The sequence below is a fragment of the Streptomyces flavalbus genome, assembly GCF_042674625.1.
Classification (GTDB): Bacteria; Actinomycetota; Actinomycetes; order Streptomycetales; family Streptomycetaceae; genus Streptomyces; species Streptomyces flavalbus.
In genome coordinates this window covers 7,827,298-7,882,848 of sequence record NZ_JBHTEB010000001.1, presented here as the reverse complement: position 1 = coordinate 7,882,848, position 55,551 = coordinate 7,827,298, and the positions used below count along the sequence as shown (strand labels likewise).

Here is a 55,551-nt window from a genome sequence, read left to right as displayed (position 1 = left end):
CGTCGCGCTCGTCACCGATCGGGCCGATCTCGAACACCCTGGCGCGCTGCCCAGCCCTTTCGCCGTAGTAGCCGTCCCAGAGCACGTCGTACGCCTCCCGCGCCGCCCGTTCGCTGTCGTAGGCGATCACCAGGAAGGTGACGGTAGCGGCGCTGTCGTCCTCCCGGAAGGTCGAGGCGCCGTAGAAGCGGGACTCCTCGCAGCCCGCGTTGTTCCTGGCGGGGCACGCCTGGGAGCGGTAGAGCCTGTTATCCAGCTTGAGGACCGTGGGGCGATGGGTCTGCCTCCAGCCCGGCATGGCCTCGCCGTCCGGCAGCACCTGCCGTGTCTGTTCCTCCGTGAGCGCCGCGGCCCTGTCGTTCCCACTGTCGCTCTGTGGGCCACCCCCACAACCGGCCAGCAGCAGCGCCGCCGAGATCACCACGCACCATCGGTCGTTCTTCATGGCCGTGCCACCACTCCCCCTACCGCCCGCCACCCAGCCCCGCAGTACCTAGGTCCCCGGCCTTCAGCCCGGGCCGACCCAAGGTCATCCGCCAGCCCGATGCCGCCTTCCGGAGGCGGGAGCCACCATGCTGGTGGAGACCTGCCAAGAGGAGCACATCATGTCGTACCCGGAATACCTCGAGTACCCGGAAGCCCGCTACCGCGGCGACAAGGGCGAAGTGAACGCGGCCTTCCGCCCGGCCGACACCCCGCCGGACATCTCCTCACCCGGCGCCTCCACCCACTACCTCGCCACCAACGAGTCGACCGGCGGCGAGTTCGGCCTGTACAAGCTGGAGCTGGGTGCGCGGTCCGCTGGTGCCAAGACCCACTTCCACAAGGCGATGTCGGAGTCCTTCTACATCCTCTCCGGCGAACTGGAGCTCTACAACGGCGAGAAGTGGGTCACGGGCCGGGTGGGCGACTTCCTGTACGTACCGGTCGGCGGCCTGCACGCCTTCAAGAACGTGACCGACGAGCCCATGTCCATGCTCATGCTCTTCTCCCCCGGCGCCCCGCGCGAGGAGTACTTCGAGCGGGTCGCGGAGATGACGCGGCGCGGTGGCGAGGAACTGAGGCGGTTTCGCGTCCGGCACGACAGCTACTTCGTGGAAGACTTCGAGCCCGGGAAGGAGTAGTTCGGGGCCGCGGCAGGGCTACCGCTCCCCCGCTACGACGGCCACCACCAAGGCGCGCCCGGCCCCTGTGAGTTCGCCAACGGTGTCGCCTCACGTCACCTCTAGAGCTGGGTGGCGCCGCCGTCGACGAGCAGTTCAGCGCCGGTGGTGAAGGAGCTGTGGTCGGCGGCCAGATAGAGGGCGGTGGCAGCGACCTCGTCGGGACGGCCGACGCGGCCGAGCGGGGTCGGTGCGGCGGGTTCGGCCACCGCGGACTGATCGCCCTGCGGGAACGCGGCGCGCAGCCCGTCACCGCCGGGGGTCTCGACGGGGCCGGGTGTGAGGGCGTTGACCCGGATCCCGCGGTCGGCCAGTTCGGCGGCCCAGGTGCGGGCGAGGCTGCGGATCGCGGCCTTGGTGGCGGCGTAGACGCCGAGGCCCGGGACGGCGCGCAGGGCCGCGCTGGAGGAGAGCAGAGTCACCGAGGCGCCGGCCGACAGCAGGGGCAGGGCCTTTTGGACGGTGAAGATCGTGCCCTTGAGGTTGATGGAGGTGGTCTGTTCGTACTCCTCCTCGGTTATCTTGCCGAGCGGACGGTAGTTCCCGACGCCGGCGTTGGCGACGACGATGTCGAGGCCGCCGCTGCGCCTGGTGATCTCGGCGAAGAGCCGGTCGAGGTCGTCGAGTTGTGACACATCGCTCTGGATGCCGATCCCGTGGCTGCCGACCTGCGCGACAGCGGCGTCCAGTTCGGCCTCGCGGCGGCCGGTCAGGTAGACCGTCGCTCCCTCGGTGGCGAACCTGCGCGCGATGGCCAGGCCGATGCCGGTGGAGGCGCCGGTTACCAGGGCGGTCTTGCCGTCCAGCTGTCCCATGGGGTTCTCCGAATCTTCGAGGTAACCATTTTTGTTACATTGACGGGCGCGGAAAAGTGCCACCACCGGGACCCGGGGTGGGCTAGGCGGTGTTGAGTACGTCCCGCAGGACGTCCTCCAGTGTGGTTCTCGCCAGCTCCCTGCGGAGGGCGGCCTCGATCTGGTCGTAGACGGAAGTCAGCGCCGGTCCGATGCCGTGGCCCACGACGCACTCGGGGTCAGGCGTCGAGCGGTGCAGAGCGAAGATCGGCCCGGCGGCGATCGCCTCGTGGACGTCGAGCAGGGTGATCGCCGCCAGGTCCCGGGAGAGCGTCCAGCCCGCTCCCGTACCTCGCCGCGAGTCAACGAGCCCGGCCTTGCGCAGCTCGGCCAGGAGGCGTCGGATCACCACCGGATTGGTGTTGACGCTGGTCGCGATCTGCTCGGAGGTGGCGACCTCATGACCGCGACGCTGATACAGCCCGATCCACGTGAGGGCGTGCGCCGCGATGGTCAGCCTGCTGTTGGCACTCACCTCGGACCCCACCTCCCTCGACCCTCCGACCTCGTCGTAACGATAGCAGTTACAACGACACGCGTCAGGCCGCGAAGCCTGGCGTGGAGAGGCCTGTTGCGGCCCTCTCCCCCACCGCCACCATCCCCGCCGCCGAGGCCGACGCCTGTGGCTGCGAGCCCGACTGCACCTGCCGCGCCTCACCGCCGTCCCGTGGCTCGGCGAGCGGTCAACGGTCAGCCTCACACCATGGCCACCGCCAGATGGGTGCGCGGCCGGTGGGAAACCGGCCGCGCACACGGGCGTCTGCGGGTCCGGTGGCGACGGTGCTCCACTCGGCGCCGGAGGTCCCGCTCGGCTAGGCGTTGTTGTTGATCCACGCGGCGTCGCTGATGCTGCTCGGGGTGCAGGCGGTGTTCAGGAGGTCGCGGCGGCAGGTCTGGAAGCGGATCCTGCTGCCCTTGTTGCCGTAGTAGTTGCTGCTGGAGGACTCGTAGTAGTCCTTGTTGCACGTGCCCCAGTTCGGGGCGCCCAGGTTGTTGCTGCACTCACCGTGCCGGTACGGCTTCCACGAGGAGCCGTTCCAGAGCCAGTTCTCCCAGTAGACGAAGGTCTGGTCGCCGTCCGCGAGGGAGTCCTGGATGCTCCACTTGTCGCCGTACTTGGTGAAGCAGCCCTTGGCGACCTTGTCGTACGAGATCGACCTGGGGTTCCAGACGAAGACCTCGGAGCACAGCTCGCCGCCCGAGTCGTAGGAGTACGTTGCCAGCTCGTCCTCGAAGGGCTTCTCGAAGTCCACGGCGTAGGACTGGCCTTGGCCCGTGACGAGAACGGTGAAGACGACCGCGCCTACTACGCCTGCTGAACGGATGCGCATCTGTTCTCCTCGGAAGCGCTCGGGGTCGATGGGTGGTGCCGCTCCGGCTCGCTGCCCGGCGCGGCTCACCGAGACTGCTGAGGGGCGGCGGCGCGGGGCAAGTAGTGCTGGCCGTCCCGGACAAGGGACGGCTGTCCGCCCTGGTCGGGGGGGTGTCCGGGACAGGTCCGGACGGCGGGACGTGGCGGGATTGCGCGTTGTCCCCGCGTCGAGGGCGCAGCAGGATGACGTGCGTGGGGAACCTGGGGGACCTGTCGCCGTACGAGGCCACGGACCCGGCCAGCTTCGTCGAGTCGATGCGGCGGCTCAAGGAACGGTCGGGGCTGACCTACCGGGAGCTGGAGGTGAAGGCCGCGCGCAACGGGGACGTGCTGGCGCGCAGCACACTGGCGGCCGTCCTGGGACGTTCGAGCCTGCCCCGGCCTGACGTGCTCGCCGCGTTCGTCCGGGCCTGCGGGGACGGCGAGCGGGTCACGGTGTGGCAGGACGCGCGGGAGCGGATCGCCTCCGGGGCGGTCGAGGCGACGCCAACGACGCCCGCCGACCTAGGGGACCGTGACGAGGGGCCGACCTCCGCGAAGCCGCCGCCGTCAGCGCGGCCGGACCGGATCCGCGGGGCCGTCCTCGTCGCCGGGTCCGTCGTACTGCTGTTCGCGGGGCTGGGGCTCGGGCTGTGGTTGCTGCTCCTTGAGGGGGGCGAGGAGAGTTCCGGCGACGAGGCCGCGGCGGCTCCCAGCGGCTGGGTCACCATCCGGCCCGCCCGTACGCCGCAGCTCTGTCTCACGGACGGCCGCGACCGCGCGGGGGCCTACGCGAGCGCCGTCGCCGTCCAACTCCCGTGCGCGGAGGTGACCGTGCCGCGCACGTACCTCGAACCGGCCGGTGAGAACCTGTACCGCATCCAGTGGCACCACCCGCAGGAGGGCAAGGGCTGCCTCACGGTCATGAACACCGGCCCCGTCAGGGGCCTGCTCGAACCCCGCAACGACTGCGCCCAGGGCACGCTCTTCCACCTCCAACCGTTCGGTGACGGGTTCCGGCTCCGCGTGGCCGGCAGTGGCCGGTGCGTCGGGGTCGCCGACGCGGGGGAAGGCGCGGAGGCGTCGGAGCAGCGGTGCGGGGAGTCGGCGTCCCAACGGTTCCTGGTACGGCGGGACTGAGCGGCACGAGGCGGTCGAGCCCTCGTCCGACTGACTCCCTCCGCACCGCACCCGACAGGCCCACGGTCCGCTCCCGCCTGGCAGTCACGGTGATCGCGGAGCCGGGGCGTCACGTGCCCGCCCCGGCGTGCCCGTATGTCCCGTCCCGTCCCGGGATCATGCCGACCCCGCAGGTCAGCGCCCTGGGTGTCCCGTCATCAGGGAGACGTGCGGGACACGGTTGCGGCGGGCGTCGCCACACCCCACAGTCGGATCACTCGGTTCCGCCGCCCCGGCGACCGTCACGGAGACACGGGTCGGTCAGGGCGGCGAGGTCGACGAGGTCGAGCCGGACCTGCGCCTGACAGCCGTACCCCAACCGGACGGCCGTACGGCTCGGTCGGCTGGTGCCCGTCGAGCAGGTCGGCCTCGCGGAGATGGACGCACCCGGGACGACGCGCCGACAGACCGGTCCACCCCCACCTGCCGTGCCGACGGCCACCGCCCTCGGTACCCACGTTCCAGCGAGGACACGCCATGACGCCACCACACGCCCCGCGACCGCCGGCCGGTCGAGCCGACGAGTCCAGCCGCAGCGGCCCGGCGAGCCACGGGCCCGGTGCCGCCTCGGTGCGCGCCCGTGTGCCGCTGACGTCGCAGCGCGCCTCACGGTCGGGTGACTGGCCGGTGCGGCGGTCCCCGCCCGGGGGCGGGCCGCGCACGGAGAGCCGTCGTGGCGAACTGGTCAGCTTCCGGGGCCTGTCGGACGCGCACGAGCACATCGCGTACGTGGTGGGCCCGCTGCCTGAGGTGCCGCTGGTGCGTGTGCACAGCGAGTGCTTCACCGGCGATGTGCTGGGCTCGACACGCTGTGACTGCGGACCCCAACTGGACGAGGCGCTCGGGCGCATCAGCGGTGAGGGCGGGGTGCTGCTGTACCTGCGTCAGGAGGGACGCGGGATCGGGCTCTACAACAAGCTGGACGCCTACCTCCTGCAGGACCAGCACGTCGACACCTACCAGGCCAACGTGATGATCGGCCGTCAGGCGGACGAGCGGGACTACCGGGTCGCGGCACAGATGCTCGCCGCGCTCGGCGTGCGGTGCGTCCGGCTGCTCACCAACAACCCCGCCAAGGTCCGCCGGCTTGTCGCCCACGGCGTCACGGTGGTCGAGAGGGTACCGACGCTGACCCACGTCACGGACGACAACGTCTCCTACCTCCAGGCCAAGCGGGACATCGGCGGGCACCGCCTGCGGTCCGCGCTCCTCAGCCCGGTGAACACCGGGCTCATCAGCCCGGCCGAGTGACAACCGGTCCTCGGTCGTAGCACCGCACTGGTGGAAGGAGGTGATCACCGTGTTCGTCAAGCCCGTTCGCCGCAATGTGCGTGCCGACATCTCGAACCCGCTGTAGGCACACGACGCCGGGAGGGCCCGGTCACCCGCTCCGGGCCCTCCCGGCCCCCCGTCGCCGACGTCGGCGCGCGGGGGGAGAGACCGACCCCCGCTACCGCAGGAGAGGTGGACAAGGACATGCGCAGCATCAGTCTCCCCGTGCGCACGGCCGGGCACGCGGCGCCCGTCACCCACGTGGCGTGGCATCGCACCAGGCCCTGGCTGGCGACGGCGTCGTACGACGGAACGGCCGCGGTCTGGGAGGTGACGGCCACGGCCGCGCGTCCGACCCGGCGGCTCAGACACCGGCGGCTGGTCAACTGCACGGCCTGGAACCCGGTCCAGCAGGATGTGCTGGCCACCGCGTCCGCCGACAAGACCGTCGCCGTCTGGGACCTCGCGGACGACGGCGCGGCACCCCGGCGCGTGCTCGCCCGGCACACCGACGACGTCAACTCGGTGGCCTGGCTGCCGGACGGCGAGCGGCTGGTGTGCGTGTCGCAGGACGGCTCGGCCACGCTGTGGGACACCGCGGACGGAACCCTGCTGGGCACGCTCGTCTCGCACACGGCGCACTGCATGGCGGTGGACGTGAACGTGGACGGGCTGGTGGTGACGGCCGGGGAGGACGGGCTGGTGTGCGTGGTGGCGCCGGACGGGACCGGCGCGGCCACGGGAGCCCGCAGGCGGTACGCCACGTCGGTGGAGGGGTGTGCCTGGTCCCGCTCGGGACGGCTGGTGGCGGTGGCCCGGGACGACGGGTTCGTGGACGTCCTGGACCAGGACCTCACGGTCGTGCTGTCCGCGCGGGTCTGCCACGCCGCGACCCGCAGCGTGGCCTGGAGCGATGACGACTCGATGCTGCTGGTGGGTGCCTACGACGGCCAGGTGCACTTCCTGCGGGCGCGGGACGGCGCACGGGTCACCCGCTACGAGGACGCCCGCGTCTGGCCCCGCTCGGTGGCCGCGGGGGCCCGCGCGGTGGCGGTCGGCTCGTTCGGCGGCTCGCCCGTACTCCTCGACGCCGTGCACGGTGGCAGGATCGGCGCCGCCGAGGTGACCACCCACGGGGTCAACGCGCTGACCGTCCTCGGCGACCGTCTCGCCCTGGGCTGCGACTCCGGTCTGCTCCTTGAGGTGGATCTCGCCTCGGCGACGCGCGGCGCGCCGCGCGCCCGTACGACGAGGGTCGGTCAGGGGCCGGTGCTGTCCCTGGCGGCTGACGGCGGTGATCTGTACGCCGGCACCTACGCCGGGGAGGTGATGGTGCGGCGGGCCGACCAGAGGGGGGTGCTCGCCGTGAACTCGCCCGTGACCTCGCTGGTCGCCCACGACGGTGGCGCGGTCGCCGGAACCTACGGCGGTGACCTCCTCGGGATCGACGCCCGCGGGCCGGCCGTGCAGCGGCGGCGGCACGCCCACCAGGGCTCGGTCAAGTCGCTGGCCGCGCTGGACGCCACCGCGTTCGTCTCGGCCGCCACCGACCACCGGGTGGCGATCGGCGGGTTCGGTCGGCGTGCCGAGCTGTGGCGGCACGGCAACCTGGTGAACGCGGTCGCGACCCTGGACGGGGAGCTGGTCGCGACCGCCTCGCGGGACCACACGGTCCGCGTCGGACGCGTCGACCACGACGCGGGGGCGTGGCGGGTGCGGCGGGAGTGGACGCTGCTCGGCGCCGACGAGTCGGTCAAGGCCGTCGGACTGCTGGGGCACGCGGACGCGCCGACGGTGCTGGCGGGCTCGTACGACTTCACGCTGCGCGCCTGGCGTTTGGGGCCGCGCGGCAACGGCCTGACCGACGGTGAGATCGTCGCGGAGTTCGACCAGGCCGTCTCGTGCGTGTGCCGGATCGACCGCACCACCGCGGCCGTCGCCGGATGGGACGGCCAACTGCTGCTGGTGCGGGCGGGGGGCGACCGCATCCGGGTGATCGCACGACTGGACGTCGAGTCCCTGGCGGATGCGGCGGTGGCGGCATGAGCGTCGAGCCGCAGGTTCACACGGGCGGGCAGCACTCCCACTTCGCGCGGGAAGCACCGCTGAGCACGCTGTGCGCGGCGCTGCCGCAGGCCACGGCGGTCCACGGCCAGGTGGGTGCCGAGGACCTGGTGCGCACGGTGGAGAGCGCGCGGGCCTCGCTGCCCGAGCGTCTCGCGGCGGGTGCGCTGCTCGGACTGGTGGGTGATCCTCGTACCCCCTTGGTCCCCGTCGTCCTGCCGGTGCCCGGCGGGCGCACCACCGTGGGACTCGACCCGAGGGACGTGCCGGCCGTGACGCGGGCGTGGGCCCACGTCGGGGTCGAGGAGGACTGGATCCGCAAGGAGACGCCGGAACACCCCGTCGTGCTGGCGGACTTCGCGCTGGGCGCCTACCCCGTGACGAACCGCCAGTACCTCGCCTTCCTCCTGGAGACCGGGTATCCGCACCGGCCCGGTACCTGGCCGCTGGGAGCGTACCCGTGGCAGTCGGCCAACCATCCGGTGTGCGGGGTGACGCCGCGGGACGCGGAGGCGTACCTGGTCTGGCTGCGGCAGCGGTCCGGACGGCGGTCCTTTCGCCTGCCGACCGAAGCGGAGTGGGAACACGCCGCCAAGGGTTTCGAGGGACGGGAGTTCCCGTGGGGTGACACCTTCCGCGTGGACGCGGTGAACACGCGTGAGTCCGGTATCCACACCACCACGCCGGTCGGTATCTATCCCGAGGGCCGGTCGCCCTTCGGGCACTGGGACATGGGCGGCAACGTCGAGGAGTTCACCGCCGACCCCTACGCCCCCTATCCGGGGGCCGCGCCTGTCGTGGACGACCTGAGCAGGACGCTGGGCTCCTACCAGGTGGCCCGGGGCGGCAGCTTCGCCCGTCACGGCGACCTCGCCCGTACCCGGCGACGCCACGGCGCGTATCCGGGGCCCCTGTACCCGATCGGATTCCGCGTCGCCCGTGACGTGGACGCCGACGCGACCGACGTGACCCACGCGGGCGGCGCGCACGGCGGCGCGGGCGGCGCGGGCGGCCAGGAGGGGAAGGCGGCGGGTGATGGGCGCTGACCTGCCCGCCGACCTGTGGAAGAGGCTCACCAGCACCGTCGGTCTGGTCGTCGTCCGGCGCGACGCGGAAGTGGTCAACGTGATGGCGGCGGAGTGGGCGTACTTCGTGAACAGGACACCGCTGTACGCGGCCGTCGCCCTCGGCCCCCAGGCGGTGACCCGCGACCTGGTCGAACAGGCGGGCGGCTACTCCCTGACCCTGTGCGCCCAGGACCAGGCGGAGCTGGCCGACTTCGCGGGCAGCTTCTCCCTGGCGGACGTCGACAAGACCACGAGCGACCTCATCGAGCTGGGCGCTCCGACGGTGACGGACACGCCCTGGGTGCGCGGCGGGGTGGTGGCCCTGGAGTGCGAGGTGCGGCACGTCCTCGCGCTGCCGGTGCACCGGCTGTTCGTCGCCGAGGTGGTCGCGGCCCACCTGCCCGTCACGCCCGCGCGGCCGTTGGTGAAGCACGGCCCGATGCACGGGCTCGGCCCGGCGGTGCGGGCTGGCCGGGTGGTCGTGGGGGTGCGCCTGGACCCGGCGGGCACCCTGACCGTCGCCGCCACCGGGCCACCCGGCCTCGGCGGTCCGTGGCACGTCACGCTGCTGCCCCACGGGGCTGACGAGATCCCGTTGGGCGCGTACCCCTCCACCGCGTACGGCGATCTGAAGGTGCGCGTCCCCCTGCCGCCCGCGGTACGGCTCGACCACGCCCGGGTGCGGGTCGAACGGGACGGCGCCCACCCGGGAACCGCCCGCCTCACCCCGCTCCGCGGGCCAGGTGTCTCCCGGCCCGCGCCCGCCTCCGGAAAGCAGGAGTCATGGAACTGACCAACCGCATCACCCGCATCCTGCCCGTCGACGGCGTCGGCCTCCTCGCCGCCGACGTGGTCGGCCGTCTTCACCTGCTCGACGACCGCCTCCGGCTGCTGCGCTCCGCACCGGTGGCGGCGACCGCGACCCCGCCGTGCGGCTGGCCCCTGTACACGGTCGCCGTCGCCGGACCCTGGGTGGTCACCAAGGACAAGTACGGCACGATCACCAAGTGGTCGCTGGACACCCTCGACCCGGTCGACGTTCTCGACGCGAAGGCGACGGCCAACCGGGACCACCTCGTCGAGGACGAGGAGCCCTCCCCGGAGATCAGCCGGGGCATCGCCGTCTGGAAAGGCCGCGTCCACGTCAACAACGGCTTCCGGCAGCTCGCCGTGATCGACCTCGACACCTTCGTCGTGGAACGGATCGTGCCCTCCTTCACCGGGGAGGTGGCCCTGGAGTCCGTGTGCACCGACCGGCCCGGGGTGCACGCGGTCGGCGACCGCGCCGGGCGCGTCCACCTCGGCTCCCTTGAGGACCTGGCCTTCCCCACGGTCGTCCAGGTCGACCACGGCAACATCCACCGGCTCCTCCACGACCCGCTGCACGACCGGTTCTGGGCCACCCAGGACGTCGGTACCGGCGACGACCGCTACGTCCGGCACGGCCTGGCCGTGCTGACACCGGACGGGCGGCTCGTGCGCCAGTTGCCCTTCGCCCGCAACGACGTGGAAGCCCTCGCCTTCTCCCGCGACCACACCCGCGCCTACGTCGGCGGGTTCGACGGCGTGATCCACGTACTGGACAACTCCCGCCCCCAGCCACGCGTCACCGCCACCCTCGACGGCTACAGCCACCAGGTGTCCGACTGCGTGGTCACCGAGGACGACGCACTCGTCGTCCTCACCCAGGACGGGCACCTGGTGCGCACCGATCCGGCCCGCAACACGGTGACCGCCCGAGCGCCCTTCCGTCGCCAGTGCGTATGGGACCTCCAGGCCGCCCCGAACACCCCCGGCACCCTGTACGCCGCCACGGACGACGGGGTCGCCGTGGTACGCGTCGGCGGTACCGCGGCGGCGCCTTCGCTCTGCGTGAGCGCACGCCACGTCACCGGGCTGGGCTTCACCCGCCGGATCCAACCGATGCCCGACGGCGGCTGGATCGGCGTCACCTGGGACCGCAAGGTCACCCGGTCCGGCAACGACGGCACCCCCCGGTGGACCAGCGCGATGCCGGCCATCGCCCATACCGTCGCCGTCTCCCCCGACCGGCGGCGCGCCCTGGTGGCCACCAACGTCGGCGCCATCGAACTGGACACGGCCACCGGCCACACCGTCGACCACCTCGACGTCGACGGCCTGCCGGTGTGGGCCGCCACCTACCTGCCCACCGGCGAGCGCGTCGTCGGCACCCGCACCGGAGAACTGCGCGCCTTCGACGCGCACGACACGTCGGTCACGTGGCAGCTGCGCCTGCGCCTGGGCGAGTACGTCAAACGCCTGTGGGCCGACGCCCACGACCTGTACGTGACCGGCTCCGGCGGCCTGAAGCGGATCCCGCTCCACGGTGACGCCGTGGAGCACCGGTACGTCGAACTCCTGGACAACACCGTGGAGAACGGGGTGGTGCACGCCGACACGGTCTGCGCGGTCTCCTACGGCTGCCAGATCGCCGCCTACGACCGGCACACCGGCGACCTGACCGGCCTGGTGGAGGACCTTCCCGGCGAACCCAAGGGCGTCGCGGTCACCCGTGTCGACGACGAGGCGTTCCTGGTCGTCGGGGGACGCGGCGGGTACCTGGACCTGTACCGCCTCGACGCCCGCTCCGCGAGGGGCACACTCGCCCGCGTGCGACGCGCGTTCCTCCCGCGCGGTGCCACCCGGACCACCCGGTGAGCACCGCCCCGTCCGGCGGGCGGGCCGCGACGGTGGCCGGCGAGGTCACCGAGCCCTCCGTCTGGGCGGACCGCCGCTTCGTGGCCTTCGCCGCGGGCAACACCCTCAACAACCTGGGCGAAGGCGTCCACACGGTGGCCCTGCCCCTGGTGGTCTACGACCGCACCCACAGTCTCGCGCTGATGTCCCTGCTCATGGCGTTCTCCCCGGCCACCTGGCTGCTGGCGCCGCTGCGCGGGGCCCTCGCCGACCGGATCGGCCCCGGGCGGCTCGTCATGCCCGGTCTCACCGCCCAACTGGCAGCGGCGGTCGCGCTCATCGTCGTCCTGCTCCTCGATCCCTCCCCCGTGTGGGCGCTGTTCTGCCTGGCGGCCGTCGGTCAGCTGGCGGGCAGCTTCTACCAGACCGGCTGGATGACGGGGCTGGTCACCATGTTCCCGCGCAGTCCGGCGCGGGCGCGCGGCACCCTGGGCGGCCTCTTCCTGGCCACCCAGACGGGCGGCGCGCTCGTCGTGGCCGCCGCCGTCCCCTGGGCCGGCACGATCGGACTGCTCTGGTTCAACGCCGCGACCACACTGGCCCCCATGGTGGTGTGGTGGTGCGGTGTCCGCCCCGCTCCCCACTCGAAGTCCGCGCCCCCCGAAGGGCCCGGCGGGGACGGGGGCTGGAACCTGGCCGAGGGGTGGCGCGTCCTGCGAGCCACCCCCGTGGTCTTCGACCTGACGCTGATCCGGATGCCGCTGCTGTTCTGCACGGCCCTGGGGTCCCTCGCGGTCTTCCTCCTCCAGGACCACTGGCGACTTCCGGCCCAGGACGTCGCCACCCTGATGACCGTGGCCCGTTCAGGCGCCGTCGTGGGCTCCCTCGCGGTGTCCCAACGACGGGTGCTGAGGCTGCGTCGGGTGGCCGCGGTGAGCGCGACCGGGGTCGTGGCGAGCGTCCTCGCCATGAGCGTGCCGCTCCTGCCGCTGTTCGTGACGGCATGGGCCGTGTTCACCCTCTCCTCCACCGTCTTGGGCGTGGTGGCACAGATGACCGCCTACGCCTGCCTGCCGGTCCACGCGCTGGGGCGCGCCAACGGCATGGTCGCCGCGCTGACCAGTGCGGCGGTGCTGGCCGGCCAACTGTGCGTCCCGTTACTGGCCGCCCTGGTCGGCCCCTACCCGGCGGTTCTCCTCCTGGGCACCACCGGGCTACTGTCCCTCGCACGTCTGCGGCGACTCTCGTCCCACCCCGCGTGGTGAACGACCCACGCGGCCGGTGAGGTGCCGCTGGATCGCCCGCCAGCGTCTTCGTGCCCGCTGGTGACCTGCGGCGCGGGCGGTCCGAGCCCTTACAACGAACCGCGGTACTCCACCTCCGACGCGGCCGACTCCAGCCCCGACGGCACCGGCCACCTCCTGATCTCGGCACGGCGGGCTCCCGCCCGGGACGGCGTAGGTGTGCAACGCCTGCGACGCGTCGGCCGGAAGGGTGCTGGAGCCGCCGATCCCCTCCTCGACAAGCAGCCGCGCCCGCCCGCACCACCTCTCCCGACGCGTTACGGCACTGCCCGCGCCTGCCCGCGCCTGCCTGGTTGCCCGGCCGTGCGGCTGACCGAAACCAGCCATCCCCTGCACGAAGGATGACGCGAAACCAGCCTGCGAAGACGTCCCCCCATGCAAGATCGTGTTCGTGCACCGGGACCGGCGCGGTGAAGTTAGCCCGCCTCCGGTCAGCACCTACCGCTTCCCGTCTACTACTACTTCCAGGGGGACGACCTTGCGTGCGCTCAAGCTTCTGAGGACGACAGCAGCGACGTTGATGATCACAGGCGGACTGGTCGTGGCCGGACCCGCGTCCGCCGCCCACGCGACGGCGGCGGACTGCTCGGGAGGCGCGCGCGGCTTCACGGACATCCCGGACAACCTGACCGGGACCGCCGTCAACGGCAGCGCGGTGGTCAACTCCTGGGGCGACGCGGCGCACTTCGCCCAGCACTGGGGGTACGTCAACGGCGTGAAGATGGGCTGGGGCTACCTGTCGGCCTCCACACTGTCCGGCGGCATCCGGACCCACCTGTGGATGGACGTCAGCAACGACGGCGGCGACAACTGGATCCAGTGCGGCCCCTTCGAGATGTGGGGCAACGGCACGCGTACGACCGCCGCCTACCCGACGAGCACCTCCAGCAGCCGGAAGTTCCGTGTCTGCGCGTCGATCCTGGGCAACCCGAACCAGATCTCCTGCCACGCCTGGTGGTGAACCGCTGGCACACCCCCACCCGTGGTCCAGGTCGGCGCACGGTGGACAGGTCGCCGTCGAGTAGTCCCGGCGCCACCCGGCTGCGCGGTCACCGTGAGGTTCCTGCCCACGAGGACAGCGGGCCGGTTCCCGGCTTCCCGCATCAGCCGGTGTCCGATTCGAATCTGGTCGCGCACGGGAGGGGACCTTCTCGCCCGTTTCACAGCTATTATGGGAGCGCTCCCAATCGCAGGTGTCCCACGTGAAGTGCCGGTGAGGCCAGCCGAGTTGATGACAGGGGCGGGCGGCGAGCAGGGAGTCTCGCCATGAGCCGAGAGTCAGGGTCGTCCCGGGACCGGAAAGCCAGGAGGCGGCCCGGACTGGTGTGCGGGGTGATGTCAGGGAACACGCCTGGCCGAAGCAGCACAACCCTTCCCACCACCCCGTCCCGGAGAACTCGGGATGACCATGACGCGGCGTCAGGTCGCCTCCGCGACCGGGCCCGCACGGTCCCCGGCAGCACCACGCGAGCAGGTCGGTCCCCCGTCACTCCACTGAGATGAGGTCTCGTGAACCGAACCCGAGCCGCCGTCAGCGCGGTCGCCGTGACCCTGTTCACCGCCGGCTTGGCCGTCGTCCCGGCCGCCGCCACCAGCGGCACCGAGGCGAAGGCCCGCGTCGGAGCCGACTGGGCGACTCAGTCGATCGTCTTCACGGCCGCCGCAGGGCAGGCCAACGACCTCAACATCTTCTCCATGTACACCAGCGACGGCATCCGGCGGATCGGCTTCAGCGACGTGGTCCCGCTCGAACCGGGCGACCACTGCGCGTACTCCAGAGCCGAGGACACCACGTCCGTCGTCTGCCAACTCCCCGCCGACAGCGCCCAGCCCGACCGGATCGACGTCTTCCTCGGCGACGGCCACGACACGGTCGCCGCCTTCACCCCCGGGGTCGGCACCGTCAGCGGCGGCCCCGGCGACGACGAACTGCACGCCCACACCGCACGCACGGTGCTGGGCGGCACGGGGAACGACATGGTCATGGGCCCCGCCGCCCTGCACGGCGGCGACGGCATGGACCACCTGATGGGCGACGGCGGCAACCAGCAGATGTGGGGCGGCCGGGGTGACGACATGATCGAGGGCTACGGCGGTGACGACACCGTGCACGCCGGACCCGGCGACGACCACGCCCTGGGCGGGGACGGCAACGACATCATCCTCGGCGGCCCCGGCGACGACACCCTGGACGGCGAAGGCGGCGACGACCTCGTCTGCGGGGGCACCGGCAAGGACGTCCTCGAAGGGGGCCCCGGGCGCGACATCGTGCTCCCGTAGGCACGCCTCCCTGCCCGACGGCGCGGGCCCGCGGCGCGAACAGCGTCACGGGCGCCGAGCCACCACCGTCGGCGACCCGCCACCCGAGCCGCGTCCACCGCGAACACCGCAGAGGGCCGATTCCCGCGCGACACGAGGTGACCCGACGAAGCTGCGCGAGGTGTTCATGCCGCCCTGTGCGCAAGCTGCCCCCTGCCGACGGACGGCCTCGGTCGATGTCGGTGACGACCACCGTGACCTCGTCGCCGGCCTGGACGAAGGCGCCGTGCGGAATCAGCTTGGCCGAGCGGCATGTACGCAGGTGGTACGTGATGCAGGCATGTACATGCAAGGGCGTAGGCTCAGGTTCACAGCGGTGTCGGCGGTGGTCGTACTGGCCCTGACCGGCTTCTCATCGGGCCGTGACCAAGGAGACAGCAGCCAGGACGGTAGTCACGCAGGCGGTTGCAGCAGTTCCAGCCAGGACCACGACAGTTGGACGCCGGGTGGCAGCGAGCCACCCAGCAGTTCGTCTGGCGCATCGCCCAGCATCGACTCGTACGGCTCCGAGGTGAGCACTGAGGGCAGCGGCAGTTCACAGCCCACGCCCACGGCGTCCCCCTCCAGCGGTACCGCCCGGCCCTGAAGGACGGCACCGCCGTGCTCGTGCGCTGCGCGAACATGCAGGACCCGTACGCGACCGTCGAGATCAGGAATCCGAACGGACGTGACGCCGTGCTGAACCTGAAGGTCAGCTTCGCGGACAATCACGGCTACACCTTGCTCGACACTCGCCATCAGGTACCGGTCCCCGCGAAGGACAGGACAACGTACCGCGTGCCCATCACCAGCTCACCGCACGCTGACAAGATCGTGCAGTGCAAGGTCGATCCCATAGCCACCGCCGCCTGGTGACACGGCCAGGTCCCGCCTGAGGCAATGGTGCCTGGCCCCAGTCATGCAGCAGTCCCGACCGCCGGTCACGTGAACAGCACAGCGGCCCGATGGCCAGCTGGGGGCGTCAGACAGCCGCGGTATGGCTGTCTGTGCCCGTGGGGTGGCGGGTCGTGCGAGGGGTGTGGATCAGCGGGCGAGATCCAAAGTGCCCGAGGCGAGCGGCCGGATGATGCGACGCCTCTCCGTCAGGATGGGTGGAGCACTCCGCCGATCTCGGATGCGACGCCCTTGTGGGCGAGGTACTCGTCGATGTTGTGGGCCCGACCGCGTCCGTTGGCGACGGCCAACTGGGTGACCTTGCCCCAGCGGGGGTCCTCGAGTGGGCAGCCGATGGCGACCGCATCGGTGGGACACCAGGCGTTGAACCATTGGCGCGCCTTCTCGGGACGGTGGGGGCCGCCGGCGAGGAGGCGCTCGTTGACGGCGTTCATGCCCAGTGGGCTGCCCGCGGTGACGAGCAGGGTGAGATCAAGGGTGTCCGGGAGCCGGCTGATGAGGTCCATGCCCACGACGGTGCCGAGGCTGTGTGTGACCAGCACCAGTTCCCCGCTGGTCGGCATGGTGTCGAGCACGGTGTCCAGCACCGTGTCGCGGACTGTGCGGTCGCTGAGGTAGCGGCTGACGTCGCGGAAGACGATGGCGATGGTCCACTCGTCGACATCGCTCTTCGCTGCCAGCCAGCTGAGTGCCCGCTGCAATCTGCCCTCCAGGGCGTTCCCGAATCCTTCGGTGGCCACGGGTCCGTCCTGCGGCATACCGGCCTTGTTCGCCGCCTCGATGAGCATCTGCTCGTAGAAGCCGGACGGTGACTCGGCGGCGAACGCCTGCGCAGCTGTGACGGCGGTGAACTCCTCGAGCTCGATGCCACCGCCGGCCGCCTCCGTCCACCCCATGAGCGCAGCCAGCCGGTCGCCGTAGTACGGGAACCAGACATCCGCCGGGTCAACCGTTGGCATTCCCGCACGGGTGAGTCCCTGATTCAGGCCCGCCGTCCACTCCCGGCGGAGCGCCTCAGGGTTCTTCTTGTGCTGGCTTCTGCCGTGCAGGTAGACCAGGTGCCGCTTGCCGCCGCCGAAGGCGGTGCCCCGAGCCCGTAGACCGGTGGCGGGCGCAGCAGCCGCGGACGTGACTGTCGCGGCGGTCGTTTCCGGCACAGGCGTCACGTGCTGGCTGATCGCGCTTGCCGTCTGCGCTGGAAGAGGCGGTGCCGGAGTCTCCCCCGGGCTTGGCGGGATGACCTGGCCAAGTCCGGAGTCCGGCCCCATCTCGGCCAGGAGCGCACGCGGCGCGGGACCGAGGTCCCCCGTGGCCAGGTTGGCCAGGTGCTTGAGAAGGGAGCTGACGCGGACGCCTTCGTTCGCGATCCAGTCGATTGCGTCGTCGCCATCGCCGCGCCGCCAGAGCTGGCCGTCCTTGCGTAGTGCCCGTCCTTGGGCGTCCGTCTTCGGCACTCCGCTGTGGTGCAGGGCCACGACTTCCCACTGGTCGTTGAAGACGGGGGATCCCGAGTTGCCGGGCTCGGTGTCGGTCTTGTAGTGGAGGAAGTCGTCCAGGCGCACCAGGAGGGTGTTGTCACGCAGGGCGATTTCCTTGAGGCGGCCGTTGGGATGGCCGATGATGTTCACGCGTTCGCCGATCACCAGCTTGCCCAGCTGGGCGCTGAGCCGGTTCCAGCCGAACACCTCTCCCGGAGGGCGACCGTCCGCGGCCGGTGCGACAGCTACGAGCGCGAAGTCCAGAGGCTTGTCCGCCGTGAAGAAGGTGGCCGGGTCACACTCCATGCGGACCACCGAGTCCGGAACGTTGTCGATGGTGACCTGGGCGTTGAACTCCAGGAAGCAGCGGCTGGCGAAGTCCGCGTCGGGCAGCACATGTTGGTTCGTCATGAGCAGTCGGGGCGAGACCAGGAAGCCCGTGCCGTGGGGGATCTCACGGCCAGCCTGACGCATGGTGATCCGGGCGACGGTGCTGGCAGCTCGTGCGCCGCGTGGCAGGAAGTTCCATGCCTGCAGCTCATTGGACAGGTTGATGATCCGCTCATTGGCCTGAGGCAGGTCCAGGGGTTCGGCGTGGATGCTCGCGACCACGGCTGAGGAGGAGAGCCCGCCCCGGTAGAGGATCCGCTCGGCGCGCACGGCGAGGGTTTCGGGGGCATCTGGGAACAACTCCCCTGCTGCCAGCCGTTCCTCGACCCGCTCCCGCTCCGGGGCCGACTCCTCGTACCGCCGCGCCGCATCGGCGGCTTGCCGTTGCAACTCCTCGCGTGCGTCTTCCGTCGCGGGCATGACGTCCACCGTCCTATCCAAGTTGTCAGCAACGGGTCGATCCGCCCCTCCCCTGCACCACGAGCGGCAGCAGCACGGCGGACGATCGGCTTGCCCTCTTGGCGGCAGCGATTGCCGAAGCGTCGCTCTGCTACGGCGGATGGCTCACCGCGAAGGTGCGAGGCCGTTCGAGGGCGCCCCCCTGTGGTGAGGCGGCGAGGGTGCTCGGCGTCGCGCTCTCCCGCGCCTTGGATGGGCCGTTGCCATGCTCTCCTCCTCGTCTTCTTTCCCGTACGAGATGAGGAGGAGGCACAGATGTCAGCTGGCGGGAGCGGTCAGGCAGCCTCAGAACAGGCCGAGCCAGGACCCACTCGGGCTGCAGTCCTGGGCAAAGGGATCGTGGCACAGCCATGCCTGGGGGTCTCCCGGGTCGAAGGGGTAGACCTGCTGAACGACGGCTGGCAGCCGACGCTCGGTCAGCCGGAGTGAGGTGGCGAAGCTGTCGTCGGCTTCCGGGAAATGTGGGATGTAGTAGGGAACGTAGCGGTAGGGGGAGTTCAGCGTCCGCTCGATGGGCGGCGCTTGTTGGGGCACCCGCAGGGTGGTAGGTCCTCGCGGGGACATGCCTGCCACTGGCTGGTCGGTCATGGTTGGCTCCTGGAGACAGTTGTGTCGGGAAACATGGCTCCCCTGTGCGGTGGGCCGCGCGGCCCGGCGCCGAGGGCGGGGTTCGCACGGCACCGCGCCTCACAGCAGGGAGTAGCACATCGTCCGAGCCAGTCCCTTCAGGTGCGCACAGGGCGACGCGGCCGGCTGAACGCCGCCGTCACGGCCGTGTGCGGTTGATCCGGTGGAGTCGCAGCCGTCCCGACGGACCGGCGAGGCTTGAGGTGGGACATGGAGCTTCGGCTGCGTCGGCGCACGGTCATTCATTGTTCTTCCTTTCTGTTCACCCTCTGACTACATGGCGCCAAGGAACTTCTTCGTCCTCCCAATGGTGACCGGAGGATTTTTGCTCACGTCGACCGTGAACTGGAGGCTCAAAGTCGCGTGCCTCTCGTCTTCGGGGTCGAAGAAGCGAACAATCACGTCTTGGCAGTCGGAGTCCTGGCGGCTGTACGGACTCTTCTGCACGGTGACGGTGTCCAAGGCGTAAAGGCGATCGTCCGGCCCAGGGATATGTTTGGCGGACAGCAGCCCTTGAGCGATTTCCGCCCCGGCTTGGAAGGCATTCGTGCCCACATAGTTCAGCGCCCGGTCGGCGGAACTCTGACCGAGGTTCCTGAACTTGTTGTAGATGCTGTCCAGCAGAGAGCGAACGGTCGTAGTAAGGACGTGGTCATCAATGCTGACACCGCGCGTTTTGGTGTCGCCGTGTACGGCATTGATGATGGCCTCGACAAGCGCGTTCTCGTTCCACGTGTACAGCGCCCGGGATTCGACTTCGACCTCTTGTACCTTCTGACCGGAGAACATCTGGATGGTCCGGCCGGTGAGAGCTCCGGCCACCGAGACGCGGGACACGTAGTCCTTCTGGTCTTCCTTCAGTGACTGGCCGACTATCGCTTCCCGGAAGCTTCGGTAGACGCTGGAGACCGGCGGATAAGCGAGCGCCTTGAGCAGGTTATTGAGCTTCTCCCCGTCGGCGTATGCCGTCTCTTTCCCTTCGACGGTCGGGATTTCTCCGCCCCAGGCCATCCCGACAGGTGTCTCGGCCTTGAGGGCGTAGGCGGGAATGTTGTCGTCCAGCAGCAGAATCCACGTCAGTTTGCTGCACACCTCGGGGTTGGCGGACAGGTAGGCGCGGAGCTGGATCGGATCGTAGGGGTTTCCCGGGGTCACAATAATCTGACCATCGCGAGTCTCGGTCTCAAAGGCGTCCATTTCCTGACGGAACGCATCCCTGACGGCTTCTGTCTGGAAGTCCCAGCCGATCTTCCCTATCGCGTAGACCAGGGGCGCTGAGCCGTTACCGTCCCGGCCCGCGCATCCGCACGAGGGGCGGACACCGTCGGCCTCCCGATCGCCGCCCAGTCGGCCGCCGGGGGGCGGGGGTTGCGGTGGCTGCTGAGGGACATCCGCCAACTGCGTGTACGCGGGATGGTCCGGCGGGCCGCTGCCACCACAGGCGCACGCGGTTGCGGGCTCGACACCCGAGGGGGACGTGCCTACAGCTGGCCGGGGGTCGACAGGAGTCGTGGGTGCGGGTCGCGTTGGCTGCGAGGGGGTTTCCGACTGTTGCGGGTACGCGGCCTGGACAGGCGGGTTACCGCCGCCGCAGGCGCAGTCGGCCGTGGGCAGGACGGGCGCGCTGCCGGCGCCAGGCCAGCCCGCTGCGGCCTGGACACCCGAGGGGGGCGGGCCGCCGAGAGCTGCCTCGGAACCGTGTGCGGGGTCCGGTCCTGGTTGCTCCGGCCTGGCACCGTACTCGGGTGAGCCGGGGTGTACGTGATTGGTGTCCATGATGCTGACTTCCTTGTTCGACTCCCCGACGGCAGTGCCGGGCAAAGGCGGCTGACCGGCCGCGTTCACTCCCGTGTCGGAGAGGAGTTTGACGGAGGCACGCGGTGGGGGCGGTGCCGCGGGCAAAGGTTCGCGGGGATCGGACACTGCCGTGTCGTTTCCTCGGCTGAGGTGTTCGTAGGCGCGTGCCGCGCTCAGCTGTCCAGCCAGGTACCTGCGGCACTCCGGGGCTTCGCTGGGGGAGCACGGAGGAGTTGACGCGGTGTCGAGGATGGCTCTGCGGACAGCCAGGGGGTCGGCTGTACGGCCCTGGCGGAGCTGGGCCGCGACAAGCAGGGCAGCAACGCCGGACACCAAAGGGGCCGCAAAGCTGCTGCCCGTCATGGCGACGCGCCCACCCCCCGGCGCGGCGCCCTCGATGTCCTCACCCGGTGCCAGCACCCCGTTCTCGCGGTATGCCGCTCCCCAGTTGTTGATCGGCAGCGGCTCACCGTCGCCGCCGGCCGCGCCGGCTGCAAGCACCGACGGCACGGCGGCCGGGACCTGCAGACAGTCACATCCGTCATTGCCGACGGCCGCAACAACGAGGACTCCGCTGTTCTCGCAGAGCTGCAGGGCATGAGCCAGGATGTAGTCGGGTTTCCCGTCCGGGACGCGCTCGCCGCCACTGATGTTGATGACATGTGCCCCCTCGTGCACAGCTCGCTCGATCGCCCGTGCCAGATCAAGCTGCGAAACCCGGTTGTCCCCGTCCTGGAACACGGGAAGGATCAGTCCGCGGCATCGGGGGGCCACACCCACCACCGGGCTTCCCTGCTGGCCGAGCAGCAGGCTCGTCACATGGGTTCCGTGCAACGACATCGGCCCCGGGCCGGCTGGGCTCTGCACGAGGGTGTCAATCCTTGTCAGGTCAGCTCCCGCGAAGCAGGGATGGGACAGATCCACCGGTCCGTCGAGCACGGCGATGCACACCTCGGTGTCACCAAGGCTCTCCCGCTGACCGAAAACAGAGTCCTCCAGGACCGACCGGACGTCCATCGTTTTCCTTTCTTACCCCGAACCGGAGACGCACTCAGACGCGGGTCTTCAGAACCTGACTTTTATTCGTCCGGTTACGCTCTCAAGAAATCATCGGGCCGAAAAACGCCCCCGCGCCCGAACCCATCGAGCAGCCACGGTGGCATGATCATGGCCGCCTGGACCCCCGCGTTTTCAGGCCGGTACGCCCCCATGGAAATGGCCACAGTTCGGTCGATCGGAGGTGCCTGCCGAGGCATCTGCAGCCCGGTCCCCACCGCAGCCGCACCCTCTCCGTTCCTGCCCGTCATCATGCGTCTCCTTTCCCTTTCGGGTCATTGTCATTCCCGGTTAAGCCTCAAGCCGCCAACCGGGGCACAACGCTGTGGCCCGCATTCCCGAATTTCTGCAGGAACCACGCAGGGAGCGGGTTCCCCTCAATGAGCGGGCTCCAAGCAATGGACGCCGCCTGGACCCCCGCGCTTTCAGGCCGGTACGCCCCCATGGAAATGGCCACAGTTCGGTCGATCGGAGGTGCCTGCCGAGGCATCTGCAGCCCGGTCCCCACCGCAGCCGCACCCTCTCCGTTCCTGTCCATCATCATGCGTCCCCTTTTCCTTTCGGGCCAACGGCGTACGGCGGCTGCGGTAGGCCACAGCCGCCGTACAAACGTCAGCGGAGGGCCTGCTTGCCGATGTTGACGAGATCGCCGAGGACATCCCTGCCCCAGTCACTCCACCATCCGCTGGCCTGGACTCCCGGGTTGTCGCCGAGCGCACTCGCGGACACGGTCGCGGTTCGATCGATGGGCGGTGCCTGCCGAGGCATCTGCAGCACGGCAGAGCGCGCCGCCACATCCTGCACATTGTTGTCCATCAGACTGATTCCTTCCTGCTTGTTCCTTCACATCCGATCGCCGTGCGTGGAAAAGCGCACCGGCATTGGGGCCGGTAATTGCCGCAGGCGCACCTATGGCCTCACACGATGAGAGGAAGGACTTTGGAAGCAACGCCGACGACGTCTCTGCCCCAGTCACTCCACCATCCGCTGGCCTGGACTCCCGGGTTGTCGCCGAGCGCACTCGCGGACACGGTCGCGGTTCGATCGATGGGCGGTGCCTGCCGAGGCATCTGCAGCACGGCAGCGCGCGCCGCCACATCTTCCACAATGTCGGTGTCGGTCATCACACCGTCTCCTTCCATGTCCACTCATATCCTGAGGTGAGGCCCATCCAGTGATGTCCTTGCCCCATGCGCTTTTCTCTGCGGATGGGACGGCGCTTCCTCATGGAGCAAAGCCGTTGATCCACGGACCTCCTACGAGGAGGAAGACCTTGAGGGCCTTTACCCGCGAGCATCCAATGCCCCTGTTCGGGCGACATCGGCCGAATGATGCAAGTGGCGTTCAGTAAGCGTTGCCTGTGCATGTGTGGCGCGTCGTCGTCGCAGGAAGCGGCGGCTGATGGGGAAGCCAAAAAGAATCAGCGAAACAGGCTGGCAGGCTGTCACCTGCGGTGATGCGCGAACCATGCGGATGCGCCTGGCCCATGCCGCCTGCAAAGTGGTGGGTGTGTCTGGGAACCAAGCTCCGAACCAGGTCTCACTCGAACTGCTGAATGCGTTCGAACTAACCTGCAGCGGTAGCAGCGTGCCCGTACCTCTGGGAGCACAGCGACTGCTGGCGCTCCTCAGCCTCAGCCCCGACGGTGTCCACCGTGGCGCGGCGGCGGAGCAGCTGTGGCCCGACTACCCGTGCCACCGGGCCGCGGCCAACTTGCGCTCGGCACTGTGCCTGGCGCGCCGCGCCTGCGGCGTTACCCTGATCGACTGCATCGGGCAGCGCCTGCGACTGTCGCCCGCGGTCCGGGTCGACATGCTGTGTATACGGGACTCGGCCCGGCAGATCGTTGACGGGCTTGCACCGCCGCCCGCCGACAGTGAGACGCTCGTAGAAGGGCTCACTCGGGAACTGCTGCCGGGCTGGCCTGACGAGTGGTTGCATTGGGACCGCGAACGCTGGAATCAAATGCGGCTGTACGCCCTTGAGGGCCTGGCCCAGCGGCTGCTATCCGCACAGCGGCACTTGCCCGCCCTCCAAGCTGCGCTGGCTGCCGCCGCGATCGACCCGATTCGGGAGACCGCCCACCGCATCATCATCGAGATCCATCTCTCCGAGGGCAACGTCGCCAGCGCGGTCCGGTGTTACCAGCACTACGAGGCCTACCTTCAGCAGGAGCTAGGGGTCAACCCGTCGCCCCAAATGACCGACCTCCTAGAGGGAGTCCCCCGCCTCGGAGGGGACCGGCGCAGGCAGCAGGCACCGGTGTACAGGCCAGATCGGCTGCGCCGGCAAGTCAACGGCTCACCAGCTCAGGACGAGGCAGCGTCGCTCTCTTCACGCCCCGACCTACGCCGGAATGACGCCCAAGGTCGAAGGCGGTAGTGCCATCTCATAATGGAGAGCCCGATGGGATAGGGGCGGGCACGCGCAGGCCGCCCAGACTGACCATGCCGCAGATGGTATCGCCGGCCAACTGCTCTTACGCCGTGCCGATACCGGAACGGCCTGGACGTGCGAAGTCCAGGATTGATCTGCACCCCATCGCCGCCAACTTCGTCACTCCGCTGCCCACGGCTCGACACTGACATCGACGTGGCTCTCCTCGGGCGAAGCCAGCCCGACGATTTCCCGCGTGCGAGAGGCGAACGCGCGAGGGCGTGACAGGTGCGCCTTCATTGTGCGTCACCGAACCTGAGGCGTGTGATCCAGACAGGTTTCCAGTTCCGAACCACGGGTGTGCGCGCGATCCGCGGCAGTAGTCGACCGTAGACCGTCCCTCGGCCGGCAGGCAGGGGCAAGTCCGTCAACTCGGCGATGTTCGGGTGGGCCGCACGGATCCTTCGGGCCTCTTTCGGGTCCATCCCCCAGTAGGTGGGAGGGATCGGGGTGCCGGCGGGAGTCCGGAGACAGCCTTGCCTCATACGAGTGCTGAGCCAGCGGGAAGGGGCCTCGAAGACGATCACGGCGCCGGGAAACCGCTCCGCGCACGCGGCGATAAGCCGGTGCACCTCCGCGGGCTGGAAGTACTGGAACAACCCCTTGGCGGTGATCAGGACGCCACGGGTGAGGTCCACCTCGTTCATCCAGTGATCGTCCAGCGCCGAGCACGCGATGAGCCGCCGGCGTGGCGACTCCGGCAGCAGGCAGCGCCGCAATTCCACTATCTCCGGCAAATCCACGCCGATCCATCGGGCCTGTCCGTTGTCCGTCCGCCAGAACTGTGTCTCCAACCCCTCGGCGAGAGTGACCACGGTTCCCTCGGGGTGACTGCGGAGGAATCGACGGACCTCGTCGTCGAACACCCGCGTCCGGATCGTCTCACCCTCGGCCATGCCCCAATCGTCCGGGCCAAAGCGCTCCCTGAACGGGTAGTCCAGCGCATCAACCAGCTTTATGGCTTCCGGATCCTCGAACAGGCGGTCGGGGCGGCGTGCTTCCTGAGCACGCGTGTACAGCGTCCAGAGGGCAGTCTCGGGAACCCCGCCAAGATTCGGCCTCGTACGCCGCGGTCCATCCCCGGCTTGAGCAGAGACCTCGCCCCGACGCGGCTGCATGACCAGCTCCTCCATGAACTCCACCACTGCCGGGACATAGCCTGCCCCATTCACGACCCTTACCGCTTATAAGTATTCAAGCATGGACAAAGAATTGTTGATTCCTGAATACGACTGAATGGGTGATGTAGTTCCTTTCGGAAGGAGATCCGGCGAGGACGCCGATCCCAAGGCGTGAGCCCCTCGCGCTTCACCTCAGGACACATCCCCAGGGGCGGCGCAGCGTTGCGTGCCGCGTTCTCATAAATGGACCAGTTGCGAAAGTTCTGCGAGACCCCGCGAAAGCGGTCACGCTTCCGGGGGTCACGATTCGCGGAAGCCCTCTCAAGACCTGCACCTTGTGCGAGACAGTTCTGACGGACTTCGGCGGATCTGACGTCCCATCAAGCCGGAAACGGGGGGAACTGCCGGGCCCGCCCGTCGATCCGGATCGGGTACGCGAGCTCAAGGGCCTGGCCCGCAACGCTGCTTCATCCCCCTGGTGGTGGTGTCGGCGGCGTGCGGCCAGGCCGCCTGCGCTGAGAGGGATCTTGTGCCGGTGGCCGGGCGGCCTATCGCCGGTTTCCGGCCGGATCTTCCTCGTCGGCTTGTCCTGGACCTCGGGCTCGCTGTCGTCGGGCCAGCGGCCGAACGGTCCGATGTGGGCGGTGCCTTCGGCTCCGAGTACACCGGGGCCTTCGTACCGCGCGGTGCCGGGATCACGCGTCCTCCCCTTCGCGCCGGGCTTGCGCCAACAGCGCCGTCACGGGGTCGTTCGTCTGGTCCTGACCACCGCCTCCATGACCCTGGTCGCCGCCGACGAGCACGACCGCACCGTCGGCGTGCTCTCCGCCACCGCCCCGGCACCCTCGTCGACATGGCCATGAACAACGGCTACCCGACCGACAAGGCCATGGCCCTGAGCCTGTTCGCCGCCGCCACCCTCCTCAATCGACGCAGGCGACGACCAGGGCGTCTTCACCCGCTGGTGACCTCACCACTGGCCGACCACCGGAAGGTGGAGGAGCCCGGCGAACGCTTCTCGCCGGGGTCCTCCACCTTCCAGACCCCGGGCGCTGGACCAGTTGATCACCGCCGTCCGCGGGCTCGTCATGGACGACGTCCGCGCCTCCCTCGCCCCCCAGAGCCCCGGCCAGTGACCGCGGCCGGTCCCCGGACCGGCCCCGTGAAGGGAAGAACCCATGGTTCAGCTCCCCGCCGACCAGATGCGGTCGGCCGCCATCCGGCTCAAGCGCGCACAGGGCCAACTCGCTGGTGTGGTGCGCATGTTGGAAGAAGGACGTGACTGCGAGGAGGTCGTCACCCAGCTCGCCGCGGTCAACCGGGCGCTGGACGGGGCTGGCTTCGCGATCGTCGCCAGCGGTCTCAAGGAGTGCCTGAGCCAGGAGGGCGGAGCCGACAGCCTCGACACCCAGAAGATGGAGAAGCTCTTCCTCTCCCTCTCCTGACGCTCCGGCCCGGGGCTCTTCGTCTACGGCATGGCCGTCCAGGCGGGCGGCTTCGTTCTCGCCCTCGCCCCGCTGGAGCGGCCCCTGCTGGCGGGCATCCTGTCCGCGGTCTTCCTCGGCCTGGGCACCGCCATGGTCTACCCGGCCCTCATCGCCTCCGTCTCCGACCACGCCCACCCCACCTGGCGGGCCAACGCCCTCGGGACGTACCGGTTCTGGCGCGACATCGGCTACGCCGTCGGCACCCTCGTCGCCGGCGTCCTCGCCGACGCCCTCGGCCTCAACGCCACTGTCATCGCCGCCGCCGTCCTCACCGGCGCCTCCGGACTCCTCGCCGCCCGCTGGATCACCGAGCACCAACCCGCCGCCCGCTGAACGACCAACCCGCTCCGTCGCTCTCGCAGCAGACTCCGGGCGCCCTGCCCGCGAAGCGCTCATCGCACGGCGAACAGCACCGGCCCGACCCCGACGAGGGCACTGCGACGACACGGACAGGCCGACCGCTCGACGGGCGGGCCGGGGGCTCCAGAGCGCCTGACTGCTGGGCGAAGTTCTTGCCAGGCTCTGTGCCGACGCTTCCCCGGCGAGCGAACGCAGGACCTCCTCGGCAGCGCCCGGCGTCTCACCCGCCTGAGTACCGGAACGCGCGACGCCTGGGTCCGGGAACGCCTTGTGCTCTCCGTGCTCTCCGCGGCCGACGGGTCCACGCCCCACCAGGTGCCTGGTGTGGCCGCCGCGCACCTGGGCCCCGGGCGGCTCGATGGCTGGGGCGGCCCGCCCCTGTGGTCCGGCACCGACGGATGGGAACCGCTGCGGAAGCCGTCATAGGGCGACCATCGGGCGTGAGGGAGGCGTGCGCGGTGAGGTACGGCCTTTCACCGGGTGAGGGCGGTCCGGCCGGTGTCCCCGTACAGCTGCTCCAGTCCGATCAGGAGGACATCGCCGCGGCGGGCGGCTTCGCGTTCGAGGTCGGGCCAGAAGCCGTGCGGGGAGAACAGGGCCAGGCGGGTGTCGTCGGTGTGATGGCCCTGGCGGGTGAGGAGGGCCTTGATGTGGTCGAGGCGCTCGAGGTCCTTCAGGCCGCGGCGGGCGGCGGTGGCCTTGGCCTCGCCGATGAGTTGGAGGGTGCGGTGGGCCTGCCGCGGGGACTCGCCCCCTGCCAGCATCAGGACGTCGACCTCATGTTTCCTACGGGCCGAGGGGTCGGGAACCTCGGTGCGGCCGGTCCAGCCGAAGTCCAGGCCGTCGATCTCGTCGGGGGCCCATAGCCGGGTCCAGGCGCGGGCGACCTCTTCGAAGTGCGGGCCGAGAACCTGTGACTGGAAGGCGGGCCGGGCGCGCTGCCAGGCCTGTTCCGTGCGGCCAGCGTCGATGAGCGGGGTCTGGGCGACGGTGACGGCCTGGTTGAAGCGGATCATCTGGTCCGGGACGGTGTACGAGGGGGAGCGCCGCTTGAGCAGGTCGGCGTCCTTGGCCACGTACCCGGCGGCCTCCAGAGTGCCAAGGGCGTGCGCGGTGGCCGAGCGCTCCTTGCCGATACGGCCGCCGATCTCGGCCGGGGTGGTCGCGCCGCCGACGATGGCTTCGAGCAGCGGGTAGTACACCGAACGCTGGTCCAGGCGCGGATCCTCACGCAGCAGGTACTCCGTCTCCGTACGGGAGTACAGCGGATGACCGGGCGTGAGCAGTGCGTCGACGGCGAAGGCGTCGAAGCCCTCCGGGCTCTGCGGGGCCTCCCGCTCGGCCATGACCTGGTAGCCAGGCACGCCACCGCACACCGCGTGCACGAGCAGGGCGGTGTGCGGGTCGTCGATCTGCCAGAAGGCGCGCATGGCGCGCAGGTCGAAGGGCTGCAGCCGCATGTCAAGGCTGGCGCGGCCGCGCAACGGGTGCTGGCCCGAAAGCAGTTCGTGCATCACCGACAGCGCTGACCCGCACAGCACCAGCGCACCGCGCAGTGCCTCCCGGCCCACCGAGGACTCATAGCGGGCGTCGTCGTACAGAGACTGCAGCACGCCGGGCAGTTCAGGGGAATGGCGCAACAGGTAGGGGAACTCGTCCAGGACCACCAGCGGCGCTGGCTGTCCCGGCTCGGCTGAGCACAACAGCCGCAGGATGCCCGCCCAGTCGTCACCGAGTTGCAGCACCCCGGCGGGCAGCCCGCGTGCCGCGGCGATCGCCTCGACGATCCGCCGCTGGGCGGTGGCCCGGCTGTCCTCCTGCACGGCCAGCAGGTAGGTGCCGCCCGTCTCCTCGGTCAGCGCACGCAGCAGGAACGACTTGCCCAGCCGGCGCCGCCCGGAGACCACACCGATCCGCAGGGAGCCGTTGTCGTGGCGCGCGAAGCGGGTGAGCTGGGCCCACTCGGCGTCCCGGAAGCGGACGTGGGGAGGGGGTTTCGTCCCGGTCATGGCGCGATTCTCCATGCCTGTATAAGTGAATTTCGATTCACTATATATGCCCTGTAGGACGTCCGCATGGGGTCCGTGATCGGGGAGGGCGGGGCCCGGAGAGCAAGAGAGTTTTCCCGAGGAGTTTCGACCTGGAACGGCACCCCTGCTGGAACGCGGACGAAGTTGGCCAGGGCCCTAGCGACTCATCCGCGCAACCCGTCGAGGTGGGCCCAGCGTTGGCGTGAGCAGCGGTGAGTCGGCGCGCTGCGGGCAGCAGTCTCCGCCGGAACTTTCCCGGCAGACCGTCACGACCGCGCATCAATCACCGAGCGGCCATCTATCCGCGTAGACGGAGACCGTTCAGAATGGCGCAGCACCCGTACGGACACGTCCCGCTGTGTGCCGCACAGCGGTTTCTCCGGTAAGCCCGGTCCTGGGCAACCCCACTGTCTGGAGGATAAGTTGTTCGCACAGAGACAGCTCCGCGCGGCGCTCACCGCACTCGCGCTGAGCGGCCTGGCCCTGACCGCCCTTCAGGGAACCGCGGGGGCGGCCGACGCCCCGACCGCAACGGCCTCGGCAACCGCCGAGACCTCGCCGGTCGCCTCGATCGAGGAGTCGACGGCACGCGCCCTGGCCCGTTCGTTGGCCGAGCCCGCCTGGCACAGGCAGGTGGCGGAGGCGGCCCTCGCGGACGAGGAGGTTGACCTGCTGGCCCTGACGGCCAGGTCCGCCGCCCAGCCGGCCGTGGACTTGCGGACCACCCTCGCCGAGGCGGAGACGGCCATCGCCAAGGCCAAGGGGCTCGGCACGGATACCGGGTCCCTGCTGCGGGTCAGCCTCGCCGGAAAGCCGGTGAGGGCGTCCGCCCTCGCCAGGATCTCGCCGCTGGTCGCGTCCGCGCCAGCCGACGACGACGCCGACGTGGTCATCGCCTACGACAGCGCGGGGAACGCGCACGAACTGAACGCGGGCAAGGCCCCGGAGCGGCCGGTCTACGTCGTCGGCGTCGACGGGCAGAAGGCCCTCGCCGCGGGCCTCGAAGTGATCGACAGGGAACTCGCCGCCCAGGGGCTCGGCACCCTGAGCACCCCCAAGACCCACACGTCCGCGGCCGGTTCCGCCGCTGTCGCGTCCACCGGGTTCTGGACGACCCGCATCAAGTCCGTCAGCGTGGCGGACCTCAAGGAACCCTGGTTCAAGGGCGATGCCGAGATCTTCACCCTCGTCACCGGGTTCGGCACAGACGGCAAGGTCCGCGTCGACACGGTCACCATGCCGTACCTCGACGACGAGAACACGACCTACTACCCCAACCAGATCCTCGTCAACTGGTCGAACTACAAGTACAACCTGGCCGACGCCGTCCTCATGGAGGACGACGGCGACACCAACTACTCCTCGCTCGCCAAGGCACTCGCCACGGCCCTGCTGACCATCACCGACCAGGGCATGTACACCCCGCTCGTCAACGCCCTCATCGACGCGATGCCCACCTCGTGGTGGACCGACGACCCCGACTACGTCGACTCCTTCTACACGCTGGCCAGGGAGACCGCCGACAGCCGCACCGGCGCGTCGGCCAACGCCCGCATGACGGTGGAGCGCTACTACGTCTCCGCGCTCTGACCCAGGACGCCCCCCGCCCCCGCCGGACAGACCTCGTGCCATCCCGGCGGGGGCGCGGTTGCGCTCCAGCGGAGCTGGGAACGGCGGTGCATCGTGCCCGTGGGGTTCATCGGACTCGAGGTCATGGGGCGGCCCATGGCCCTCAACCTGGCTCGCGCCGCCTTCCTCGTGCTGGCCGACGAGGGGGCGGTCGACGCGGTGCCGGGCCGGGGACCCCCCGGTTCGCCGGTCTCCGGTTGCCGTGGCGGCCGTACGGCCACTGCTCGCGTCGGCGGCCGGTTTGGAAGGACCCCACGGCGGTACCCGGTGTGGGTTTCCACGAGCGCACCACCCCCTCGCTCGGTCGGACCGGCTTCCACCGGGGCCGACGCGACCCCGTTTCCGGGCGCGGTTGATGCGGAGGGGGTTCGTGGGCAATGGTGGGAGTAACTGTTTCTGATGAAGGGCGATCGAGTCCGCGCCATGCGGATGTGAGCGGCATGACGACTTTCGACGGCTCTTCGCCCCACACGCGAGATCTGACCGTGAACGGGGATGCCGCGTGGCTGCGAGCGCCCTACCCGGCCTTGGTCGCGGAAGCCGACGGCTCCGTGGTGGAGATCAACGACGCGGCCGGCGCCCTGGGGCCCAGGTGCCCACTCCGCACCTGATCGCCCACCTGCACCAGACGGCGCCGGACACGGTGGCCCTGTCCTCCACCCTGCCCACCCGGCTGCCCGCGGCGCACACCGCGATCACGGCGATCCAGGCGGTCGGCATTCCCGTGCTCGTGGGTGGTGCCGCGTTCGGCGCGGACGGGCACCGGGCCCGGTTGCTGGGCGCCGACGCCTGGGCGCCCGACGCCCGCGTGGCGGCGGACCTGCTCGCCGACGGCATACCCCGGCCCGGGCCGGGCGGCGCCCGGCAGGCGATCGACGACCTGCCCCACCTGGGCGACCAGGAGTACACCATGGTCTCCCGGAGCAAGGGGCAGCTGGTGAAGAACACCCTCACCGGCCTGGAGGCGAGGCTGCCCGCCCTGCGCTCCTACACCGAGGAGCAACACGAACGCACCGCCGAGGACATCGCCCACGTCGTCGACTTCCTCTCCGCGGCCCTCTACACCGACGACGCCGACCTGTTCACCGGTTTCCTGGCCTGGACCGGTGACGTCCTGGAGGCGCGTGGAGTGCCCGCCAGCCTCGCCCTGCTGCGGGAGGAACTCAAGGACTTCCCCCGCGCCGTCGCCCTGCTCACCCAGGGGAGCGGCGTCCTGCGCGGACGCGGCGCCCCACCCTCCACACCCGGTTCGCACCCATGACCCTTCAGCCGCCCAACGGCTTCCGCCTCCAGACAGTGCTCCCAGCCCAGACCGGTGACGTGTGCATCCGCGTCGTCGGCGACCTCGACTGGGACACCGCGGACGAACTGGCCAAGCTGGCACGGGAACACCTGGAGACCGGCGTCCCCTCGCGCACGCTACGGCTGGACTTCACGGACCTGACGGCCTGCGACTCCACCGGCCTGGCCACGCTCCTCATGATCCACCGGTACGCGGTCGCCACCGACCACCGTCTGCACCTGGACCACCGGCCTGAGCGTCTCGAACGCCTCCTGGAACTGACCGGGACGCTGGCCCACCTCACCGGTACGCAGGAGGGCGTCCGGCGCGGCACCCAGGAGCGTTAGGCGGGCGCCGGCCGGCACCGACGGCTCCAGCCGGATTCCCCCGGGCCGGGGCGCGGAAGGCGACCGGGGTGCGCGGGGCAAGTGCGGACAGGGCGGGGGTGCTGCGGCGGTGGCGGCCGGGGGTGGTCATGACGACCGTCCTGCCGCAGGGGGCGGCGTGGCGGAAGGCGTCGAGGCGGGGGTGCCGGTGGCCGGCTCGGGCCCGGCGCCGTCCACGTCGTCCGTCTCGCGCGTCGCCTCACCGATGTCGCCGTCCTCGCCGCGGGTGGCGAGGAGGGACCAGGCGATGGAGACGGTGATGGTGACGACGATGACGCCGAGGGTGAGGGGGATGGGCAGTTTGCCGACCGGGGTCTCCGAGAGGACGAGTTTGACGCCGGCGAAGGCGAGCAGGACCGCGAGCCCGTAGTGCAGGTACGTGAAGCGGCGCAGGAGCCCCGCCAGGCAGAAGTACAGGCTCCGCAGCCCCAGGACGGCGAAGGCGTTGGCGGTCCAGACGATGAAGGTGTTGGTGGTGATGGCCAGGACGGCGGCGACGGAGTCGACGGCGAAGACCAGGTCGGTGGCCTCGACGGCGACCAGCACCACGAACAGCAGCGTGGCGACGCGCTTGCCGTGCGCGCGGATGAAGAACCTGTCGTCGTGGAAGCGGGGGTCGGTGGGGATGACCTTCTTGACGAGGCGGACGACGGGGTTGCGGTCGGGGTGGACCTCCTCGTCCTTGGACACGGCCATCTTGTAGCCGGTCCAGATCAGGAAGGCGCCGAACAGGTAGGCGGTCCAGAAGAACACCCGCAGCAGCTCGGCTCCGACGAAGATGAACACCAGGCGGGCGGCGAGCGCGCCGATGACGCCCCAGAACAGCACCTTGTGCTGGTAGGCGTCGGGGACGGCGAAGAACGAGAAGACCAGCGCGAACACGAAGACGTTGTCGATCGACAGGGCTTTCTCGATCAGGTAGCCCGCGTAGTAGGTGGAGGACGCCTCGCCGCCCTGCCAGGCCCACAGGAGGAGGCCGAAGCCGAGGCCGACGGCGATCCACAGTCCGCTCCACAGGGCGGCCTCGCGGAAGCCGATCACGTGGTTGTCCCGGTGGGCGATCAGGTCGACGGCGAGCATGACGCCGATGCCGAGCGTGACCGCGGCCCACACCCACAGCGGGACGGCGAACGACAGCTCATTCATGAGGGATCGGCTTCCTCGGGCAGGAGCGGGGCGGATGCCTGGGGGGACATCGTGACCCCCTTTCGGAGGAATCGCGTCGGTTGGTGGGGGGGTGTCCAGCGTCACCCAGCAGATCGATTCAGGTCAACAGTTACGCGAAAAACTTTTCGGCAATCTTTTTTCCCGAATGCGCATTGGTCATACGAAGCCGTCTTCGTATGATGAGGGTCATGAACCAGCCACCCTCCAGCCCGCGCGGGGGCCAGTGGACCTTCCTGACCAACCACGCCCGCGTCCTGATCGCCCTCGCCCGCGACTCCGAAGCACGCGGACGGGACGTCGCCAGCGCCATCGGCATCACCGAGCGCGCCGTCCAGCTGATCGTCACCGACCTCGAAGCGGCCGGATACCTCACCCGGACCCGCGTCGGGCGCCGCAACCGCTACACCATCGACCCCACGGTCGCCCTCCGGCACCCCAGCGAGGCCGACCACCCCGTCGGTGACCTCCTGGCCACCTTCCTGCACCGCGAGGACACCCCCACCGACACCGACGGGGTGGTGCCGGCTTCGTTTCCCGGATAGCGGTGGGACGGGTGTTTCGTTTTCCGGGCCACTGCGGCGATCCGGCCGGGGCATTGTGAGGTGATGGGATACCGCCTCTCAACTGCGAAAACCACGTGTATGCCAGAGCAGGGCAACCGGATCGACGAGATCGCCGCGCTCCAGGAGGAGATCGCGCAGCTGCGGCACGCCGTCGTCTCACACGCCGTCGTCGACCAGGCGATCGGTGTCGTGGTCGCCTACGGCGGGGTACACCCCGACCGCGGCTGGGACGTTCTCAGGGAGATCTCCCAGCACACCAACACCAAGCTGCGCGAGGTCGCCGAGCACCTCGTGCAGTGGCCGCACTGCGGATGGCTGCCGGCCGAGATACGGCGGTGCCTGGACGCCGCGCTGGAACGGCGGACGCCCGCTGCCGGGCGGGACGACGGTGGCGTGCGGGGGCCCGCCCACGAGGAGCGGGGAAGGTAGGCGAGCGGCTCGTCCCGCCGCCGGGCGCGGCACCCGGTCCCGGCCGCCGGGTGCCCGCCTTCGGTCGGTGCGGTGCGTGGGTGAGGGCGTGGGCTCAGCCACGCAGGGTGTGGGAGGGGCTGGTGCCGTAGGCGTCGCGGTAGAGCGCGGCGAAACGGCCGGCGTGGGCGAAGCCCCAGCGGGCGGCGATGTCGGCGACGGTGACGCCGCCGAGCGGGTCGGCGTCCCGCAGCTCGCGGTGGGCGTGGGCGAGGCGGGCGCGGCGCAGGTACGCCATCGGGGTGGTCCCCAGGTGGCGGCGGAAGGCGTACTGCAGGGCGCGGACGGTGACATGGGCCGCGGCGGCGATCTCCGCGATGGTCAGGGGCTGGTCGGCGTGGTCGTCGATGTGGGCCACGGCGCGGCGCACGGTGGCGGGGCGGGCGTCGGTGCGGTCCTGGGCGCGGGGGTCGGTGGCGGCGGTGTGCGGGAAGGCGGCCAGCACGCTGGCGGCCAGGAGTTGGCTGCTGGTCGAGGCGACCAGGGGCTGTTCGTAGACGGCCGGGTCGCTGAGGACGTGGTCGCGCAGGTGGAGGATGGTGTGTTTCAGGTGGCGGGCGGCGGCCGGTGAGTGCGGCCGGTGCCCGGTCAGCCGTACCGGCTGGCTGTGCGGTCCGGCGTCGGTGGCGGCGACCTGGTCCAGGAGGGCGGGGTCCAGCATGGTGATGTTGTAGCGGGCGGCGTGGACACGGCCCGCGTAGGACAGTTCCGGCGGTGCGAACATCACCATGTCGCCGGGGCCGAAGGCGTCCCGCACGCCGTGGAAGACGTGGTCCTGGATGGTGCCCTCGTGGACCATGCACAGGCAGATCTTCCCCAGTGGTGTCACCGCGTAGCTCATGTCGAAGTCCAGGTCGATCTCGTCGACGCTGACGGACGCCATGACGTCGCGGCGGACGCGGCCCCTGCTGGCCTCGGGGGTGCTGCTGCCGATCCGCATCCGCGCGTAGGCGCGGCTGAGGAAGTCTTCCATGGCGTCCAGGTCGGCACTTTCGAACAACAGCGTGCCCATGCCCTCACCTTCTTCGCAGTGCCCCCGCTCGTCTGCCCCCGGTGTGAAGGGATATTCCGGCCGCCGGAAGCGACGCCCCGAACGCACCGGCGCCCGGGACAGCGTGATCGGGTGGGCAAGCACTGTGCAAGGGCCGCCAACCTCCGCTGTTTCAACCGGTCGCTCCCGTCCCGGGACAGGCATGTCCCCGCAGGTCACCACCGCCGGGATCCCGACATAAGCGAAGCAACCGGTACAAGCTTGTGGTGGCCTGGCGGACCGTCACAGACTCGGAAGACGCCCCGGCTCCCCCGGCATGGTCGACGACGTACGGACCGCCGCTCGGGACCGCGGCTGCCCGCCTCCGGTCAGGTGGCGGCCGCCATGTCCATTCGACGCCCCGGAAAGGGGTCCTCATGTCCCTGACGAACGAAGGCAAAGCCGCTCTCCAGAGTGCCGCCTCGGCAGCACTCCAGGACTTCCCCAGCCAGCAGCAACTCTCCGAAGTGCCGCAGGAACCGGTACGCGTCTTCCTGGAGGAGGCGCGGCGCCTGCTGGAGGACGCCGCACAGAACGCCTCCACCTGGAGCGACCAGGAAGCCGGACAGTTCGCCGCGGCCACCGGCGCCTACGCGGTGGCGTACGAAGCCGCGGCCGCGCTGAACCCCGCGGCGGGCCCCACCTGCACCGACGGCTGTTCCCGGACCCGCAACGCGTGCATCGTGCGCGAGTGCGGCTCCGGCACCTCGTGGCCGTGCTTCTGCTGCGTGCCCTGCAACACGGCGTGGCTGGCGTGTCTCGCCAGTTGCGTCACGGGCGGTGGCTGACACCCGCCATAGCCCACGGACGAGGCGCCCCCGGGACCGACCGCGGGCGGATCCCGGTCACCGGGGGCGCCGGTTCGCCGCGCGTGGGCACGACCGAAGCGGGTGGTGGAGTGAGAAGGGCCGTTCTTCCGGTTGCGGATGTGGAGCGATCAAGTCCTGCTCGTGGGAAGTCTGGTGATGGTGTGTCAGGTGGTGCGTCGCCCCTGTCGGGCCTCATGCGGCGGTGTGTGCGATGTCACGCATAGTGGTAGTTGCCCTTGTTGTTCGCATCACAGCATGAATGCCCGTTTGTGGGCCATGCTCGGTCGGGATACCGGAGTCCGAAGTGGAGCGCGTCGGCGTGGACTTGGAAGGGTCAGGCCGAAGTGACGAAGTGACGTATGACACGGCGTTCGTGGCGTTCTTCCGCTTCCCGTCGAAAGGTGCCCGACATGCCCGCATACCTGTGCCCGCCTGCCGTGATACACGGCGAGAACACCGTGAAGACCAGCCAGATCGTGGCGGACGTGCGCGAAAGGCACCCGGACGCCGCCTGGGCGCCGCGGATCGACGGCATCGCGGCCAGTACGGGCATCGAGACCCGCGGGTGGATGGTGCCGCTGGAGACCGCCGTCGCACCCGGCAGCGGAAGCGTCCTGCCCGCCGCCGGTGCCGGGGCGGCGCGGGAGGCGCTGGCAGGGGAGGGGTTCCGGGCGCCGGACGTGGAGCGTGTGATCGCCGCCCTGGAGTCCATACCCGCGCCGCAGACCGTCCAGGAACGCACCGCGCCAGCGTGGGCGGCGGTGCGGTCCTACGGTGAGCGTGCGGCACGCGGCGCCCTGCAGATCGCCGGGCTGGACGCCGCGGACGTCGACTGCCTGATCACCAGCCACTCCACCACCCCGGCCCTGCCCGGGCTGGACGTCGCCCTGGCCAACCAGCTCCCGCTGCGCGGCGACGTCCTGCTGCTGCCCGCCACGCAGTGGGCCTGCGTCGCCGGGACCCGCTCCCTGGCGCTGGCGGCGGACCTGGTGGCCGCGGACCCCGACCGGGTGGTCCTGGTCGTGATCGCCGAGGCGCTGAGCACCACCTACCAGCCCGCGGACGACACCCTGGAGTCGTTGATCGTCCGGCTGCTGTTCGCGGACACCGCGGTCGCCGCGGTGGTCACCGGCCGCCCGCGGCCCGAGTCGGCGCTGCGGCTGGACGCCGCCTGGCACCACACCCTGCCCGGCACCCAGGACCTGCACCGCCTGGACACGCGGGCCGACGGCACCCACTTCGTGATGGACCGGCGCGGACCGCGCGCCGTGCAGCAGACGGTCACCGCCATGTGGGAGTGGCTGCACGCCCGTTACCAGGACGACCCGGGCGCCTGGCACCCCGACGTGCTGCTCGCGCACCCCGGCGGGACGCGCGTGCTGGAGTACATGGAGCAGACGATGCCCGCCGCCTGGCCGTCGGGGCTGCTGGACTTCAGCCGGGACAGCTACACCACCGGCAACCGCGGCGGCGCCGCCGTGTTCGACATCATGCGCAGGGCGTACGACGCCGGGCAGGCACCGGGCAGTCGTGCCGTGCTGTACGCGGCGGCCCCGGGCCTGACCGCCACCGCCCTGGAGGGAGCGTGGCTGTGACCCGTACCCGTCCCAGCGGTCGTCGCCGCCGCAGTGCCGGTGGCGCCGCCGTCTGACGTGCGCTCCCTCTCCCCCGCCGGGGTCGTGTCACTTGGCGAGTGACGCCCACACCACCTTGCCGGTGTCCGTCCACCGCACTCCCCACCGGGTGGCGAGCGCGTGGACGACGCGCAGTCCGCGGCCGCTGTCCCGCAGGGGCCCGTCGCGGCCCAGCCGCGGCCTGCCGTTGCCCCTGTCGCCCACCTCGCACAGCAGTCCCTGACCGGTCCTGATCAGCCGTACGGTGAGGGGACCGGCCGCGAAGCGGACCGCGTTGGTGACCAGCTCGCTGACCACCAGCAGCACCCTGTCCCTGGTGTCGTCCCTGACGCGCCACCCTTCCAGCAGCTCGGCCACCACCGCGCGGTCCGGGCCGCCGCGTCGCTGCGGGCGGGCAGCCGCCAGGTGGCGGTGTCCCCCTTGCGGTAGCCGATCACGCGCGCCAGCAGCAGGGTCATGTCGTCGCGCTGACGCGCGGGCTCCAGCGCGCGGACCACCCGTCGCGCGGCCTGGTCCAGCGCGTCCCAGGGGTGCACCGCGGACACGGCGTCCGACAGCCTGCCGATGCCCTCGTCGATCGACAGGGCGGGGTCCTCCACCAGGCCGTCGGTGTACAGGGCGAGCAGCGAGCCCGGCGGTGCGGCGAACGTGAACACCTCGAACGGCTCCCGCAGCGCGAACTCGGCGCCCAGCCCGGGGTGCGGACGCATCGCGACCGGTCCGCCCGGTCTGTCGGGGGGCACCAGGACCGGGGGGAGGTGGCCCGCGCTGGACAGCGTGACCTGGTGGCTGACCGGGTCGTAGACGGTGACGCAGCAGGTCGACCCGAGGGCGCTGTACCCGGCCGCCAGCCCGGACTCCGCGTCGTCCAGCAGCGTCACCGTCTCGTCCAGGTGCTCCAGCACCTCGTCGGGCGCCAGCCCCGCGGACAGCAGCGCCCGGGCCTCCATGCTGAGCTGTCCCATGGTCGCGGCGGCTCCCAGGCCGTGCCCGACGACGTCACCGACCACCAGCGCGGTACGGCCGTCCGGCAGCGGGAAGCTGTTCACCCAGTCGCCGCCGACGCCCGCGCTGTCGGGGGTGGCGGGCTGGTAGACGCTGGCGGTGTCGATGGTGTCGCCGCTGGAGCGCGGGAGCAGGCGGCGCTGCAGCGCCAGTACCTGTGTGTGCTCGCGCTGGTGCTGGCGGGCCAGGTCCACGTGGTGGGAGGTCCTGGCCACCAGTTCCTGCAGGTCGAGCAGCTCGCTGTCGTCGAAGGGTCGGCCCGGGCGGCGCCAGACCTCCGCCACGCCCAGGACGACGGGCGGCGCGCCGTCCAGGACCAGCGGTATGTACGCCACGCTCGCCGCCCGGTCGCCGGGCACCAGCGCGCGGACCAGCCGTGGGCTGTCCAGCACCCGCTCGATGGCCGCCCGGTCGGGCAGGACGATGGCCCGCGCGACCTCGTCACGCCGTATCGCCTGCGACAGCAGACGGCTGGCGTCACTGGGAAGGTCGTCGCCCGGAGTGACGTAGCCGTCGGGCCAGACGCGGTCGGGGACCAGGGCCGCCCGCCGCAGCCGGATGCGGCGCTGCGGCTGCTCGGTGACCACCTCCCCCGTCCACACGGCGAGGTCGAGGTCGATGGCGGCCACGTCCCCCCAGGCCAGCAGCGACCGGGCCAGCGACTGCGCGGTCTCGCCTATGTCCAGCGAGGTGCCGATCGCCGTCTCGGCCGCGTACAGGTGCAGCCTCTTGGCCATGGCGATCAGCGAGACGGTCAGGCCCTCCAGCGGCGCCGCGGCGGGCAGGATGCTCATCGAGACCACCAGCTCCGAGCCGTCGCCGCGCCGCAGGCGCTGGACCCGGGCGACGTGCGGCTCACCGGTCTCCCGGACCTGCCGCAGCCGCCGTGTCACGGTCGGTACGTCCCAGGGGGGCAGGAGATCGACGAAGGGGCGCCCGGCCGCGGCCTCCACTCCCGCGAAGACGGCCGCGTCCAGGTTGGAGCGGGTGATCCTCAGGTCACGGTCCAGGTTGACCACGCCGAGGATCTGCTCCTCGCGGCCGGGGGCCGCAGCGGCGGGTGGGGGTGGCGGGTCGCCGTCGCCTCCCCGCGGTCCCGGGGAGGCGGAGGAGCCGGTGGCCCGGGCCGCCGCGCCGCGCGGGAGGTACCGCCCCAACGCGCCGCTGACCATGTCGAACGGCGACCCGGAGGAAGGGGAAGGGGTGGACTCCGACTCCATGCGGCTCTCTCATCTCGCTCGCCGCCCGGCGGCACCGTGCCGGGGCCGTACCTGAACCCCCGGCGACAGGGCCCCGGGTTCCTTGACCGCACACCTCATTCCATAACACCCGGGCTGCTGCGCCCGCACCACCTGATCACACGGCTGGTTGCCGTACTCACCCGTTGGTGCCGCGCCCGCTGGCGCGTCCCGGTGTGTGGCCGAAGGCGCGGCGGAAGACGTCGATGAACGCGCTCGCTGAGGACCAGCCGCACCGGTGGGCCACCACCGTCACCGGTGTGTCCTGGGCGAGCAGCGCCACGGCGTGGGCGAGCCGTAGCTGGGTGCGCCACTGCGGGAACGTCATGCCGAGGTCGGCCTTGAACAGCCGTGACAGGGTGCGGTCGCTGGCGCCGACCTGTCTGCCCAGGGCGGCCAGGGTGCGGTTGTCGGCCGGGTCCGCGTGCAGGATCTCGCACAGCGCCTTGAGGTGCGGGGTGGTCGGCGTCGGCACGTGCAGCGGCTGCTGGGGGGCCACGCGTAGCTGGTCGCAGAGGACGGCGCGCAGGCGCTGGTGTTCCGGGCTGTCGTCTGCCGCATCGCGGGTCAGGGCGAGGATCAGTTCCCTCAGCAGGGGGCTGGCGGTCAGCACGGTGGGCTCGTCGAGGCCGAGGGGGTTGGTGTCCGCAGGGAGGCCGATCAGGTGCAGTTCGAGCTCGCCGCGGGCCTGGTGGGAGTGCACGGTGCCAGCGGGCACCCAGATCGCGCGGGTGGCGGGGGCGATCCATGAGCCAGCGCTGGTGGTGACGGCGAGCACGCCCCGGCCCGCGTAGACGAGCTGGTGGTCGTCGTGGCGGTGGGCGCCGATCCCCGTGCCCGGTGCCAGCCAGCGGGTGCTGGTCGGTGCCACCGGCTGATGACGGACCCCCTCATGACGGATCTCCTCGGGGCGGATCCCTTCGTGGCGGATCCCTTCGTGGCGGATCTTCTTCATTGGTTGGCAGATTAACGGAAGTACGACAGGGTGGCCGCCGACCACGATGGCGCCATGCCAAGGAACAAGCCCCTCGTCCTGCTGTCGGCCGGACATGCCTGTGTCGACGTCTACCAGGGCGCCGTGGCGGCCATGGTCCCGTTCTTCGTCGCCGAGCGTGCCTACACCTACGCGGCGGCCTCGGGCCTCGTCCTCGCCGCCAGCCTGCTGTCCTCCGTGGCGCAGCCCTTCTTCGGCGCGCTCACCGACCGGCGGCCCCTCCCCTGGCTGCTGCCGGTGAGCACGGTCCTCGGCGGGCTGGGCGTGGCCCTGAGCGGCGTGAGTGGCTCGTACCCGCTCACGCTGCTGTGCGTGGCGCTGTCCGGTCTCGGGACCGCCGCCTACCATCCGGAGTCCGCGCGGGTCGCACGGGTCGCCAGCCAGGGCAGTCACCGTTCCATGGGGTGGTTCTCCCTGGGCGGCACCCTCGGTTTCGCGGCGGCTCCGCTCCTGGTCGCTGGTGTGGTCGCCACGGGCGGGCTGCGGTTGTCGCCGCTTCTGGTGCTGCCCGCGCTGGTCGGCAGCGTGCTGACGCTGCCGGTGCTGCGGGCGCTGCGGACGCTGGGCAGGGCGCCGTCCGTTAGCGGCGGCAAGCTGGCCGGGGAAGGGCGGAACGACTGGGTGTCGTTCGTGCGGCTGTCGCTGGCGGTGGTGTGCCGGTCGGTCGCCTTCGTCGGGATGAGCACGTTCGTCGCCTTCCACGTCCGGGAGCAGACGGGCGGCGGCACGGCGGCGGGGACGGCCGCGCTGTTCGTGCTCTATCTCGGCGGTGCCGTCGGCACGGTCGTCGGCAGCGGGCTGGCCCACCGCTGGGACCGGGTCACGGTGGTGAGCACGTCGTACCTGCTCACGGCCTGGGCCGTCGCTGGCGTGGTGTTCGTGCCCGGCCCGGCGGTCTACGGGTTCGTGGCGCTGACCTCGATCGGCCTGTACGTGCCGTTCTCGCTGCAGGTCACGCTCGCCCAGGACTATCTGCCGACGCGGGTCGGTACGGCGAGCGGGATCACCCTCGGTCTCATGGTCAGCGTGGGTGGTCTGGCCAGTCCCGTCATCGGCGGCATCGCCGACGCCACCTCGCTGCGCACGGCCCTGACGCCGCTGATCGTGATGCCCGCGCTGAGCTGGCTGCTGGTGCGTGCCCTGCCGGAACCGGCTGTGCCGGGGCCGCTGCGGGGTGAGCGTGCCGAGGAGGTCCGCTCCGCCGAGCGCAGCGGCCTGTGACCGGCCCGAGGGGCGGCTGATGTCGCGTGACGCCGGGTCGGACGGCCGCGTCGCGTACTGCCGCCGCGCCTGCGCGGCGATCGCGGTCCGGTACGGGGTGAGGGGGCGGCCTGGCGGCGCCCTCCCGCCGGAAACTGCCTCGGCCGGGGCCGATGCCCCCGGGGGCGAACCCCCCGGGGTGGGCAGGCGGTGGTGCGGTGGGGCGGAGGTCAGGCGTGGAGCAGCAGTTCCAGTGCGGCGGGTGGGGCCGGGGGGTTCGCGGGTTCGGGGGGTGTGTCGTCGAGGTCGAAGGCCCATCGGTGGGAGGGGGCGCAGCCGAGAAGTCCCCGGCCCGCGGAGCCCTGGCCGCCGGAGAGGTGTCGGCCTCTCTTGGCGGGTCCCGCCGGACGGTGCCGGGTGTGGTGGGGCGGTGGGCGTCCCACCAGGCGATGACGACGTGCATCGGGTCTCCACGGCAGAGCGTCGGTCGCGGATGTGGTGACGGTGTCCCCGTTGACACCCGTACGTCGCTCGGGTCCCGCTCGGGCGGGCGTGCGGTCAGAGCTGGGAGCCGCCGGTGGCGTCGATGACCTGCCCGGTCACCCACCGCCCGTCGTCGGAGGCGAGGAAGGCGACCACCGCGGCGACGTCCTCGGCGCGTCCGATCCGGCCGAGGGCGGACAGTTGGGCGGCCGAGGTCTCGGCCGCCTCGTTGCCGCGCAGCCAGGAGGCGTTCATGTCGGTGTCGATGATGCCGGGCGCGACCGCGTTGACCGTGATGCCGCGTCCGCCGAGCGCCTTGGCGAGGGTGAGGGTGAAGGCGTCCACGGCCCCCTTGGTCATGGCGTAGGCGATGATGTCGGTCAGCGCGATCCGGGTGGCGCCGGAGGAGATGTTGATGATCCGGCCGCCGTCGTGCAGGCGCTTGACCGCTTGCTGGGTCAGGAAGAACGGTGCGCGCATGTTGACGGCGACGGCCTCGTCGAACGCCTCGGGGGTCGTCTGCTCGATCTCGCCGCGCGGGGTGATGCCGGCGTTGTTGACCAGGATGTCGAGGCCGGGGCTGTCGCTGTGCCGGAGGACTTCACGGTCGTAGCCCTCCCAGAGGGTGGGGACGTCGCCGGGGACTCCGAGTTCGGCGTGGACCGTGAACGCGGCCCCGCCGTCGGCGCGGATCGCGGCGACCACTTCCTGTGCTGCGGCGGCGTTGCGCCCGTAGTGCACGGCCACGAGTGCCCCGTCCCGTGCGAGCCGCTCGGCGATCGACCGTCCGATGCCCCGGCTGGCGCCCGTGACCAGTGCCTTCTTGCCCGTCAGCGTACCCATGGTCCTTCCCTCGCCTCGATTTCTGTAGCGATGACTAGGTTGAACGTGACCCTAACACGGATTCCGTAGCGATCGCTGTAGAATTCGTGCATGACGACGAAGCGCGGACGGCCGCGGGGTTTCGACCGGGACGCGGCGCTGGCCCAGGCCACGCTGCTGTTCTGGCGGCACGGCTATGAGGGCACGTCCATCTCGGACCTGACCGCCGCCATGGGCATCTCGCCGCCGAGCCTGTACGCGGCCTTCGGGGACAAGCGCACACTCTTCACCGAGGTCGTCGACCGCTACGGCGCCACGTTCGGCGCGTTCATGAACAAGGCGCTCGACGAGGCCGACGACGCCCGCACCGGGTTCGCCACCATGCTCCGCCAGGCCGCGGTGTCCTACACCGATCCGCGGCACCCGGCGGGCTGCCTGGTGATCAGCGCGGCGACCAACTACTCCGCGCAGACCGCCGACATCGAGCGGAGCCTGCGCGGACGCCGGGTGGCGAACGTGAGGTCCTTCCAGCGGCGGCTGGAGGAGGCCAGGGACCGTGGCGCGCTGCCCGGCGACACCGACACGCGCGCCCTGGCGGTGTTCTTCGCCGCGGTCATCCAGGGCATGTCGCAGCAGGCCCGGGACGGCGCGAGCACCGGGGAGCTGCTGTCGGTGGCCGAGTACGCCATGGCGGCGTGGCCGTGACCGCCCACGCCCCGCACCGGGCGTCCGAGAGGGGGGCCGCTGGCGCGCTGTTCCGGGGCGGCGAGCCGGTGGAGCCGACGGCGGGTGCCGAGCCGAGGCGGCGCTAGCCGCGGAAGCCGGGCAAGGGGCGGCGAGACGCGCCCCCGCAGACGGCGGTGCCGAGATCGCCCCGCTCCGCGCCAGACGCCACACGGAGGGTCACCGTTGCCTCACGTGGCGTGTGTGCGGTGATTCACTGGCGGTATGCCTTTCGACCACTACGGCGTGCTCTCGGGGACCCTGCACGCACACCACCGTGACCAGCCGGACGATCAGGGGCGCTGGTTCCACGTCAACCTGGAGGTGGACGCGCCCGACGGGCGGTACCACTGTGCTGTCGACGTCGACAGCCACAAGTCGTCCGTGGGGGTGCGGTGGAAGACGTTCACCCTGGACGCCAGCGCCCTGGAGCCGACCGTGACGCTGCCTCCCGGCTACCACGAGCTGGACCGGCAGGCGGGGTCCGGGGCTCTGGACTACCTGCGCCATCCCGCGCTGGTGGACCGGTCCGGCGTCCTGTTCGAGCGGCGTCCGCCGTCGTGGCTCAAGGAGCTCCTCGATCTGTTCGGCTCCCGGCCGTGGCACGCGGGCAGCAACGTCGAGGCCGCCACCGCGCTGGAGGGCATCCTCGTCCCCGGGCAGCGCATCCTCGTCTTCGGCGAACCCTTCGGCCAGCCCTTCGGCGAGGGGTCCCACGGGGACGTCGGTATGCACAACATCCACCAGAACCAGGGCGACCCGGCGGGCTCCCCGTGGTGGCCGGAGAACGGCATCTGGCAGGACGGCGCCACGGTCACCCACCGTCCCGACGGCCGGTACGACGTCTTCCTCAACAAGTTCACCAGCCAGGCCGACCGCACCGACGGCGCTGGACACCCGTTCACCTGAGCCACGGGGCCCGCGGCGGCGTGGACGCCCCGCCTGCTTCCGGCCGCGCCCTGCCCTTCACAGCCCGAACAGCCGTGCGCCGTTGTCGTGGCACACCCCGCGCAGCCAGTCGTCTCCCAGGTCCAGGCGCTCCAGTGCGCGGAGTTGGTGGAGGTAGGGGTAGGGGATGTTGGGGAAGTCGGAGCCCAGCAGGACGCGGTCGGCGAGGTGGGTGAGCCGGGGCAGCAGGCGGCGGGGGAAGGGCGCGAGGCGCTCGGCGAAGTCGGTGAACGCCATGGTCGTGTCCAGCCGTACCTGCTCGTACTGTTCGGCGAGGTCCAGGAAGTCCTCGTACTCGGGCATCCCCATGTGGGCCACGATCAGCCGGAGCCGCGGGTGGCGGGCCAGGACGCGGGCGACCGGGCCGGGGCCGGTGTGCTTGCCGGGGGCGGGTCCGGAGCCGCAGTGGACCACCACGGGGACGCGGGCGTCGGCCAGCAGGCCCCAGGCGCCGTCGAGGCGTTCGTCGGCGGGGTCGTACGCCCCCACCTGGACGTGGGCCTTGAACACCCGGGCACCCGCCTCGACGGCCTCGCCGACGTACGCCCGTACGTCCGGCTCGGGAAAGAGGGTGGCGGTGTGCAGGGCGCCGGGGGTGCGGCGGGCGAAGTCGACGGCCCAGCCGTTCAGCCACCGGGCCATGCCCGGCTTGTGCGGGTAGAGCATCGCCGTGAAGGCGCGGACGCCGAAGTCCCGCAGCAGGGCCGCCCGTTGTTCCTCCTCGGCGCGGTAGGTGATCGGCCACTCGAGGCCGCCGGTGAGCGGGCCGAGCCCGTCGAAGTAGTCCCATACCTTGCGCAGGACGCGCTCGGGCATGAAGTGCGTGTGCACGTCGACCAGGCCGGGCAGGCCCAGCCGGGTCCAGAAGCGGCGTACCTCGTCGGCCTCCTCGGTGCCAGGCTCGGCGGGGCTGGTCTGGTCGATGGGTGTCCTGGTTCGGTCCTCCATGGCGTTCATGGTCGTACAGCGTCTTCGGTGGCGTCCCGCGCCGTACGACGTCAGGATCAGCGACTGGCGTGAGGGGACCGTCTGGTGGAATGCCGCGCCTGGCCGGGCCGGGTTGCGGCAGGATCGCGGACATGCTGATCGAACACGAGGGCTGTTCCCCGACCGTGCACCCCACGGCCTACGTCGCGCCGACGGCGACCCTGAGCGGGGACGTACGGGTGGGCGCGGGGTGCCGGGTGCTGTTCGGTGCCGTGCTGACGGCCGAGGGCGGCCCGGTGGACCTCGGCGAGGAGTGCGTCGTCATGGAGAACGCGGTCCTGCGCGGGACCCGCAGGGATCCGCTGACCTTGGGCCGACAGGTGCTGGTCGGCCCCACCTCGTACCTGACCGGCTGCTCGGTTGAGGACGAGGTGTTCCTGGCGACCGGGAGCCGGGTGTTCAACGGCGCGCGGATCGGGACCCGCTCGGAGGTGCGCATCAACGGCGTCGTGCACCTGCGCACCGTACTGCCCGCCGACTCGCTGGTGCCGATCGGCTGGGTGGCCGTCGGTGACCCGGTGCGGATCCTTCCGCCGCAGGAGCACGAGGCGATCTGGGCGGTGCAGAGGGAGCTGGACTTCCCCGGCTACGTCTTCGGCCTGGACCGGCCCGCGGACGGCGAGAGCCTCATGCCGGGCATCGCTAAGCGTTTCGGGCGGGCCCTTGGCCGCCACCGCGACGACCGTCAGGTCTGAGCAGCAGTCGGCCGATCACCGACCCCACAGCACGGCGCCGGAAACGCCGCACAGCACGTCGTACGGGCCGGGCGTCGCCGCCGGGGGGACATCGCGCCGGACCGCACGCCGCGCTGGCGTGGGGCGTACTGAGCAGGCGCGGTGACCTGCGCGGGCGATAACGGGCGGCCGGGTGTGCCACGTGCTTGGCGGTCGCAGCCGGGCGCGGGGGCCAGGACGGGCGGTGCGTGACGCGGCGCCGTCCGCTCGGCGAGGAACGTGCCCGCGCGTATGAGGTGGTGACGGTGCGTCAGCGCTGCAGCGCGGTGACCGGCTGGACGCGTACGGCACGGACCGCGGGCAGCAGTCCGGCCACGACACCGCCGCCGGTGGCGGCCAGCGCGCTCCCTACGCCCAGCACTCACCTCCAGGGCTGGCACTCGAAGGCCGAACAGAGCCAGTTCGGCTGGCCGCACTTCGGTGAGCCCGCGAAGCTCGCTGAGCAAGCCGGTGAAATTCCCAGAGCGCAGTGCGATGTCGGCCACGACGACCTCTGCGGCGCGGCCCCGCAGCAGAGCCGTCAGTTCTCCCAGTTCGCCCACGGCTCCGATCACACTCATCTCCGCATCCATGCAGAGGTCGGCCCGCAGCCTCTCCCGCACGCCGCGATCCCGGATTCCCAAAGCGAGATGTGTACGGCCGGTATCTGACCGGACCGCCCCCACTCTGGACAGTGCGTTGAGTGCGTTCATGCACCCCCCTGAAATCACAAAAGGTCAGGCGTCCGCTGGGGACGGGGAAAAGAGGGAGGCTGTGTTGCCCACCTCGTTGTCCCGTTGGCGGAGAGTGTGCCGTCCTCAGGCCAGCACACGGCGGGAAGGGGCCTGGTCCGCCCGGACGGTGCAGGCGATGCCGTAGTCCGCCGTCGGCCCGGCACGCGCGTTGTCCTGCACTCAGGTGGTGACCGTCTGGAACGCGGCGCTCACGTCACCCGTTCGGCCTGCGGGGCTTCCGCCGCGGAGGCCGGAGCCGCCAGGCCGACGGCGGCCGTCACGCCCACCGCGGCCGCCATCATGACCTTGGTCAGCGGGCGTGAACTCGTCCTGCGCATCTGTTGAATTCCCTCTGCCGGGTTCCGGGAGGCCCTGGGCCGGGCGGTGTCCCTCGTGCGGCCAGCGTCGCCCTAGGCGGGAACGCCGTGCACGCTTTTCGGAAATCCTCGAAACGTTGCCGCAGCCGTCCGCCACGGTGGCCGGGAACCGGCGGCTGGGGGACGTCCTCCGGCCGGACGGTGTGGTGCTGAGCACGAACGCCGCTTCACTGCGATGGAGGTCTCGGGCGCCACTGCCGCAGTCCGACGGCCGCGTGCTCGACGCGAATCCGTTCCCCAGACTGCCGTCGGCGCGTCTCCCGCCAGGCGTACTCCTCGCCGAACGGCGCGTCGCTCCCCGGCTTCTTCGGGGGGACGCTGATCTGCTCGGGGAATCCGTCTGAAGGTGCGGTCAGGCGGGCTGCCACAGCTCGATCCGGTTGCCCTCGGGATCGGTGACCCAGCCGAACCGGCCGACGCCTTCCATGTCCTGGATGTCCTCGGACACGTCCGCTCCCTTGGCGCGCAACTGCGCGAGCATGGCGTCCAGGTCGCGCACCCGGAAGTTGAGCATGGTCTGCTGGGAGCGGGATCCGAGGTAGTCGGTCCCGGAGTCGAACGTGGCGAACACCGTCGGTCCGGCTGCCTGGTGCCACAGGCCGTGCTCGTCAGCGTCCAGGCCCAGGCAGTCGCGGTACCACGCGTTCAGGGCGTCCGGGTCGGCAGCTCGCATGAAGTAGCCGCCGATTCCAAGTACACGTTCCATGCCGCCATCCTGACAGGACGGCGATCGGGTCGGCCCGGCAGCCCACCACCACCTGCCTTCAATCCGCGACGACCGCCGGGCGGTTCGTGGAAAAAGTGTGCGTCAAACGCCCTGACATGGACGGCCTGGGCCGGTCTGAAGCCGAGGACGGCCTCTGCCTCAGGATCGTCCGCGTGCTCGGCCTCGACGGTGCTCTCGTCGCCGACCCCCGGCCCCGCCAAGGAGACCAGGAAGGGCCGACGCCGTTCCTCGCGCTGCCGATGGGGTCCCACCAAGGGGTGCGGCACTACCGTCATGAGGGTGACGGGAATCAATGCCGACCAGCGGTGGTCCGAGTCCATGCCGGCGGCCTATGAGCGGTACCTCGTGCCCGTGGTCTTCCAGCCCTTCGCCGAGGACCTGACCGCAAGGGCGGCAGCACTCCGCCCTCGGCGCGTCCTCGAACTGGCCGCGGGGACAGGTGTGTTGACATCGAACCTGCTCGCCGCGGCACCGTCGGCCGAGGTGACGGCCACCGACCTGAACGAGGCCATGGTCGCTTTCGGGTCGACCCGGGCCCCAGGCGCACAGTGGCGGCAGGCCGACGCGCAGCGGCTGCCGGTGCCGGACGGAGGCTTCGACCTGGTGGTCTGCCAGTTCGGCGTGATGTTCTTTCCCGACCGGGTCGCGACCTTCACCGAGGTGAGGCGGGTGCTGGCAGCGGGCGGCCGGTTCTTGTTCAACACCTGGGGCCCGCTGAGGACGCACGCCTTCGAAGTCGCGCTGCAGGCGGGGCTGGAACGGGCCTTTCCGGTCGACCCGCCGCGGTTCTTCCCGACGGTTCCGCACGGCTACGCCGACCCCGCTGTCGTGGTCGCCGATCTGGCGGCCGCCGGGTTCGCCGTCGAGGAGGAGCAGGAACTGACGCTTCAGGGCCGGGCCGCGTCGACCGCCGACCTTGTCACCGGCTACCTCACCGGGACACCTGTGCGCGCGGCAGTCGAGGGGCGCGGCGACGGACCAGCCGTCCGGGCCACCGTCATCGAGGAGGTGACGGCCCGTCTGGGCCCGGGGCCGGTCACCGCCCCGATGACGGCGTACGTCTTCCGCGCCGCGGCCTGAACGCAGGACGCGCCCGCCCCGAGGACGGGGGTGAGCCGATGTCGGCGGGGCGCGTCGCGGGGGTGCCCGGCGCTCATCGCGCAGGCCAAGGACGAGCTCTACGGCCACGGAGCCGCCCCGAACGCCGCGCCGCTGGCCCGGCCGCAGCCCGGGACGCCAGGACTGCGGCCCGTCCCGGGCCAGTGGTGCCGTCCGCGGAACCGGACGAGCGGATCCGGCAGCTCGCGACCGAGCGGGACATACTCCGCAGGGCGGCCAAGCATCTCGCCGGGGAGAGGAACCGGTGAGGAGCCGTTTCCGGTTCGTCGACGACCACCGGGACGCCTTCGAGGTGAAGCGGACCCTCCCGGCGGCGCCCGCGTCCGGGCCGGTGCGCCTGAGGATGCGGCTCGGCTCCTGGTGGAGGGCGTAGTCGGTCCAGGTCGTGGCAGGCCGCCGGGTGGAGCTGGGGCGCGGCTGTCAGGCGGTGTTCTGGCGGTGGCGTTGGTAGTGGCGGGCGGAGCGGGCGCGGTTGCCGCAGCCTGCGGAGCACCACTCGCGGCGGGGGTGGTTCTTGAGGAAGTACAGGACGCACCCCGGCGCCAGGCAGGCGCGCAACTGGTGGCGGGTGTCCTGGCTGAAGAGGGTGATGGTCTCCTCCGCGATCGCGGAGACGGCCGCGGAGGCCGTCCGGCCGCTGGTGCGGAGCTGCCGGGAGGGTGGTTGGCCGGGGGTCCACGACAGCGCCGACCAGTGGGGCGTGTCGCTGGCGGCCTGGTTGAGCGCCGCGACGGCGGCGTCCAGGTCGCGGGTGTCGGACGCGGCGGCCGGGCGCGGGTCCTCGGTGGCTTCGGCGGCCAGCCGGCGCAGGGCGTCACGCAGGCCGGTCAGGCGCTCACCGAGCCAAGAGCCTGTGGGGCTTGAACGGCAACCGCGTGGCCGTCCGCTTCCAGTACGAGTGGCACAACACCGAAGGCCAGTGGTTCCGCTCCTACGGCAACGAACTGTGGGAGTTCGCCGACAACGGCCTCATGCGCCGACGCGAGGCGAGCATCAACGACCTGGCCATCCACGAGGCGGACCGCCGCTACTTCGGCCGGCGCCCCGACGCCGAGCGCGGCCCCGGACACGACATCCCCCTCGGCTAGCCGTGGCCCGCGGGTCGTCGCCCCTGGTCCGGACGCGGTCGGCGTCGGTGTGGCCGGAGTCCCAGCAGTCCTCGCCGTTCGTGGTGGCGCACGGCGCGTACCAGGGCTCCGGCGCCCGTGTGCCCGAAGGCGGCGACGCGCGGTTCGACGTCTTAGCGCCCCGCGCGCGCCCGGCCGGTGCCGCCTCGCGGTCGCGCTCCCCGCGTCATGCGGTGGGGAGCTTGATGGACTGGCTGTGGTGGAAGACGTCGCGTGGGTCGTACGTCTGCTTGATCCGCTGGAGCTTGGCGTAGTTGCCCTTGTAGTACAGCTCCTGCCAGGACACGCCGGAGGTGTTGTACCGCGGGTCGCTCAGGTCGATGTCCGGGTAGTTGACGTAGCAGCCGTCGGTCACGTCGTTGATGACCGGGACGCCGCCGGTGTCGGCGTAGACGCTCTGGTAGAACTCGCGCAGCCACCGCAGCGACATCGCCTCGTCGGCCGGGTCGGTCCACCAGATCGACCATGCCGCCTTGTACGCGGCCTCGCGGTGCGGGAAGGCGGTGGCGTCCGGCGCGACGGCGTTGACCTTGCCGCCGAAGGAGCTGAGCTGCACGTTGGCGGTGGGGTTGACCAGGTCGTCCCGGGTCAGCTGCGCGTAGATCGCGTCGATCTGCGCCGTGGGTATGGCGGTGCGGTAGTACGCGGACTTGTTGTCACTCCTGAGGCTGGGGTCGTTCAGCGTCGGGTTGGTGGTCCCGGCGTAGCGGGCGGCCTGGAACCACGGCATCCGGCGCGGCTCGCCGAGGTCCGTCATGGCCGCCATCTCGCCCATGTGGGTGGTCATCGGCTCGTGGGCGACCTCCACCCCGGCGGTCACGGTGGTCAGGAAGTCGTCCAGTACCTTCCGCGCGTCCGGGACGGTCGCGTCGAGCTGGGTGACCATGCCGATGTACCCGCCGGACTTGTGGTTCAGCCACAGCGCGCTGAACAGGTGGTCGTTGACGGTGCCGGGCTTGAGGTGCTTGGCGTGCCAGTCGCCCCAGTTCTGGACCAGGCGCTGGAAGCGGTCCTTGGTCATGTCGGCCCAGGGCCAGGAGACGGCGTGCACGAACACCTCGGCCGGCGGCTGCGGGAGCAGCTTGGCGGGGTCGGTGCCGGTCGCGCCGGGGGAACGGAACCAGAAGCGGGTGATCACACCGAAGTTGCCGCCGCCACCGCCCGCGTGGGCCCACCACAGGTCGCGGTGGGGGTCGTTCGGCTCGCGGGTCGCCACGACGACCTTCGCCGTGCCGTCCGCGGCGACCGTCACCACCTCGACGCCGTGCAGGTGGTCGATCACCAGGCCCAGCTGACGGCACAGCAGACCCCAGCCGCCGCCGCTGACATGGCCGCCGGCCCCGACCTGGAAGCAGATGCCGGCGGGTATGGTCACTCCCCAGGACCGGTACATGCGCTCGTACACGTTGAGCAGTTGGGCGCCGGTCTCGACGCAGATGGCGTTCTTCTCGGCGTCGAAGTAGACCTTGTTCATCTTCGACATGTCGAGGATGACGTCCACGTCGGAGTTGTAGACCCAGTCCTCGTGGCAGTGGCCGCCGCTGCGCACCGTCAGGCGCTTGCCTTGCTGCACGGCTCTCTGCACGACCGCCCGGACCTGCGCCGTCGTCTCGGCGAGGCAGATCGCCTCGGGGGTGGCGGCCCACCGCTGGTTGTAGCCCCGCACCATGTCCTGGTACCGCTTGTCGCTGGGGGTCACCATGGTGATCGGCTCCGCCGCCGTCTCGGCGGCAGCGGCTGGTGGGGCCAGGGCCGTCCCGGTCAGGAACGCGGCTCCCCCGGCCACCGCACCCCCCGCCAGGAAGTTCCGCCTCTGGATACCGTCGTCGTTTCGTGCCATTGTTCCAACCCCCTGGTCATGCCGGTCATGACGGACTTGTGCGGCCGTGCTGTGGACCTGGCGGCCCTCCCCGCGCGGCCCTGTCGTCTTGCTGGGTTCGCCCTCGGGCACAGGCGGCTCCGGAGCGAGGGACGGATCCGTTCACGGTGGTGGATCCGCGCGTGTATGGCGGCAGCGGGAACGCGCCCGGGTCCCGGCCCGCGGGGCTCGCCCCTACCTGGGCGGCCCGTGCGGCTCGCCCCTACGTGGGCGGCCCGTGCCGGGGACCCTGCGCCGTCGGAGGGGCCATGCGGTGCTGCCGCGGGCCGTGGCCCACTGCCGAGGCGGGTCCCGACGACCCCGCTGTGTCCATGGACCGGAGCGTGCCAAGCGCGGTTAGTGCGCCGGTCGGGCACCGCTGGAGCGTGCGCGTGGTGGGTGGCGGGCCCCGCTACCAGGGCACCGGGCCGTCCTGGCCGAAGAACCCGGCGGTCGGTCCGTCCGTGCCGAGGGTGGCCAGGCGCACCAGGACCGCGGCGCCCTGCGCGACGGTGAGGAAGCCGGTGTGGGCGTTGCTGTCCGTGGCGACGAAGCCGGGCGCGGCGGCGTTGACGAGGATGTTGTCCTTGCGCAGTTCGTTGGCGTACTGCACGGTCAGCGCGGTCAGGGCGGACTTGGACGGCGCGTACGCCGCCGAGGGCGGCAGGGCCGCCATGGGGCCGTCCGGGTCGCTGGTGGCGGTCAGCGAGGCGGCGTGGCTGCTGACGTTGACGATGCGTGCCGCCGGTGACCGGCGCAGCAGCGGGAGCATGGCGTTGGTCACCGTGATGACCCCGAAGACGTTGGTCTCGAACACCGCCCGGACCATGTCCAGGTCGACGGAGCTGGGGATCTGGTCGTGGGCGTCCATGGGCGCCACCGGCCCGGAGCCGGTGATGCCGGCGTTGTTGATCAGCACGTCGAGGCGGCCGAAGCGCTCCTCGATCTGCTGCTCGGCTGCCTGGACGGTGGCCGGGTCGGTGACGTCCAGGGTGACCGGGTGCGCGTCGCCGCCGGTCGCACGCAGCGCCGCGGCCACCTCCTCGCCGCGCTGGGGGTGCCGGGCGCCGATCAGGACCGTCGTGCCCAGCTCGGCGAGTTGCTCGGCAGTCCCCCGGCCGATCCCTCTGGTCGCGCCGGTGACCAGCGCGACCTCGGGGCGGGTGGTGTGCTCGCTCATAACAGCTCCTTGCTGTGGGGTGCTCGTCTCAGGAGGTGACGTCACTACGGGAGACGAGGAGGCCCGGCCGTTGGTGACGGCGAGCAGGAGACAGCGGGGAGCAGATCCCCCTTTCGGGTGAGCGGCATCGCGCGGATCGCTTCGGACGCTTCCGGCTCCCCCCGGGAAAGGGCCCGGCCCCCGTCGTCGCCGCCGGTGGGGGCGGTGACCGCGGGGGCCGGGGAAGGCGTCGGCAGGTCAGAGGTGACGGACCACGCCGCCGTCCACGCGGAGGGCGGCACCGTTGGTGGCACTGGACAGGTCCGAGGCCACGTAGACGATGAGGTTCGCCACTTCCTCCCCTTCCGCGAACCGGCCGATCAGCGAGTGGGGGTGGGTGGCCTGGAAGAACTCCTCCTGGATCTGCTGGAGCGGCACATCCGGCCGCTGCTGCTGGAGGAAGGCGAAGTAGCGGTCGTTCAGCTCGGAGTGGGTCGGGCCGGGGAGCACCGCGTTCACGGTGACGCCGGAGGCCGGGTAGGTCTCGGCCAGGCCGCGGGCGACGCCGAGTTGGGCGGTCTTGGTGACGCCGTAGTGCACCATGGCCGCCGGGATGTCGAGGGCGGAGGAGCTGTTGACGAAGATGATGCGGCCCCAGCCGCGGTCGACCATCCCGGTGACGTAGTGGCGGGACAGCCGCACACCGCTCATCACGTTCAGGTCCCACAGGTGCTGCCAGCTCTCGTCGGTCACCTCGGTGAACTGACCGAGTTCGGCGGTGCCGGCGTTGTTGACAAGGATGTCGGCGTCCGGGAGGACGCTGATGATCTGCTGGACCCCCTCCACCGTGGAGACATCGCCGGGTGCGGAGCGCAGGTCGGCGTCGGGAAGGGCCTTGCGGATGTCCGCGATGGCGGTCTGTACGCGCTCCTCGGTGCGGCCGTTGACGTAGACCCGGGCGCCAGCGGCGGCCAGCTGTGCGGCGGTGGCCTTGCCTATGCCA

The 55,551-nt window shown here is 71.0% G+C and carries 50 protein-coding genes and 3 pseudogenes (2 of these 53 cut by a window edge); 29 read left to right on the top strand and 24 right to left on the bottom strand.

All coding sequences use genetic code 11. The annotated features are described in order from the left end of the window. On the bottom strand, window positions 1–445 hold the 5' portion of the coding sequence (locus ACFQZ6_RS35020) for a hypothetical protein (protein ID WP_381617819.1). It extends 206 nt beyond the left edge of the window; only the first 445 of its 651 coding nucleotides appear in the window; its start codon is at window positions 443–445; the stop codon falls past the left edge of the window. A gap of 160 nt (window positions 446–605) precedes the next feature. Here ACFQZ6_RS35020 and ACFQZ6_RS35015 point away from each other — a divergent pair, with 160 nt between their 5' ends. Further along, window positions 606–1,124, top strand: a complete 519-nt coding sequence (locus tag ACFQZ6_RS35015) for a cupin domain-containing protein (protein ID WP_381617816.1) — start codon at window positions 606–608, stop codon at window positions 1,122–1,124. 101 nt (window positions 1,125–1,225) lie between these two features. Here ACFQZ6_RS35015 and ACFQZ6_RS35010 read toward each other — a convergent pair whose 3' ends face one another. The 3 genes from ACFQZ6_RS35010 to ACFQZ6_RS35000 form a co-directional block, all read right to left on the bottom strand. Then, entirely contained in the window at window positions 1,226–1,978 is a 753-nt protein-coding gene (locus ACFQZ6_RS35010; RefSeq protein WP_381617813.1) for an SDR family NAD(P)-dependent oxidoreductase, read from the bottom strand. 82 nt (window positions 1,979–2,060) lie between these two features. Then, window positions 2,061–2,492, bottom strand: coding sequence for an Rrf2 family transcriptional regulator (locus tag ACFQZ6_RS35005; RefSeq protein WP_381617810.1), 432 nt, complete (start codon window positions 2,490–2,492; stop codon window positions 2,061–2,063). Window positions 2,493–2,829: 337 nt separating this feature from the next. Further along, window positions 2,830–3,348, bottom strand: a complete 519-nt coding sequence (locus ACFQZ6_RS35000; RefSeq protein ID WP_381617807.1) for a hypothetical protein — start codon at window positions 3,346–3,348, stop codon at window positions 2,830–2,832. A gap of 224 nt (window positions 3,349–3,572) precedes the next feature. On the opposite strand from ACFQZ6_RS35000, the gene ACFQZ6_RS34995 reads away from it, so the two are divergent. The 10 genes from ACFQZ6_RS34995 to ACFQZ6_RS34950 all read left to right on the top strand — a co-directional run bounded on the left by ACFQZ6_RS34995 (window position 3,573) and on the right by ACFQZ6_RS34950 (window position 16,086). After that, the gene (locus ACFQZ6_RS34995) at window positions 3,573–4,508 is read left to right on the top strand and encodes an RICIN domain-containing protein (RefSeq protein ID WP_381617804.1); all 936 of its coding nucleotides are present in this window, start codon (window positions 3,573–3,575) and stop codon (window positions 4,506–4,508) included. A 516-nt stretch (window positions 4,509–5,024) separates the two neighbouring features. Further along, window positions 5,025–5,798 (top strand): GTP cyclohydrolase II, encoded by a 774-nt coding sequence (locus tag ACFQZ6_RS34990; protein ID WP_381617801.1) that lies wholly within the window; start codon window positions 5,025–5,027, stop codon window positions 5,796–5,798. A 225-nt stretch (window positions 5,799–6,023) separates the two neighbouring features. Further along, the gene (locus tag ACFQZ6_RS34985) at window positions 6,024–7,865 is read left to right on the top strand and encodes a WD40 repeat domain-containing protein (RefSeq protein WP_381617798.1); all 1,842 of its coding nucleotides are present in this window, start codon (window positions 6,024–6,026) and stop codon (window positions 7,863–7,865) included. After that, complete coding sequence (locus ACFQZ6_RS34980; protein WP_381617794.1) at window positions 7,862–8,929, top strand: formylglycine-generating enzyme family protein; 1,068 nt, start codon at window positions 7,862–7,864, stop codon at window positions 8,927–8,929. Before ACFQZ6_RS34985 ends, ACFQZ6_RS34980 begins: the two co-directional genes overlap by 4 nt. Further along, a complete protein-coding gene (locus ACFQZ6_RS34975) occupies window positions 8,919–9,743 on the top strand; it encodes a flavin reductase family protein (RefSeq protein ID WP_381617791.1) in 825 nt (274 codons plus the stop codon). Before ACFQZ6_RS34980 ends, ACFQZ6_RS34975 begins: the two co-directional genes overlap by 11 nt. Continuing rightward, window positions 9,734–11,629: an outer membrane protein assembly factor BamB family protein gene (locus ACFQZ6_RS34970; protein WP_381617788.1), complete on the top strand. Its 1,896-nt coding sequence runs from the start codon at window positions 9,734–9,736 to the stop codon at window positions 11,627–11,629. The genes ACFQZ6_RS34975 and ACFQZ6_RS34970 overlap by 10 nt, the downstream gene beginning before the upstream one ends. Continuing rightward, the gene (locus tag ACFQZ6_RS34965) at window positions 11,626–12,873 is read left to right on the top strand and encodes an MFS transporter (protein ID WP_381617785.1); all 1,248 of its coding nucleotides are present in this window, start codon (window positions 11,626–11,628) and stop codon (window positions 12,871–12,873) included. The genes ACFQZ6_RS34970 and ACFQZ6_RS34965 overlap by 4 nt, the downstream gene beginning before the upstream one ends. A 559-nt stretch (window positions 12,874–13,432) precedes the next feature. After that, window positions 13,433–13,873, top strand: coding sequence for a hypothetical protein (locus ACFQZ6_RS34960; RefSeq protein ID WP_381617782.1), 441 nt, complete (start codon window positions 13,433–13,435; stop codon window positions 13,871–13,873). Window positions 13,874–14,421: 548 nt separating this feature from the next. Further along, window positions 14,422–15,192, top strand: coding sequence for a calcium-binding protein (locus ACFQZ6_RS34955; protein WP_381617779.1), 771 nt, complete (start codon window positions 14,422–14,424; stop codon window positions 15,190–15,192). Window positions 15,193–15,831: 639 nt separating this feature from the next. Further along, window positions 15,832–16,086 (top strand): hypothetical protein, encoded by a 255-nt coding sequence (locus ACFQZ6_RS34950; protein WP_381617776.1) that lies wholly within the window; start codon window positions 15,832–15,834, stop codon window positions 16,084–16,086. A 227-nt stretch (window positions 16,087–16,313) separates the two neighbouring features. Here the strand turns inward: ACFQZ6_RS34950 and ACFQZ6_RS34945 are convergent, their stop codons facing one another. From ACFQZ6_RS34945 to ACFQZ6_RS34925, 5 genes are all read right to left on the bottom strand, one after another. Beyond that, the gene (locus tag ACFQZ6_RS34945) at window positions 16,314–18,413 is read right to left on the bottom strand and encodes a trypsin-like serine peptidase (RefSeq protein ID WP_381617773.1); all 2,100 of its coding nucleotides are present in this window, start codon (window positions 18,411–18,413) and stop codon (window positions 16,314–16,316) included. A gap of 324 nt (window positions 18,414–18,737) precedes the next feature. Then, a complete protein-coding gene (locus ACFQZ6_RS34940) occupies window positions 18,738–19,040 on the bottom strand; it encodes a hypothetical protein (RefSeq protein ID WP_381617770.1) in 303 nt (100 codons plus the stop codon). Between the two features lie 312 nt (window positions 19,041–19,352). Further along, entirely contained in the window at window positions 19,353–21,893 is a 2,541-nt protein-coding gene (locus tag ACFQZ6_RS34935; RefSeq protein ID WP_381617767.1) for a cyanobactin maturation protease PatG family protein, read from the bottom strand. A 651-nt stretch (window positions 21,894–22,544) separates the two neighbouring features. After that, complete coding sequence (locus ACFQZ6_RS34930; protein WP_381617764.1) at window positions 22,545–22,748, bottom strand: hypothetical protein; 204 nt, start codon at window positions 22,746–22,748, stop codon at window positions 22,545–22,547. A gap of 101 nt (window positions 22,749–22,849) precedes the next feature. Next, window positions 22,850–23,056 (bottom strand): hypothetical protein, encoded by a 207-nt coding sequence (locus ACFQZ6_RS34925; protein ID WP_381617761.1) that lies wholly within the window; start codon window positions 23,054–23,056, stop codon window positions 22,850–22,852. A 277-nt stretch (window positions 23,057–23,333) separates the two neighbouring features. On the opposite strand from ACFQZ6_RS34925, the gene ACFQZ6_RS34920 reads away from it, so the two are divergent. Continuing rightward, complete coding sequence (locus tag ACFQZ6_RS34920) at window positions 23,334–24,314, top strand: AfsR/SARP family transcriptional regulator (protein WP_381617758.1); 981 nt, start codon at window positions 23,334–23,336, stop codon at window positions 24,312–24,314. Window positions 24,315–24,604: 290 nt separating this feature from the next. Here the strand turns inward: ACFQZ6_RS34920 and ACFQZ6_RS34915 are convergent, their stop codons facing one another. Then, window positions 24,605–25,501, bottom strand: coding sequence for a class I SAM-dependent methyltransferase (locus tag ACFQZ6_RS34915; protein WP_381617755.1), 897 nt, complete (start codon window positions 25,499–25,501; stop codon window positions 24,605–24,607). A 1,166-nt stretch (window positions 25,502–26,667) separates the two neighbouring features. On the opposite strand from ACFQZ6_RS34915, the gene ACFQZ6_RS34910 reads away from it, so the two are divergent. Further along, entirely contained in the window at window positions 26,668–26,934 is a 267-nt protein-coding gene (locus tag ACFQZ6_RS34910) for a metal-sensitive transcriptional regulator (protein ID WP_381617752.1), read from the top strand. Window positions 26,935–26,964: 30 nt separating this feature from the next. Further along, window positions 26,965–27,309, top strand: a complete 345-nt coding sequence (locus ACFQZ6_RS34905) for an MFS transporter (RefSeq protein ID WP_381617748.1) — start codon at window positions 26,965–26,967, stop codon at window positions 27,307–27,309. A 500-nt stretch (window positions 27,310–27,809) separates the two neighbouring features. On the opposite strand, the gene ACFQZ6_RS34900 is transcribed toward ACFQZ6_RS34905, so the two are convergent. Next, complete coding sequence (locus tag ACFQZ6_RS34900; protein ID WP_381617745.1) at window positions 27,810–29,345, bottom strand: AAA family ATPase; 1,536 nt, start codon at window positions 29,343–29,345, stop codon at window positions 27,810–27,812. A 444-nt stretch (window positions 29,346–29,789) separates the two neighbouring features. Here ACFQZ6_RS34900 and ACFQZ6_RS34895 point away from each other — a divergent pair, with 444 nt between their 5' ends. From ACFQZ6_RS34895 to ACFQZ6_RS34880, 4 genes and pseudogenes are all read left to right on the top strand, one after another. Next, window positions 29,790–30,956, top strand: coding sequence for a DUF3103 family protein (locus ACFQZ6_RS34895; protein ID WP_381617742.1), 1,167 nt, complete (start codon window positions 29,790–29,792; stop codon window positions 30,954–30,956). Window positions 30,957–31,049: 93 nt separating this feature from the next. After that, window positions 31,050–31,385, top strand: coding sequence for an NAD(P)-binding domain-containing protein (locus tag ACFQZ6_RS34890; protein WP_381617739.1), 336 nt, complete (start codon window positions 31,050–31,052; stop codon window positions 31,383–31,385). Window positions 31,386–31,578: 193 nt separating this feature from the next. Beyond that, window positions 31,579–32,256: pseudogene (locus tag ACFQZ6_RS34885) on the top strand (cobalamin B12-binding domain-containing protein); the annotation flags it as partial. Then, window positions 32,253–32,624 carry an STAS domain-containing protein gene (locus ACFQZ6_RS34880; protein ID WP_381617736.1) on the top strand — a complete coding sequence of 124 codons (372 nt, stop codon included), beginning with the start codon at window positions 32,253–32,255 and terminating at the stop codon, window positions 32,622–32,624. The pseudogene ACFQZ6_RS34885 and the gene ACFQZ6_RS34880, both read left to right, overlap by 4 nt. A gap of 126 nt (window positions 32,625–32,750) precedes the next feature. Here ACFQZ6_RS34880 and ACFQZ6_RS34875 read toward each other — a convergent pair whose 3' ends face one another. Then, window positions 32,751–33,809 carry a TerC family protein gene (locus tag ACFQZ6_RS34875; RefSeq protein ID WP_381617733.1) on the bottom strand — a complete coding sequence of 353 codons (1,059 nt, stop codon included), beginning with the start codon at window positions 33,807–33,809 and terminating at the stop codon, window positions 32,751–32,753. Window positions 33,810–34,006: 197 nt separating this feature from the next. Between ACFQZ6_RS34875 and ACFQZ6_RS34870 the strand changes: the two genes are divergently transcribed. After that, a complete protein-coding gene (locus ACFQZ6_RS34870) occupies window positions 34,007–34,372 on the top strand; it encodes a helix-turn-helix transcriptional regulator (RefSeq protein ID WP_381617731.1) in 366 nt (121 codons plus the stop codon). Between the two features lie 99 nt (window positions 34,373–34,471). Next, on the top strand, window positions 34,472–34,822 hold the full coding sequence (locus ACFQZ6_RS34865; RefSeq protein ID WP_381617728.1) for an ANTAR domain-containing protein: 351 nt from the start codon (window positions 34,472–34,474) through the stop codon (window positions 34,820–34,822). A gap of 94 nt (window positions 34,823–34,916) precedes the next feature. Here the strand turns inward: ACFQZ6_RS34865 and ACFQZ6_RS34860 are convergent, their stop codons facing one another. Continuing rightward, on the bottom strand, window positions 34,917–35,873 hold the full coding sequence (locus ACFQZ6_RS34860) for a helix-turn-helix transcriptional regulator (RefSeq protein WP_381617726.1): 957 nt from the start codon (window positions 35,871–35,873) through the stop codon (window positions 34,917–34,919). Window positions 35,874–36,268: 395 nt separating this feature from the next. Between ACFQZ6_RS34860 and ACFQZ6_RS34855 the strand changes: the two genes are divergently transcribed. Next, on the top strand, window positions 36,269–36,679 hold the full coding sequence (locus tag ACFQZ6_RS34855) for a hypothetical protein (RefSeq protein ID WP_381617723.1): 411 nt from the start codon (window positions 36,269–36,271) through the stop codon (window positions 36,677–36,679). Between the two features lie 431 nt (window positions 36,680–37,110). Next, window positions 37,111–38,295 carry a type III polyketide synthase gene (locus ACFQZ6_RS34850; protein WP_381617720.1) on the top strand — a complete coding sequence of 395 codons (1,185 nt, stop codon included), beginning with the start codon at window positions 37,111–37,113 and terminating at the stop codon, window positions 38,293–38,295. Window positions 38,296–38,382: 87 nt separating this feature from the next. Here ACFQZ6_RS34850 and ACFQZ6_RS34845 read toward each other — a convergent pair. Next, window positions 38,383–40,559: pseudogene (locus tag ACFQZ6_RS34845) on the bottom strand (SpoIIE family protein phosphatase). 157 nt (window positions 40,560–40,716) lie between these two features. Continuing rightward, complete coding sequence (locus tag ACFQZ6_RS34840) at window positions 40,717–41,448, bottom strand: AraC family transcriptional regulator (protein ID WP_381617717.1); 732 nt, start codon at window positions 41,446–41,448, stop codon at window positions 40,717–40,719. Between the two features lie 138 nt (window positions 41,449–41,586). On the opposite strand from ACFQZ6_RS34840, the gene ACFQZ6_RS34835 reads away from it, so the two are divergent. Next, entirely contained in the window at window positions 41,587–42,792 is a 1,206-nt protein-coding gene (locus tag ACFQZ6_RS34835) for an MFS transporter (RefSeq protein WP_381617714.1), read from the top strand. Between the two features lie 537 nt (window positions 42,793–43,329). On the opposite strand, the gene ACFQZ6_RS34830 is transcribed toward ACFQZ6_RS34835, so the two are convergent. Continuing rightward, window positions 43,330–44,097, bottom strand: coding sequence for an SDR family oxidoreductase (locus tag ACFQZ6_RS34830; protein WP_381617711.1), 768 nt, complete (start codon window positions 44,095–44,097; stop codon window positions 43,330–43,332). A 90-nt stretch (window positions 44,098–44,187) separates the two neighbouring features. Here ACFQZ6_RS34830 and ACFQZ6_RS34825 point away from each other — a divergent pair, with 90 nt between their 5' ends. Next, on the top strand, window positions 44,188–44,781 hold the full coding sequence (locus ACFQZ6_RS34825; RefSeq protein WP_381617708.1) for a TetR/AcrR family transcriptional regulator: 594 nt from the start codon (window positions 44,188–44,190) through the stop codon (window positions 44,779–44,781). A 243-nt stretch (window positions 44,782–45,024) separates the two neighbouring features. Further along, the gene (locus ACFQZ6_RS34820; protein WP_381617705.1) at window positions 45,025–45,708 is read left to right on the top strand and encodes a DUF2278 family protein; all 684 of its coding nucleotides are present in this window, start codon (window positions 45,025–45,027) and stop codon (window positions 45,706–45,708) included. 57 nt (window positions 45,709–45,765) lie between these two features. On the opposite strand, the gene ACFQZ6_RS34815 is transcribed toward ACFQZ6_RS34820, so the two are convergent. After that, the gene (locus ACFQZ6_RS34815; RefSeq protein WP_381617702.1) at window positions 45,766–46,695 is read right to left on the bottom strand and encodes an amidohydrolase family protein; all 930 of its coding nucleotides are present in this window, start codon (window positions 46,693–46,695) and stop codon (window positions 45,766–45,768) included. A 131-nt stretch (window positions 46,696–46,826) separates the two neighbouring features. Between ACFQZ6_RS34815 and ACFQZ6_RS34810 the strand changes: the two genes are divergently transcribed. Further along, complete coding sequence (locus ACFQZ6_RS34810; RefSeq protein WP_381617698.1) at window positions 46,827–47,429, top strand: gamma carbonic anhydrase family protein; 603 nt, start codon at window positions 46,827–46,829, stop codon at window positions 47,427–47,429. 961 nt (window positions 47,430–48,390) lie between these two features. Here the strand turns inward: ACFQZ6_RS34810 and ACFQZ6_RS34805 are convergent. From ACFQZ6_RS34805 to ACFQZ6_RS34795, 3 genes are all read right to left on the bottom strand, one after another. Next, window positions 48,391–48,519: a hypothetical protein gene (locus ACFQZ6_RS34805; RefSeq protein WP_381617695.1), complete on the bottom strand. Its 129-nt coding sequence runs from the start codon at window positions 48,517–48,519 to the stop codon at window positions 48,391–48,393. Window positions 48,520–48,910: 391 nt separating this feature from the next. Next, on the bottom strand, window positions 48,911–49,264 hold the full coding sequence (locus tag ACFQZ6_RS34800) for a VOC family protein (protein WP_381617692.1): 354 nt from the start codon (window positions 49,262–49,264) through the stop codon (window positions 48,911–48,913). Continuing rightward, window positions 49,204–49,560: a DUF6368 family protein gene (locus ACFQZ6_RS34795; protein ID WP_381617689.1), complete on the bottom strand. Its 357-nt coding sequence runs from the start codon at window positions 49,558–49,560 to the stop codon at window positions 49,204–49,206. The genes ACFQZ6_RS34800 and ACFQZ6_RS34795 overlap by 61 nt, the downstream gene beginning before the upstream one ends. On the opposite strand from ACFQZ6_RS34795, the gene ACFQZ6_RS34790 reads away from it, so the two are divergent. After that, window positions 49,559–50,365: a class I SAM-dependent methyltransferase gene (locus tag ACFQZ6_RS34790; protein WP_381617687.1), complete on the top strand. Its 807-nt coding sequence runs from the start codon at window positions 49,559–49,561 to the stop codon at window positions 50,363–50,365. The two genes, ACFQZ6_RS34795 and ACFQZ6_RS34790, sit on opposite strands and share 2 nt — an antisense overlap. Before the next feature lie 283 nt (window positions 50,366–50,648). Next, window positions 50,649–50,777, top strand: a complete 129-nt coding sequence (locus ACFQZ6_RS34785) for a hypothetical protein (protein ID WP_381617684.1) — start codon at window positions 50,649–50,651, stop codon at window positions 50,775–50,777. 47 nt (window positions 50,778–50,824) lie between these two features. Here ACFQZ6_RS34785 and ACFQZ6_RS34780 read toward each other — a convergent pair whose 3' ends face one another. Beyond that, window positions 50,825–51,235, bottom strand: a complete 411-nt coding sequence (locus ACFQZ6_RS34780; RefSeq protein ID WP_381618897.1) for a CGNR zinc finger domain-containing protein — start codon at window positions 51,233–51,235, stop codon at window positions 50,825–50,827. A 14-nt stretch (window positions 51,236–51,249) separates the two neighbouring features. Between ACFQZ6_RS34780 and ACFQZ6_RS34775 the strand changes: the two are divergent. Further along, window positions 51,250–51,492 (top strand): annotated as a pseudogene (locus tag ACFQZ6_RS34775) (DUF1348 family protein); the annotation flags it as partial. A 205-nt stretch (window positions 51,493–51,697) separates the two neighbouring features. Here the strand turns inward: ACFQZ6_RS34775 and ACFQZ6_RS34770 are convergent. The 3 genes from ACFQZ6_RS34770 to ACFQZ6_RS34760 form a co-directional block, all read right to left on the bottom strand. Beyond that, the gene (locus tag ACFQZ6_RS34770) at window positions 51,698–53,371 is read right to left on the bottom strand and encodes an FAD-binding oxidoreductase (protein ID WP_381617681.1); all 1,674 of its coding nucleotides are present in this window, start codon (window positions 53,369–53,371) and stop codon (window positions 51,698–51,700) included. A 430-nt stretch (window positions 53,372–53,801) separates the two neighbouring features. Beyond that, window positions 53,802–54,569: an SDR family oxidoreductase gene (locus ACFQZ6_RS34765; RefSeq protein ID WP_381617678.1), complete on the bottom strand. Its 768-nt coding sequence runs from the start codon at window positions 54,567–54,569 to the stop codon at window positions 53,802–53,804. Between the two features lie 237 nt (window positions 54,570–54,806). Continuing rightward, window positions 54,807–55,551, bottom strand: the 3' portion of a protein-coding gene (locus tag ACFQZ6_RS34760; RefSeq protein WP_381617675.1) for an SDR family NAD(P)-dependent oxidoreductase. 53 nt of this gene lie beyond the right edge of the window; only the last 745 of its 798 coding nucleotides appear in the window; the start codon falls outside the window, past its right edge; its stop codon occupies window positions 54,807–54,809.

What these genes read in the sequence shown, in the direction of transcription:
- ACFQZ6_RS35015 (WP_381617816.1), top strand. Translation starts at nt 606, where the DNA reads ATGTCGTACCCGGAATACCTCGAGTACCCGGAAGCCCGCTACCGCGGC.
- ACFQZ6_RS35010 (WP_381617813.1), bottom strand. Translation starts at nt 1,978, where the DNA reads ATGGGACAGCTGGACGGCAAGACCGCCCTGGTAACCGGCGCCTCCACC.
- ACFQZ6_RS35000 (WP_381617807.1), bottom strand. Translation starts at nt 3,348, where the DNA reads ATGCGCATCCGTTCAGCAGGCGTAGTAGGCGCGGTCGTCTTCACCGTT.
- ACFQZ6_RS34995 (WP_381617804.1), top strand. Translation starts at nt 3,573, where the DNA reads ATGACGTGCGTGGGGAACCTGGGGGACCTGTCGCCGTACGAGGCCACG.
- ACFQZ6_RS34990 (WP_381617801.1), top strand. Translation starts at nt 5,025, where the DNA reads ATGACGCCACCACACGCCCCGCGACCGCCGGCCGGTCGAGCCGACGAG.
- ACFQZ6_RS34985 (WP_381617798.1), top strand. Translation starts at nt 6,024, where the DNA reads ATGCGCAGCATCAGTCTCCCCGTGCGCACGGCCGGGCACGCGGCGCCC.
- ACFQZ6_RS34980 (WP_381617794.1), top strand. Translation starts at nt 7,862, where the DNA reads ATGAGCGTCGAGCCGCAGGTTCACACGGGCGGGCAGCACTCCCACTTC.
- ACFQZ6_RS34975 (WP_381617791.1), top strand. Translation starts at nt 8,919, where the DNA reads ATGGGCGCTGACCTGCCCGCCGACCTGTGGAAGAGGCTCACCAGCACC.
- ACFQZ6_RS34970 (WP_381617788.1), top strand. Translation starts at nt 9,734, where the DNA reads ATGGAACTGACCAACCGCATCACCCGCATCCTGCCCGTCGACGGCGTC.
- ACFQZ6_RS34960 (WP_381617782.1), top strand. Translation starts at nt 13,433, where the DNA reads ATGATCACAGGCGGACTGGTCGTGGCCGGACCCGCGTCCGCCGCCCAC.
- ACFQZ6_RS34945 (WP_381617773.1), bottom strand. Translation starts at nt 18,413, where the DNA reads ATGCCCGCGACGGAAGACGCACGCGAGGAGTTGCAACGGCAAGCCGCC.
- ACFQZ6_RS34940 (WP_381617770.1), bottom strand. Translation starts at nt 19,040, where the DNA reads ATGACCGACCAGCCAGTGGCAGGCATGTCCCCGCGAGGACCTACCACC.
- ACFQZ6_RS34935 (WP_381617767.1), bottom strand. Translation starts at nt 21,893, where the DNA reads ATGGACGTCCGGTCGGTCCTGGAGGACTCTGTTTTCGGTCAGCGGGAG.
- ACFQZ6_RS34930 (WP_381617764.1), bottom strand. Translation starts at nt 22,748, where the DNA reads ATGGACAACAATGTGCAGGATGTGGCGGCGCGCTCTGCCGTGCTGCAG.
- ACFQZ6_RS34925 (WP_381617761.1), bottom strand. Translation starts at nt 23,056, where the DNA reads ATGACCGACACCGACATTGTGGAAGATGTGGCGGCGCGCGCTGCCGTG.
- ACFQZ6_RS34920 (WP_381617758.1), top strand. Translation starts at nt 23,334, where the DNA reads ATGGGGAAGCCAAAAAGAATCAGCGAAACAGGCTGGCAGGCTGTCACC.
- ACFQZ6_RS34915 (WP_381617755.1), bottom strand. Translation starts at nt 25,501, where the DNA reads ATGGAGGAGCTGGTCATGCAGCCGCGTCGGGGCGAGGTCTCTGCTCAA.
- ACFQZ6_RS34910 (WP_381617752.1), top strand. Translation starts at nt 26,668, where the DNA reads ATGGTTCAGCTCCCCGCCGACCAGATGCGGTCGGCCGCCATCCGGCTC.
- ACFQZ6_RS34905 (WP_381617748.1), top strand. Translation starts at nt 26,965, where the DNA reads ATGGCCGTCCAGGCGGGCGGCTTCGTTCTCGCCCTCGCCCCGCTGGAG.
- ACFQZ6_RS34900 (WP_381617745.1), bottom strand. Translation starts at nt 29,345, where the DNA reads ATGACCGGGACGAAACCCCCTCCCCACGTCCGCTTCCGGGACGCCGAG.
- ACFQZ6_RS34880 (WP_381617736.1), top strand. Translation starts at nt 32,253, where the DNA reads ATGACCCTTCAGCCGCCCAACGGCTTCCGCCTCCAGACAGTGCTCCCA.
- ACFQZ6_RS34875 (WP_381617733.1), bottom strand. Translation starts at nt 33,809, where the DNA reads ATGAATGAGCTGTCGTTCGCCGTCCCGCTGTGGGTGTGGGCCGCGGTC.
- ACFQZ6_RS34870 (WP_381617731.1), top strand. Translation starts at nt 34,007, where the DNA reads ATGATGAGGGTCATGAACCAGCCACCCTCCAGCCCGCGCGGGGGCCAG.
- ACFQZ6_RS34865 (WP_381617728.1), top strand. Translation starts at nt 34,472, where the DNA reads ATGCCAGAGCAGGGCAACCGGATCGACGAGATCGCCGCGCTCCAGGAG.
- ACFQZ6_RS34860 (WP_381617726.1), bottom strand. Translation starts at nt 35,873, where the DNA reads ATGGGCACGCTGTTGTTCGAAAGTGCCGACCTGGACGCCATGGAAGAC.
- ACFQZ6_RS34855 (WP_381617723.1), top strand. Translation starts at nt 36,269, where the DNA reads ATGTCCCTGACGAACGAAGGCAAAGCCGCTCTCCAGAGTGCCGCCTCG.
- ACFQZ6_RS34850 (WP_381617720.1), top strand. Translation starts at nt 37,111, where the DNA reads ATGCCCGCATACCTGTGCCCGCCTGCCGTGATACACGGCGAGAACACC.
- ACFQZ6_RS34835 (WP_381617714.1), top strand. Translation starts at nt 41,587, where the DNA reads ATGCCAAGGAACAAGCCCCTCGTCCTGCTGTCGGCCGGACATGCCTGT.
- ACFQZ6_RS34830 (WP_381617711.1), bottom strand. Translation starts at nt 44,097, where the DNA reads ATGGGTACGCTGACGGGCAAGAAGGCACTGGTCACGGGCGCCAGCCGG.
- ACFQZ6_RS34825 (WP_381617708.1), top strand. Translation starts at nt 44,188, where the DNA reads ATGACGACGAAGCGCGGACGGCCGCGGGGTTTCGACCGGGACGCGGCG.
- ACFQZ6_RS34820 (WP_381617705.1), top strand. Translation starts at nt 45,025, where the DNA reads ATGCCTTTCGACCACTACGGCGTGCTCTCGGGGACCCTGCACGCACAC.
- ACFQZ6_RS34815 (WP_381617702.1), bottom strand. Translation starts at nt 46,695, where the DNA reads ATGGAGGACCGAACCAGGACACCCATCGACCAGACCAGCCCCGCCGAG.
- ACFQZ6_RS34810 (WP_381617698.1), top strand. Translation starts at nt 46,827, where the DNA reads ATGCTGATCGAACACGAGGGCTGTTCCCCGACCGTGCACCCCACGGCC.
- ACFQZ6_RS34805 (WP_381617695.1), bottom strand. Translation starts at nt 48,519, where the DNA reads ATGCGCAGGACGAGTTCACGCCCGCTGACCAAGGTCATGATGGCGGCC.
- ACFQZ6_RS34800 (WP_381617692.1), bottom strand. Translation starts at nt 49,264, where the DNA reads ATGGAACGTGTACTTGGAATCGGCGGCTACTTCATGCGAGCTGCCGAC.
- ACFQZ6_RS34790 (WP_381617687.1), top strand. Translation starts at nt 49,559, where the DNA reads ATGAGGGTGACGGGAATCAATGCCGACCAGCGGTGGTCCGAGTCCATG.
- ACFQZ6_RS34795 (WP_381617689.1), bottom strand. Translation starts at nt 49,560, where the DNA reads ATGACGGTAGTGCCGCACCCCTTGGTGGGACCCCATCGGCAGCGCGAG.
- ACFQZ6_RS34770 (WP_381617681.1), bottom strand. Translation starts at nt 53,371, where the DNA reads ATGGCACGAAACGACGACGGTATCCAGAGGCGGAACTTCCTGGCGGGG.
- ACFQZ6_RS34765 (WP_381617678.1), bottom strand. Translation starts at nt 54,569, where the DNA reads ATGAGCGAGCACACCACCCGCCCCGAGGTCGCGCTGGTCACCGGCGCG.